The sequence below is a fragment of the Pseudomonas sp. RC3H12 genome (assembly GCF_018596375.1).
Classification (GTDB): domain Bacteria; phylum Pseudomonadota; class Gammaproteobacteria; order Pseudomonadales; family Pseudomonadaceae; genus Aquipseudomonas.
Genome location: NZ_CP075595.1, coordinates 339556 through 397226, shown reverse-complemented (window position 1 = coordinate 397226; position 57671 = coordinate 339556). Strand labels below are relative to the sequence as shown.

The window sequence follows — 57671 nt, the reverse complement described above, 5'->3', positions numbered from 1 at the left end:
TAGTCCAAGACGCCCTTTACCGGCCACCCGGGGTCTCGATGCCCTGGGGCACGGTAATCGCCCGCCACAACAATACCGTCGACACCAGCGTCAAGGATCGACACAAGGGCCCACCGGTTTTCAGTTCCAGGCGAATGCCTACCTGTCATAAAGCACGTGCACCCTGATGGCCATTCCGGTCGGTTCGGCGCCAGCCCGCCAAGCGACCGCGCAGGCCACCAGGTGACGCGGATACCCTTTTTGCGCCAGGAGTCGATGACATGAGGCCAGAAATCGCTGTACTTGATATCCAAGGGCAGTACCGGGTTTACACGGAGTTCCATCGCGCGCAGGGCGCCGAGAAGACGATCATCCTGATCAATGGCTCTTTGGCCACCACGGCGTCCTTTGCACAGACAGTGCGCAGCCTGCATCCGCAGTTCAACGTGGTGCTGTACGACCAGCCGTATGCCGGCAAGTCCAAACCCCACAACCGTCATGAACGGTTGCTGACCAAGGAAACCGAGGCGCATATCCTACTCGAGTTGATCGAGCACTTCCGTGCCGACCATGTCCTGTCGTTCTCCTGGGGCGGCGCCTGCACCCTGCTGGCCCTGGCGCACCAGCCGCGATTGGTGAAGAAGGCCATCGTCAGCTCGTTCTCGCCGGTGATCAACGAACCGATGCGCGACTACCTGGACCGTGGTTGCCAGTACCTGGCCGCCTGCGACCGCTACCAGGTGGGCAACCTGGTCAACGACACCATCGGCAAGTACCTGCCGTCGTTGTTCAAGCGCTTCAACTACCGGCACGTCAGCAGCCTGGACAGCCATGAGTACGCGCAGATGCTCTTCCACATCAACCAGGTGCTCGATCACGACCTGGAGCGGGCACTGAAGGCCGCGCGCAACATCGATATCCCGGTGTTGTTCATCAATGGCGACCGCGACGAGTACACCACCGTCGAGGATGCCCGCCAGTTCAGCCGCCATGTCGGACGCAGCCAGTTCAGCGTGATCCAGGGCGCCGGCCACTTCCTGGACATGGAGCACAAGACCGCCTGCGAGGACACCCGCGATGCCATGCTCGGCTTCCTCAAGCCGGCCCAGCGAGAATCGCGCCAACGCTACGCACAGGAGCCGGGCCAGCATGCACTGGCGATCTGAGCGCATCGGCGTCCTGTAGCCCTCGCTACCCGTAGGCTACGGGCCGCCGACAGGCTTTTTTTACAACCTTGGGCTTCTCATTCGAGGAGGGTTCTGGTAAAAAGTCTGGCTTCGAAGCGGGTATAGTTTATTGGTAAAACTATAGCTTCCCAAGCTATTGAGGAGGGTTCGATTCCCTCTACCCGCTCCATCTCGCATTCCCCGCACGACGTTCCAATAACGTCGTCGCTGTCAAAAGGAGCCTCGGCTCCTTTTTTCGTTTCCAACGTGCCTTTGTTGATCTGGCCCATAGCCATCTCCGCGCCAATTGGCTTGAATGCCCAGTCGTTCGTGGCGCCTGACCGCTACGCTTTGTGAAACACATCCAAAGGACTGCGCATGTTTCTCTCCCGCTGGCTACCGGGCCTGGCCAACCTGCTGCACTACCGCCGCGAGTGGTTCCATGCTGACCTGCAGGCCGGCCTGTCGGTGGCCGCGATCCAGATCCCCATCGCCATCGCCTACGCGCAGATCGTCGGCCTGCCGCCGCAGTATGGGCTGTACGCCTGCGTGCTGCCGATGATGGTCTATGCCCTGGTCGGCAGTTCACGGCAATTGATGGTCGGCCCGGACGCCGCCACCTGCGCCATGATCGGCGGCGCCGTGGCACCGCTGGCCATGGGCGACCCGCAACGCATCGCCGAACTGTCGGTGATCGTCACCGTGCTGGTGGGCGTGATGCTGATCGCTGCCGGGGTGGCGCGGGCCGGCTTTATCGCCAGCTTCTTCTCGCGGCCGATCCTTATCGGCTACCTCAACGGCATCGGCCTGAGCCTGCTCGCCGGGCAGTTGTCGAAGGTGGTGGGTTTCAAGATCGAAGGCGACGGTTTCATCCTCAGCCTGATCAACTTCTTCCAACGCCTGGGCGAGATCCACTGGCTGACGCTAGCCATTGGCCTGGCCGGCCTGGGCCTGCTGATCTGGCTGCCACGGCGCTATCCGCGGCTGCCGGCGGCGCTGGTGACCGTGGTGGTATTCACCGCCCTTGCCGGACTGTTCGGCCTGGACCGTTTCGGCGTGGCGATCCTCGGCCCGGTGCCGGCGGGCATTCCCGAGCTGGCCTGGCCACAGAGCTCCCTGGCGGAAACCAAGAGTCTGCTGCGCGACGCCCTGGGTATCGCCACCGTCAGTTTCTGCAGCGCCATGCTCACCGCCCGCAGCTTCGCCGCCCGCCACGGCTACGCGATCAACGCCAACCATGAGTTCCTCGCCCTGGGTGTGAGCAACCTGGCCGCCGGCATTTCCCAAGGCTTCGCCATCAGCGGCGCCGACTCGCGCACCGCGGTCAACGACATGGTCGGCGGCAAGAGCCAGCTGGTGGGCATCATCGCAGCCCTGGTGATCGCCTTGATCCTGTTGTTCTTCACCGCGCCCATGGCCTGGATTCCCCAGGCGGCGCTGGGCGCCGTGCTGCTGATGGCCGGTTGGGGGTTGATCGACGTGAAGTCACTCAAGACCATCCGCAAGCTCAGCCGCTTCGAGTTCTGGTTGTGCCTGCTGACCACGGTCGGCGTACTCGGCCTGGGCGTGTTGCCGGGCATCGTGTTCGCCGTGACCCTGGCCATCCTGCGCCTGCTCTACAGCATCTACCAGCCCACCGACGCCGTGCTTGGCTGGGTGCCGGGCATCGAGGGCCAGGTGGACGTGCGCCAGCACAAGGATGCCCGTACCGTGCCGGGCCTGCTGGTGTACCGCTTCGACGACGCGATCCTGTTCTTCAACGCCGACTACTTCAAGATGCGCCTGCTCGAAGCCGTGCAGAACGTGGAGAAAACCCAGGTGGTGCTGTTCGATGCCGAAGCGGTGACCAGCATCGACGTCAGCGGCATCGCCGCCCTGCGCGAGGTGCGCGACACCCTCGCCGCCCAGGGCATCCACTTCGCCATCGCCCGCGCCCGCGGCACCTTCCTGCGCATGCTGGTGCGTTCCGGGATGGCGCGGGAGATGGAGGAGAAACTGCTGTTCGGCTCGGTACGGGCGGGGATTCGGGCGTATCGGGTATGGCGCAACAGCGCTCGGCGGGAGGGCGCTGCGGATTGAGAGAGAGGGTGGCTTTCGATCTCATTTGAGCGGGCGGGTGCCAGGCGATGGCCTTGCAGCGCTCTCAAGATCGAGCGCCGCGCGGGCGGCGCTCGATCTCATAGACGTTGACGATTCATCGGCGAACACTTGCGTTACGGCACACAAGCCCGCGCAACAGCCTGTGTCCCCTGCCCAAGCAAGCTGATCAACCCACAGGGCAGGCTCCCCCGCCACTGCAAATAGTCATGTCCAGCCGGCAACTCCACCTGTTCCACCCGGTACCCTTTGGCCAGCAACACATCGCGCAAGTGGCGGTTGGTGTCGAGAATTTTCGGCCCTTCGAACAGACCCGACTGCAAGTAGAACCGCAACGGCTGGCGCGGTGCCTTGACGTACTCGCGGGTCAGCCAACCAGGTTCGTCACCGGCCATCGGCCACCAGTAGGAACCGGACATGCTCAGCACATTGCCGAACAACTCCGGGTGCCTGAGGCCCAGGTAGGCCGACGCCAGGCCGCCGTAACTGGACCCGGCCACCACGGTGCGCGAGGCCGGTGCCGCAAGCCCCTGGTGGCTGGCCCAAGGCATCAGCTCCTCGGCCATGAACCGTGCGAACAGTGGGTTGGGCGGCAACTCCCGCTCGCGGCTTTCGCTGCTGGGGTTGGCGATGATCAGCGCTGCGGTGGGCGGGATCAGGCCGTCGGCAATCAGGTTGTCGAGTATCGTCGGCGTCGGCACCTGACGGGTGTAGGCATGGGCATCGAACAGCACCAGCAAGGCCTGGTCGGCATTGCCCGGGCGCCAACCTGCCGGACGGTAGAGGTAGACGTCGCGCTCATTGCCCAGCACCTCGCTGGCCAGGCGCTTGCGCTCCAGGCTGCCACGGGCCACCCCGGCACGCTCGGCCACCCACGGCTGGGGCGGCGCATCCGCAAGTTCCAGCCGTGAACGCGACAACCAGGCGTCGCCACTGCCGTCGGCGAAGGTATTCGGGTTCAACGGATCGCGCCGGGTACTGGCCAGGATCACCCGGCGGTCGTCGGACACCGGTACATCCGGCGCCATCTGATAACTCAGGCGGGTCGCCGCGGGTACCTCGAAACTGTGGAACCAGACATCACTCGCGCCCAGCCGGGAAAGCGGTTCGTGATTGCCTGTGGGGGCGCCGAACATCCTCACGTTGTCCCGTGCACCGCGCCAGAGGAAGGTGACCAGGCGCTTGCCGGGTTGCCCAGCAATGGCCTCGACCAATGGCGTTCCTTCAACGGCACGGGCCTGCCAGAAGACTTCGCTGGTGCCACCCGTTGCCAGGTGCTGCTGCAGGGCGCGCAGGGTCGGGCTGAGCAGCGCCGCCGGTGTACGGCGTTGCTCGCCGACAGGCAGGACCTGTTCCAGGCTCAGGCTGAAACGCGCCGCCGGGCGGATCACCAGGGGTTCGGCGCGCACCGCGTAGCGACCGTCCTGCGCCGCGACGAACAGGAACTCGCGGGGCTGGTCCAGGCCGTCGATCAGCAGGCGCAACGGACGCCCGTCGGCATCCAGCAGGCGCAGGCTGACGTCACCGTCGAGCCGACCACGCACCAGGTCCCCGGCCTTGAGCGCCACTTGCCAGGCTGGCGGATGCGCTACGCCGACCTGGCCGGCAACCGGTTTTCCAACCTCGAGATCGGCGTACGCGTCCGCCAGGACCAGATTCGAATAGAGCGTGGCCAGCAGGCATGCTCCGCCCAAGCGCTTCAATCGCTGCATGCTCACCTCAGAAGTCGACGCTGGCGGAGAGTTTGAGCGTGCGCGGTTCGCTGACAGTCGCATAACCATCGTTGAACACACCGGCCCAGTAGGCGCGGTTCTCGACGTTCTCCAGGCTGGCGCGCAGGGTCACGTCCTTGCTCAGCACCTTGGTCGCATAGCGTGCGCCCAGGTCATAGCGGGTCCACTGCGGAATCTTCAGCTGGTTGGCGGAATCGAGGTACTGGGAGCTGCTGTGGATACCCAGGGCGGTCAGGGTCAGGCCCTCGACCCCAGGCAGGTCCCACTCGGCGCCGAGGTTGGCCGACCAGGCCGGCACGCCGCGGGCGGTGTTGCCGTCCATGGCGCCATTGGCGGTCTTGCTCAGCACCGCTCGGGTGTAGGTCACGCCACCGAGCAGGCGCACGCTGGGGACGACTTCGCCGAACATTGTCCACTCCACGCCACGGTTGCGCTGCTCGCCGTCATCGTTGTAGCGATTGCTGGGCTTGTCGTAGATCATGCTGGGCTTGTCGATCTGGAACACCGCCAGCGTGTGGGTGAAGTCGCCCAGGTCCCACTTCACCCCGGCCTCCATCTGCTTGGCGACATAGGGCGCGAACTGCTCGCCGTAGTTGGCGGCCTTCTGGTCGGTGACCATGCCACCCTGGGTCAGGCCCTCGATGTAGTTGGCATACAGCGATACCGGCGCCTCCCAGGGCTTGAGCACGATACCCACGGCGGGGGTCAGCTTGCGCTCGTCGTACGAAGGATTGCTCATCTTCTGCCGCACCCGCTGGGAACGCACCCCGAGGGTGAGCAGCACACGCTCGTCCAGGAAGCCCAGGGTATCGGCCACGGCAAAGCTCGACAGGGTGTTGTCGCCGGTCTTGCTGCTGCTGCCGTGGTCGCCGGCGATGATCGCCTTGCCCGGGTGGTAGATGTTGGTGGGGTACTTGGCGCCGGTGACCGTCGGCGCACGGCCGATGTCCTGGTGCAGCAAGGTGGTGCTGAGCACCAGTTGGTGGCTGACCAGACCGGTCATGAAGTTGCCGCGCAGGCCGGCCTCGGTGGAAAGACTGTGGGTGTAGCCGGCCTGGTTGTAGGTTTCCCCCGTCGCCGTGCCGTCGGCCTTGTTCACCACCACCCGGGTGCCGTTGAGGAAGCCGTCGTAGCGAGTGCGGGCACCACCGACGCTGGCGTAGGCGGTCCAGCTGTCATCGAGCTGGTACTCGCCACGCGCCACCACGGCCTTGCTGATCTGCCGGGCGTGGATGCCTTCGAGGATGTTGGTGTCTGGCTTGGGTGCGCGGGTTACCTGATTGAGGCCGCTGAAGCCGGCCATCATCGGGCTGCCGTTCTCCAGTTTCTCGTGGCTTTCGTAGGCATCCAGCTCGAGCTTGAAGTCGTCCCCTCGGTAATCCAGTGCCAACGCCGCCAAGGTGCGGTCCTTGGACTGCTCGTCGACGCCAGTGTCGCCACTGCCGTAGACACCATTGAAGCGAATGCCGAAGCGCCCCTCGGCAAAGCGCCGCCCGACATCCACATGCTCGGCAACATAGCCATCGGACACGTAACTGGTGGTCAGCCGGGTCAGCGGCGTATCGCCGGCGCGCTTGGGCACCAGGTTGACCACCCCGCCCACGCCACCATTGGGCGCCATGCCATTGAGCAGCGCACCCGGCCCTTTGAGCACTTCGACGCGCTCGAGGAACTCGGTCGGCACATGGCCATCGGGCGCCAGCCCGTAGAGACCACCCAGCGCCAGCTCGGTGGAGTCCAGCGCATAACCGCGGATCATGAAGTTCTCGTAGGCATGCCCTTCGCCGGTGCTGAAGCGGATCGACGGGTCGTTGCGCAGTACTGCGCCGACTGTTCCGCTTTGCTGGTTCTCGATGGTCTTGGCGGTGTAGGCGGTGACGCTGAAGGGCGTGTCCATCAGGTCGCGGTTGCCCAGCATGCCGATGCGCGCGCCGCGGGCGACCTGGCCGCCACTGTAGCTTTCCGGCAGGTCGCTGTTGAAGCCAGAGGCATTGACCGTGGTCGTCCCCAATGTCAGGGCGCCCTGGTCGGTCGGGCCGCGCAAGATGATCACGCCGTTTTCCTCCAACGCCACCAGGTCGCTGCCAGCCAGCAGTTGGCTCAGCGCCTGCAACACTGTGTAGCGCCCCTGCAAGGCAGGCGTGCTGCGCCCGGCCAATACACGGCTGTCGGCGGCAATCGCCACTCCCGAGGCATGGGCCAGGGCATGCACCGTGGCCTCCAGCGACTGGCCCGGCAAGTCGAGGTTCAGCGGCTGGCTATCAGCCAGGGCCAGGCCGCTGCCACCCAGGGCGCAGGCCAGTGTCAGGCGCCGCAGGGTGCCAGGGAAGCGGGAGGTGAAAAGCGACATGATCAGTCCTTGCAGCAGGTGGGTTCACAGCTGATGACGCGGCAGCGGCGGTTTACCCCTCAAACGATTTTCAGAGGATCAGCGCGGCACGATCAGACGTTGCCCACCCAACGCCTGCACGCTGACCGGCAGGATGCCCGGCAAGGCATCGAGCAATACCTCAGGCCGGTCACTGGGGAAACTCCCGGTCAATCGCAGGTTGACCAGCCCGGGTTCGACCTTGACGGCCTGCGCGGCATAAGCGTTCAGCTCACCGATCACCTCGACCAGCGGCTGGTCGGTGAACGACCACCAACCGCGCTGCCAATGCGCCTGGTCCGGACCGTACTGGCCACCGGCGCGCAGGCTGCCCAACCGCCCTTCGCCCTCCAGGCAGATGCGCTCGCCAGCCTGCAAGACCTGTTCGCCGCCCTGCAGATCGCGTACCTGTACCCGCCCCCTGGCTACAGCCACCTGGACCTGGCCACCACGGTCGCTGACCGTGAACGCGGTGCCCAGCACCTGTACCACGCCCAGGCGCGTGCTGATCAGGAACGGTCGCCACAGCTCATGAGCCACATCGAAGTAGACATTGCCGTGCAGCAGCAGGACCTGGCGCTGGCCATGATCGAAGCGCACTCGCAGGTTGCTTTCGGCCGCCACCAGCAATTGGCTGCCATCGGGCAATGCCAAGGCCTGCGGCGCTTGCGCGTGGGCCGTCTGCAGGTCCTGGCCGAACGCTGCGGTGCGCTTGTACATCCAGCCCAGCCAACCACCTGCGGCCAGCAGCAAGGCCAGCGCGCCGCCCTGGCGCAGCACCCGCCGACGCCCCACATCACAGGCCTGCGGTTGCAAGGCGCCACGCAGTTGCGGAGCGAGGCGGTGAACCAGTTGCCAGCGCTGCTCGGCCTCCAGCCAGGCGCGCTCATGCTCGGCGCTGCGTCCGCGCCAGCGCTGCACCAGGCCATGGGTCTTGCGCACGCGTTCGGGATCATCCCCTTGCAGCGCCGCCAGGTAGACCAGCGCCTGCTGCACTTTGCGCGGCGCGGCCGGCTCAGTCATGACGGCTCGCCAGGCGCAGTTCGGACAGGTCAAAGACCGCCCGGGCGATATGCAGCTCGACCGACTTGGCCGACAGCCCCAGGGCCTCGCACACTTCACGGTGGCTGTGGCCGTGCAGGCGCACGCGCACGAACACTTCGCGGCGCAGCTTGGGCATGCGTTCGATGCGGGCAATCAGGTGCTGCAGCTGTTCGCGCGCGATCATGATCTCTTCCACGCTGGGGCTGAGCCAGTCGGCCCGTGCCAGCCAGTCTTCCAGCGCCGCCAGTTCGGTGCTACGCCGACGGTGCTGGTCGATGCACAAGTTGCGCGCTGCCTGGAACAGTAAGGCCCGGGCATTGATTACCGGTGCGTTGAGCGCATGGGCGTATGCCTGGGCGAAGCTGGACTGGGCAATATCAGCGGCGTCATCAGGGTTGCGCAGCCGCCCGCAGAGGTAGCGGCGCAGATCGCTGTAATGGGCAAGCAGGTCGTCGACGGCCGCTTTGAGAGCTGGCCGGGCGTGCCAAACGCTGGAAAGGGAGGTCATTGCGGATGTGGCGAAGGCCGTTAATAGGAATTCCTATCATTCTCACACATGTCAATCGGCCATCGCCAGCATCATGTTGCCGATCAGTAACCCAGCTTGCGCAGCAACTGGCCTTCGTTCTGTGGCATCGGTCGTTTATAGAAACGCATCAGCTCACCGGCACGGTTGGTGAAAATGCCGTCGACGCCGGCTTTCATCGCCTTGTCGAAATCCACCGCCTCGTCGAGGGTGTACACGTGCACCAGCAGCCCCTTGTCGTGGCTGGCCTGGTTCATCCACGGCTGGATCAGGTCGGAGTAGCTCTGCTCGCCGAGGTGAGTGCGGATTGCCGAAGGGCCGGTACCAATGGCACCGCCGGCCTTGGCATAGTCGAGCCAACGTTGGAACTCGGCACGGTCCTTGGGTTGCTGACGGGCGTAGAAGGCCGACTTGTCCTGCTCACCGGATTCGGCGAAGTCCTGCCCGGAAGCCGGCTCGATGCTGCCCTTGGCCACCCACAGCAAGAGGATCTTCGGCACCTGCGGCATGGCCTCGTGCAGCAGCTTGAGGCTGTTGCGATCGAAGGTCTGCAAGATCACCCTGCCCGGCTTGTCGAGCCAGCCACGGGCCTCGAGGCGCTTTTTCAGGTCCTGCTCGATACCGGGAAACTGCGCCGGCTCCTTGGTCTCGATGTAAAGGCCTGGGTGACGCTCGGGGTTGCCTTCGGCGATATCGATCACTTCGTCCAGGGTAAGGATACGCTGGCCCTTGAACGCTTCGCGGGCACGCTCTGGATAGGCTTTGTTGAACCAGCTGCCGGCGTCCAGCGCCTTGAGTTCGGCCAGGGTGAAGGCGCTGACCGGGCTCGCCTTGCGCTCGGGGTAACGTTCGGCGACGTCGCTGGTGCGGGCCAGCACATCGTCGTGGACCACCACCAGCACGCCATCGCGGGTGCGCTGCAAGTCCATTTCCAGGTAGTCGGCGCCCAGTTCGCGGGCCAGCAGGTAGGCGGGTGTGGTGGACTCGGGAGCGTCGAACGAAGCGCCACGGTGGGCGATCACGGCCGGATGCGGGATGTCCTGGGCCTTGGCAAGGGCCTTGCCGTCGGTGGCATGGGCTGCGGTACTCGCCAGCAAGGTGGCCAGGAGAAGGGTCTTGTACATGGGTAGTCCTTTGCAGATCGGGGCCGGCCTCTGGAAGACGCCGGCAAGGTCAACGGTGCAGTCCTTGAGGGCGCAAGCCTCGCACACTCTGCATGACATGCTAAAGTCCCCGGCGTTTTCCGCCTCACCCAATGGACCGCCCATGCCCGCACTCGACGCCCACTTGCCCACCTGGGCCGACCTCAACCAGCGCCACCCCAGCACCGCCCTGCTGCTGGGCAATGGTGCCAGCCGCGCGCTGTGGAAACCGTTCGGCTATTTCTCGCTGTTCGAGGAAGCCCAGCGGGTGCGGCACAAGGCGTTGGGGGTGAGCGACCAGGCACTGTTCAAGGCCCTGGGCAGTGAGCTGTTCGAGCCGCTGCTCAGCACCCTGAACACCACCGTGCGGGCCAACGCCGCGCTGGCGATCAACTCCACCGCGCCGCTGAACCGCTACTACTCGATCAAGGAAGCGCTGATCCACGCGGTGCGCGCCGTGCACCTGCCCTGGCCGCGCTTCCCAAGCGCGACGCGTACGGCCATCAACCACGCGCTGCGCCAGTACCGCAGCGTCTACACCAGCAACTACGACCTGATCCTGCCCTGGGCCGTGGCCGAGGATACGCAAGGTTTCGCCAACCTGTTCGACGAACAGGGTTTCTTCGACGTGCGCCGCAGGCAAGCCGACGGTATCCGCATCCTGCACCTGCACGGCGGCATGCACCTGCTCAAGCTGCCTGATGGCAGTACCCGCCGACGCAGCGCGGAACAGGCCGAACTGCTCGAAGGCTTCGCCGTGAACATTCCCGGCGAAGTACCGCTGTTCGTCAACGAAAGCCGCAGCGAAGACAAGCTGCGTGCCATCCGCAACTCCGACTACCTGTCCTGGAGCCTGGGACAGCTGGCCCGCGAACACGACGGACTATGCTTGTTCGGCCAGCACCTGGACACCAGCGACCAGCACCTGCTCGACGCCATCCGCCTGGCTCGGCCCAAGCACCTGGCCATCGCGATCCGGCCGCTAAGCGAGGCCTCGGTCATCAACCAGAAGCAGCACTTCATTGATCGCTTTGGCGATCTTTCGCAGGTTCCGCTGCACTTTTTCGATGCCTCCAGCCACCCCCTAGGCTTGGCTGAACTGGCCATCCCCGTTCCAGCCACACAGGATCGACGGCGCTGAGCCGCACACTTTGCAAATGTAAATAATTCTCGATAAGATCCGCACCCTTTCCTTCCCGCCAGCCCCGGAAAGCGTGCATGCAGCGCCCCAAACCCGACCCCGTCGCCCACGGTTTCTATGCCGACATCCTGCATTTCCTGCGCAAGCGCATGGACAATGCCAGTGACGCCGCGGACATGACCCAGGATGTGTTCGCCCAATGGCTGGGTTACCGGGATCGGGCCAAGGTGGAGCAGCCGCGCGCGTTCCTGTTCCAGGTGGCGCGCAACCTGCTGAGCGACCATTGGCGCAGGCAGAAGGTGCGCCATGCGGCGCTGGCCGACGACACCCTGCCCGAGCAGCAGAGCGCGCCGGCCAATGACCCCCTGGACCATGCCCAACAGCAACAACGGCTGGATCAATTGCGTCAGGTGCTCGCAGAACTCTCGCCGCGACGCCGCGAAGCCCTTATGCTGCACCGTTTCGAAGGCCTGACCCAGGCCCAGATCGCCGAACGCATGAACATTTCCGTCAGCATGGTCGAAAAGCACATCGCCGCCGCCCTGCTGCATTGCAAGCAACGCCTGGACAGTGACAACGGCACGGAGCAGTTCCCATGACCCCCACCGACGAGCTCGACCCGCGTCCGATCGACGCCCAGGCGGCGAGCTGGTTCAGCCGCAACCGCAACCAACCTTCACGGCAAGACCGCAAGGCGTTCGCCCGGTGGATGCAGACGCCCGAGCACACCCGCGCCTATCGCCAGTTCGAACAGCTGTGGGATGACCTGGCCGCACTCAAGCAAGCCAATCGCCCCGTGCCCTTGCCGGTACGCCGGGCGCCGCGCTGGCGCCCGGCCCTGGCAACGGCGGCGGCCCTGCTCTGCGCCATACTGGCCGGCAACCTGGGCGCGGGTAGCGAAGCCTTCAGCCAACGCATCAGCGCCAGCCAGGCCCTGCAGGTGCTGCAACTGCCCGATGGCAGCCAGCTGCATGTCAACGCCCAGACCCGCCTGCGCCTGGACTTCAGCGCCGAACAGCGGCTGATCCAGCTCGAACATGGCCAGCTGTATATCGAGGTGGCACCCGACAAGGAGCGGCCGCTGTTCGTCGATGCGGGCAGCGGCCGCGTGCGCGTGGTCGGCACTGGCTTCGATGTGCGCCGGGGCGACCGCGAACTGGTGGTGACGGTCGCCCACGGCCAAGTAGCGTTCGACACCCCCGGCGAGCGACAACCGCCATTGTTGCTCGGTGCCCGCCAGGGCGCCACCTACGACCTGGCACGCGGCACCCTGACCCGCCGTGAACTGGGCGAACAACAGGTGGCCGACTGGCGCGAGGGCCACGTGAGCTTCCGCAACCGCGAACTGGCCAGCCTGATTGACGAGCTCGGCCTGTATCGCCAGCAGCCAGTGGTGCTGGCCGACCCGACGCTTGGCCGCTACAAGGTGTCCGGCAATCTCGACGTCCACGACCCGGACGCCCTGCTCAATGCCCTGCCCGCCCTGTTGCCGGTCAAGACCACCTTGCTGGCGGACGGGCGCCTGCGCATCGAGCGGCGCTGAGAAAATAATTTGAGAATTTTTCTCATTCGCAGGTGAGGTTTTGTCGCAACATCGCGTCTTCCTCCCCGCCTGCCGCGTGATGGCGGGCTTTTTCCGGCCTTTTGCCGTTTGGGGGAAACCATGTTGTCCGCGTTGCGTCCATTGCACTGCCTGCCTGTCCGACCCACATTGCTGGCCCTGTGCCTGGCCATGAGCCTGGCCGCCGAAGCCGCACCGGTACCGTTCGACCTGCCGGCGCAACCGCTGGCGCGCTCGCTGAGCCAACTGGCCCAGCAGGCCAAGGTCCAGCTGCTGTTCGACGAGGCCCTGCTCGGCGGTGCCCAGGCACCGGCGCTCAAGGGCGACTTCGAAGCCGAAGTGGCTATCAGCCGCCTGCTGGTCGGCAGCCGCTTCAACGTGGTGCGCATGGGCAACACCTACGTGGTACGCCTGCGCGAAGACGACCCGACTGCCGACAACAGCCTGCAACTCGGTGCCGTGAGCATCGTGGGTGACGGGCAGCAGGTCGACGCTGGCAACGTCGGGCGCTCGACGCTCGACCAGGAGCAGATCGACCGCTACCAGCCCAGCAATATTCCCAGCGTGCTGGCGACCCTGCCGGGGGTAAACATGGGCGGCTCGTCCAAGCCCGGCGGCCAGACCATCAACATCTGGGGCTTTGGCGACGCCGAGGACGTGCCGATGACCCTCGACGGTGCGCCCAAGAGCGGCTTTGAGCGCTATCAGCAAGGCACCATCTTCATCGAGCCCGAGCTGATCAAGCACATCGAGGTCGAAAAAGGCCCGCACTCGGTCAAGACTGGCAACGGCGGCTTCGGCGGCAGCGTCAATATGGAAACCAAGGACGCCGGCGACTTGCTGCAAGAGGGCCGCAACAGCGGTGCGATGCTCAAGTACGGCTATGGCAGCAACGACCACCAGCAGATCTACAGCTCGGCATTGTTCGGCCGTACCGACGACGGTCGCATCGACGGCCTGGTGTATTACACCAAGCGCGACGGCGGCAACCTGAAGATGGCCGACAGCCTGCCCGACCCCACCGGCAAATGGCCGATCAACCCCCAGCGCATCCCCTACAGCGCCCTGGACCTGGACGGCGCTCTGCTAAAGACCAACATACATTTCACCGACGAGCACAGCCTGGGGCTGTCCTGGGCACAATCGGAAAGCCAGCGCTGGACCACCTTCTCATCGACCGCCTTCAGCACGCCCCCCACTGCGGCGGATATCAAGAAGTACGGCTACGAAGCCGCCCTCAAGCGTTTCCTCGCCAACCGCCGCACCATCGACACCACCTGGTCGGCTACCTACAAGTACCAACCGATCGAAAACCCGTGGGTGGACCTGCAGGTGAAGTACTCCGAATCGGACACCAAGCAGACCGATGAGCGCGACGCCACGGCGTTCTTCCAGCCCGCCACCGGTGGGCGCAAGATGGACACCGAGTACAAGGACCGCATGCTTGATGTGAAGAACACCAGCACCTTCCTCACCGGTCCCCTGGAACATGCGCTCACCGCAGGCGTGCAGGTGCGTCGCCATGACCGCGACACGCAGATGTGGATGCCCGGCAAGACCTACGAAGTACCCAAGTACAACTATGGTTACTACCAGCCGTACTTCATGCCCAGTGGCCAGGTCGACAGCCAGGGCTACTACTTGCAGGACGCCATCACCCTGGGCGACCTGACCATCACGCCATCGTTGCGCTACGACCACGTGACCAACGAGGGCAAGCCTAACCAGGCGCCGTACTACAACAACCCCGCGGCTGGCCACGACTACAGCGACAAGACCTACAGCGGCTGGTCGCCACGTCTGTCGCTGTTCTGGAAGATGAACGAACAGACCGCGCTGTTCGCCGACTACAGCAAGACCTGGCGCGCCCCGGTGCTGGATGAACAGTATGAAGTGCAGGGTGTCGGCAGCCGCACCGCCACCAGTCGCAACCTCGACCCCGAGCGCATCACCGGTGTGCGGGTCGGTAGCATCAGTACCTTCACCAATGTGCTCAGCCAAGGCGACAGCGCGCAGATTCGCACCATGGCATTCCACAACAAGGTCACTGACGAGATCTTCAAGGCCACCGGCATCGGCTGCCAGGAGCAACTGGTCAGCGGCGGCACCATTGCCAACACCTGCGGCGACGGGCTGATGGGCAACTACCGCAATATCGGCGATGTGACCTACAAGGGTTTCGAAGTCGAGACCTTCTACGACGCCACCTATTGGTTCGGTGCGCTGTCGTACTCTTGGATGGAGGGTCGCCACGAGGGCGCGTACACCAACCCCTGGGGGCCGGATGTCTGGGCCAAGGATGTACCGGCACCGAAATGGATCACCACCCTTGGCGTGAAGATCCCGGCCTGGGACGCCCGGGTCGGCTGGACCGCGCAGTTCGTCGGCGCCACCCACCACCTGCCCAGCGACAAGTACTTCGAGGGCCCGGCCAGCGCGCTCGGTGACCGCTACTACGACAACTTCGGCAACGAGAAGTACCAGATCCATGGCCTGTTCGCCAACTGGAAGCCGCAGCAACCCTACCTCAAGGGCACCGAGGTCAACCTGACCGTGGACAACCTGTTCAACAAGGCCATCCGGCCGGAGCTGTCGGGCGAGAACGCCTATACCCAGGGGCGCAATGCCAAGATCAGCGTGACTCGGTTCTTCTGAACCCGCTGGCAGGCAATGATGCAACGGAGTGCATCACCTGCCGTTCGACACCCGCTCCTGGGCCCTGGCGACATTCACCTGCATCGCCACGATGGCCAGCTCATGGACTGCCTGGGCAACCGTATGCGTACCGCGTGCCTGCATCCACGACAGGATGTCGGCGAGGTGCCAGAGCGAGAGCGTGCCGTCATGCACCGGGGCCGGAAAGCTGCGGTGATGGGTGAGCATGAGCTTGCGCATGTTCTGCCGGGACACCCCCACCAGCTCCGCCACATCGGTCAGGCCAACCAGGTCGGGGCTGGCCTCGATCAGCCGGGCATCCGGCAACACTTGCCGCACATCCGCCAGGGCGCTGTGCAGTGCCTCCCGCGCCGTGCCGCCCTCGCGGGCGAAGGCCAGGGCCAGACGGCCCGGCTGGCCGCTACCGACCACTGCATCATCGCAACCGGCCTCCCCCAGGCGCTCGATCAGCGCATCGACGTCCATGTCCTCGGTCAATTGGTATTTGAGGGTGAACTCGTACTCCATCACTTTCGCTCCACTGACTGATTGGCTATCGCGCTTGTCGACGTACAGTTGTCCACGATCCGGCGTAACTGGCGGGCGAAGGTGCCCGGGTTTCTGGGCGTGCTCCACACGCTGGTGATGCAGAACTCGCCGCAGCGGCATTCGCGGTCGTTGTTAGGGCAATAGATCCGACCCCAGCAATGGCCACCTCCCACAGAGACTCTCCAGCCCCGCGCCTCGTCGTGCGTCAGGGACTGTTCGACTTCCTTGTTTGGATGGAGGGGACGGACCATCGGTTGAGCTCCAGTATGGATATGAGAGATAGGTTGTCAAGTGACAACCATGCGACGCCGACAGGCGTCATCACAAGCCAGACTAGGTGCCAGAGGGATGAAACGGGCTCAAAAAGGTCGCTTCGGAAACGACCTAACCAAATTTGTGAAAGTGCTGTAGATCGATTATCCAGCGATCAGCCCATCCGCCTTCAACAACGTCTCCAGGCAATGCTCGCGCACCCCATAGAACGTCTTGAGCTCGGCGATTTTCTCCAGCAGACCCGCATTGTCCTGGGGCTGCCGACGCTTGACCGCAAGGATCATCTTGTTCTTGTTGGTATGCTCGAGCGAGATGAACTCGAACACCTTGGTCTCGTAGCCGCAAGCCTCCAGGTAAAGGGCGCGCAAGCTGTCGGTGAGCATCTCGGCCTGCTGGCCGAGGTGCAGCCCGTACTGCAGCATCGGTTGCAACAGCCCCGGGCTGTGCAACTGCGGGCGGATCTGCTTGTGGCAGCACGGCGAGCACATGATGATCGCGGCGTTGCAGCGAATACCGCTGTGGATGGCATAGTCGGTGGCGATGTCGCAGGCATGCAAGGCGATCATCACATCGATGGCCTCAGGCACCACGCTGCGCACATCGCCGCATTCGAACACCAGACCCGGGTGCTCCAGGCGCGCGGCGGCGGCGTTGCACAACTCGACCATGTCCGGGCGCAGCTCGACACCCGTGACCTGCGCCTCACGGGCGAGGGTGTTGCGCAGGTAGTCGTGCATGGCAAAGGTCAGATAGCCCTTGCCCGAACCGAAGTCGGCGACCTTCAGGCTCTGCTGGGCGTCCACGGGCGCGTCGCTCAAGGCATGGTCGAAGACCTCGATGAACTTGTTGATCTGCTTCCATTTGCGCGACATGGACGGGATCAGCGCGCCCTGCGCGTCAGTCACCCCCAGGTCGCGCAGGAACGGCCGCGACAGCTCCAGGTAACGCTTCTTCTGCCGGTCATGGCCACCCGCGCCCGTCTCGCGGGGCGCCTGCTGGGCCAGGTGCCGGCGCAGCATCGGCTTGCCCTTCTTGCTGAACTCCAGTTGCACCTCACCGGCCGGGGTGAACAGGTGCGCGTTGCGAAAGCTCTCGGGGAGCAGTTCGGCCACCAGCGCCTGCGCCTCGTCCAACCCCAGGTTGCGAGTAATGTCGCGGGTCTGGTGACGGTAGACCAACGACAGGCAGGCCTGGCCCTTGATCTGCACCGCCTTGGCGATGATCCGCTGCAGGGTCTGGTCGGTACCGACATGGCGGGCCAGCACCAGCTTGCTCAGGCTGCCGTCGCCCAGCGCATCGGCGAGCAGGCTCAGGAACTGGGCGCGCGCGTCCGGCGCGCCATGGGCGGAGGAAGGGGAAGACATGGGAACGGGTGCCTCGAAATGCGGGGAGCGCGATGCGCAATGCCGGGCATTCTACGTCGATGATGCCCCTGGCGAAACATGCCCTTGCTCGCCAACGGTCAGTCGAGAATCACCAGGCGGTTGGGCAGTTCGTTGCGCGCATGGGTCGGGGGTACATGTTCGCTGAGCAGCTCGCCGCAGGCCTCGATGCATTCGACGAAGCCCTGCAAGGTATGGCCCTGGCGCACCTGGTCGGTGAAACGGGCGACGATCGCCTCGCGCGCCTGCTCGGGCAGGTGCCGGGCGATGCCCTCGTCGACCAGGATCTCGACATGGCGTTCGGCTTCGCTGACGAAGATCAGCACACCCGTGGCCCCGGCGGTACGCTGCAGGTTGAGCTCGAGAAACTGCTGGCGGGCCAGGCCCGAAGCGCGCCGGCGGCGCAACATCGACGGCACCACCCAGGCAGCCAGGCGCGGATGGCGCAACACCAGGCACAAGCTGATGAAGGTCAGCATCTGCGCCAACAACAGGCCATTGACGCCGATACCACCCAGCCACACATGCAACGCGCCGGGTATCAACAAGGCCAGCAAGGCGGCCCAGATCAACGGCAGGTAGGGGAAATCATCGGCGCGGCGGGCCAGCACGGTCACAAGCTCCGCATCGGTGCGCCGTTCGGCGCGTGCAATCGCCTCGGCGATCTGGCGCTGTTCGTATTCGGTCATGCCATCGTCTCTCGAGCGTTCTTATCGTTGTTATCCCGGCAATCGGGTGGGCGAGAGTGTATCTCAACAAATGCCTCATATAAGGCATAATCCGCGACTGCGTCGGATCATGGATGAATGATCCACAACACGGCCAGCGGACACGACAACAACAGGCATACGAAACGTCTCGGCCCACCGCTATCACTCGACAACGGAATTGATGATGAAACTGTCTTTGCTGGGCCTGGCCATGGGCCTTGCCAGTCAGGCGGCCCTTGCCGCCCCTATCGCCCCGCCCCTGCAGGACAAGCAGGCGTTCGTCGACCATCTGATCAGCCAGATGACCGAGGCCGAGAAGATCGGCCAGCTGCGCCTGATCAGCATCGGCCCCGAGATGCCCCACGCGAAGATCCGCGAGGAAATCGCCGCCGGACGCATCGGCGGCACCTTCAACTCGCGCACCGCCCCGGAGAACCGTCCGATGCAGGACGCGGCCATGCGCAGCCGCCTCAAGATCCCGATGTTCTTCGCCTACGACACCATCCATGGCGAACGCACCATCTTCCCGATCGGCCTGGGCCTGGCCTCGTCCTGGGATATGGACGCCATCGCCAAGGTCGGCCGCACCTCGGCCGTCGAGGCGGCCGCCGACTCGCTGGACATGACCTTCGCACCGATGGTCGACATTGCCCGCGACCCGCGTTGGGGGCGCACCAGCGAAGGCTTTGGCGAGGACACCTACCTGACTTCGAAGATCGGCCAGGTGATGGTCAAGTCGTTCCAGGGGTCGAGCCCGGCCAATGCCGACAGCATCATGGCCATCGTCAAGCACTTCGCCCTGTACGGCGCCGTGGAAGGGGGCCGCGACTACAACACGGTCGATATGAGCCTGCCGAAGATGTACAACGACTACCTGCCGCCCTACCGCGCCGCGCTCGACGCCGGTGCTGGCGGGGTAATGGTGGCGCTGAACTCGATCAACGGCGTGCCGGCCACGTCCAACACCTGGCTGATGAACGACTTGCTGCGCAAGCAGTGGGGCTTCAAGGGCGTGACCATCAGCGACCACGGCGCCATCCAGGAACTGATCCGCCATGGCGTGGCCCGTGACGGCCGCGAAGCCGCCAAGCTGGCGATCAAGGCCGGCATCGACATGAGCATGAACGACACCCTCTACGGCGAAGAACTGCCTGGGTTGTTGAAGTCCGGTGAGGTCAGCCAGGCAGAACTGGACCAGGCAGTGCGTGAAGTGCTGGGCGCCAAGTACGACATGGGTCTGTTCAAAGACCCCTACGTGCGCATTCCAAAGCCTGAGACCGACCTGAAGGACTACTACGCCGAGGACCGCCTGCACCGCGAAGCTGCGCGTGACGTGGCACGCCGCGGCCTGGTGCTGCTGGAAAACCGCGAGCAGACCCTGCCCCTGAAAAAGGCCGGCACCATCGCCGTGGTCGGCCCACTTGCCGATGCGCCGATCGACATGATGGGCAGTTGGGCCGCCGACGGTAAACCGCAGCACTCGGTGACCGTGCGTGAAGGTTTGCGCCGCGCCGTCGAAGGCAAGGCCAAGCTGGTGTACGCCAAGGGCTCGAACGTCACTGGCGACAAGGCGATGTTCGATTACCTGAACTTCCTCAACTTCGACGCCCCGGAAATCGTCGACGACCCGCGTCCGGCCGCAGTGCTGATCGACGAAGCGGTCAAGGCCGCCAGGCAATCGGACGTGGTCGTGGCCGTGGTCGGCGAGTCCCGGGGCATGTCCCACGAGTCCTCAAGCCGCACCACCCTGGAGATCCCCGCGGTACAACGCGACCTGATCAAGGCGCTCAAGGCCACCGGAAAACCCCTGGTGCTGGTGCTGATGAACGGTCGTCCGCTGTCGATCGCCTGGGAACGCGAGCAGGCCGACGCCATCCTCGAAACCTGGTTCAGCGGCACCGAAGGCGGCAACGCCATCGCCGACGTACTGTTTGGCGACTACAACCCGTCCGGGCGGCTGGCCATCACCTTCCCGCGTTCGGTCGGGCAGATCCCGATGTACTACAACCACATGCGCATCGGCCGCCCGTTCACCCCAGGCAAGCCGGGCAACTACACCTCGCAATACTTCGAGGAGCCAAACGGCCCGCTGTATCCGTTCGGCTACGGCCTGAGCTACACCAGCTTCGAACTGTCCGACCTGACCTTGTCGCAGACCGAGCTAAAGCGCGGCGTGACCCTCAAGGCCAAGGTCGTTGTGAAGAACACCGGCAAGCGTGACGGCGAGACCGTGGTGCAGCTGTATATCCAGGACCAGAGCGCGTCGATGAGCCGCCCGGTGAAGGAGCTGAAGAACTTCCAGAAGCTGATGCTCAAGGCCGGCGAGTCGCGAACCTTGACTTTCGACATCAGTGAGCAGGATCTGAAGTTCTACAATGGCCAACTGCAGCACGTTGCCGAGGCTGGCCAGTTCAACGTGCAGGTCGGCCTCGATTCCGAAGCGGTGCAACAGCAGAGCTTCGAGCTGCTGTAAGCCAGACCCGGCCCCATCGCGGGACAAGCCCGTTTCCACACATCACGCTGTGGAAGCGGGCTTGCCCCGCGAAGAGGCCGGCACAGACAACCGCAACCCCGGATCCGCCCCATGCCCTCATCCTTCCGCACCCTGCGCCTGGGTTTGATCATCCTGCTGATCCTGGTCGGCACCACACTCAGCGCCGGCTGGGCCATGCACCAGGCCAAGCGCGAGGCGATGGCAACCGACGCCCGCCGGGCCGGCCAGCAACTGGGCCTGTATGCCAACGCCCTGCATACCCTGATCGAGCGCTACCGTGCATTGCCTGCGGTACTGGCGCTGGACCCTGAACTGATCGCCGCCCTGCGCGGCCCGGTTACCGAACAGGTGCAGGACGCCCTGAACCGCAAGCTCGAACGCATCAACGGCGCCGCCAACTCTTCCACCCTGGAGCTGTTGGACCGCACGGGCCTGGCCATCGCGGCCAGCAACTGGCGCCTGCCGACCACCTATGTCGGTTCCAACTACGGCTTTCGCCCCTATTTCAAACAGACCCGCAGCCAGGGCAGTGGCCGCTTCTACGCCGTCGGCGTGACCAGCGGCGTGCCAGGTTATTTCCTGGCGAGCGCGGTGAACGATGAACATGGCCGCTTCCTCGGCGCCATGGTGGTCAAGCTGGAGTTCCCGGAGCTCGAGCGCGAGTGGCGCCAGGGCAACGACATCCTGCTGGTCAGCGATGCCCGCGGCATCACCTTCATTGCCAACCAGGACGGCTGGCGTTACCGCGAACTGCAACCGCTGTCCGGTGCCGACCGCGCCGAGCTGGCGGAGACCCGCCAGTACGACAAGCAGCCGCTGGTGCCCCTGCAGCACCAGGCCCTGACTCGCTTCACCGACACCAGCCACCTGACCCGCGTGCAAGGCCCGGATGGCACCGCCGAGTACCTGTGGGAGCGCCTGCCCCTGGAGGCCGAAGGCTGGACCCTGCACCTGTTGCGCAAGCCGCAGGTCGCCGAGGATGGGCGCAACGCCGCCCTCGCCGCCGCGGCGATCTGGCTGAGCCTGGTGTTCGCTGCGCTGTTCGTCAGCCAGCGCCTGCGACTGGCCCGGCTGCGCCAGCGCAGCCGCGAGGAGCTCAAGCGCCAGGTCGAGGAACGTACCCGCGAGCTGCGCACGGCCCAGGAAGGCCTGGTGCAATCAGCCAAGCTGGCGGCGCTGGGGCAGATGTCGGCCGCGCTGGCCCACGAGATCAACCAGCCGCTGACCACCCAGCGCATGCAACTGGAAACCTTGCGCCTGCTGCTTGATCATGGCCGTCACGACGAAGCCCGCCAGGCCCTGGAACCGCTCGAGCAGATGCTCAGCCGCATGGCCGCGCTCACCGGCCACCTGAAGACCTTCGCCCGCAACAGCCCCGGAGGCCTGCGCGAACGCCTGGACCTGGCCACCGTGGTCGACCAGGCACTGCACCTGCTGGACACCCGCATGCGCGCCGAAAGCGTCGAGGTGGCGCTGTACCTCGCCCGCCCGGCGTGGGTCCGTGGCGATGCCATCCGCCTGGAGCAAGTGCTGATCAACCTGCTGCGCAACGCCCTCGACGCCATGGCCGACAAGCGCTACAAACGCCTGGAGATCCGTATCGAGGCGGACGATGCGCAGTGGCGCCTGAGCGTGCTCGACTCCGGTGGCGGCATCCTCGACACCGACCTTTGCCGGGTCTTCGACCCGTTCTTCACCACCAAGCCGGTCGGCGAGGGCCTGGGCCTGGGCCTGGCCATCTCCTACGGCATCGTCATCGATGCCGGCGGCCACCTGCAGGTCGAGAACCTGCCGGGGGGCGCCCGCTTCAGCCTCACCCTGCCCCGCGACCTGGAGACGGTATGTTGAATTCAGTGATCGTTGTCGATGACGAAGCCAGCATCCGCGCTGCGGTGGAACAATGGCTGAGCCTGTCAGGCTTCAACGTGCAGCTTTTCGAGCGTGCCGAGGAGTGCCTGGCGCAACTCCCGGCGCACTTTCCCGGCGTGATCCTCAGCGACGTGCGCATGCCCGGCATGTCCGGTCTGCAGTTGCTCGACCGGCTCCAGCAGGCCGACCCCGACCTGCCGGTGATTCTGCTCACTGGCCACGGCGATGTGCCCATGGCGGTGGAGGCGATGCGCAACGGTGCCTACGACTTTCTGGAAAAGCCCTTTACCCCACAGCACCTGATGGGCAGCCTGCGCCGGGCCCTGGAAAAACGCCAGCTGGTCCTGGAAAACCGCCGCCTGCATGAGCAGGCCGACCTCAAGGCCCAGCTGGAGAACACCTTGCTGGGCATGTCCCAGGGGTTGCAGCAACTGCGCCGACAGGTGCTGGAGCTGGCCAGCCTGCCGGTCAACGTGCTGATCCGTGGCGAAACTGGCAGCGGCAAGGAGCGCGTGGCGCGCTGCCTGCACGACTTCGGCCCGCGCGCCGACAAACCCTTTGTCGCGCTAAACTGCGCGGCCATCCCCGAAACATTGTTCGAAGCCGAACTGTTCGGCCATGAAAGCGGCGCCTTTACCGGCGCTCAGGGCAAGCGCATCGGCAAGCTGGAGTACGCCAATGGCGGTACGGTGTTCCTCGACGAGATCGAGAGCATGCCCCTGGCCCAGCAAGCCAAACTGTTGCGGGTGATCCAGGAGCAGAGGCTTGAGCGCCTGGGGGCCAACCAGAGCATCGCCGTCGATCTGCGCATCATCGCCGCGACCAAACCGGACCTGCTTGAAGAGGCCCGTGCTGGGCGCTTTCGCGAAGACCTGGCGTACCGCCTCAACGTTGCCGAGCTGCGCCTGGCACCGCTGCGCGAGCGCCGTGAAGATATCCCGCTGCTGTTCGAACACTTCGCTCGCACCGCCGCCGAACGCCTGGGCCGCCATGCCCCACCGGTCGGCGGAGGACGATTGGCGCAGCTGCTGGCCCACGACTGGCCGGGCAATGTGCGTGAGTTGGCCAATGCTGCCGAACGTCATGCCTTGGGGCTGGATTCGCAGAACCTTGAGAGCCTGCCAGGCGGGCAGTCGCTGGGCGAACAGATGGAGGCGTTCGAAGCCCAATGCTTGCGTGCGGCGCTGCGCCAGCACCGGGGCGAGATCAAGGGGGTGATGGAGGCGCTGCAACTGCCGCGGCGTACGCTGAACGAGAAGATGCAGCGCCATGGCCTGGTGCGTGAGGACTTTCTCGGCAACGAATGAGCGGATTTCCGCTTATCGGTCCAGGCAAATGAGCGGAAGTTCGCTCACTGCATGCTGAATCGCCGGAACTGCCTGGCAGCCCATCACTGGCAAGCCAGCGCCCACCAGGCACCATGCAAGCCAGATACGGTGCGAGCTGGCTCGCCAGCGACAGGGCACAAGACGCCCCCAAATGGACCACCAAGCACCCATTTGGCACACCTCCTGCAAAACCCTTCTCAAGCTGCGCCCCCGAGCGCGCTCCACAAAAACAACGAGAAGGTATCCCTGATGGATAACGCCAGCACTCTGCCTACCGGGGCGGCCGTTGCGCCCGCCGCGGAAAAGTCCACCGCCAGCCGCCTCAAATCGATCTTCAGTGGTTCCATCGGCAACATGGTCGAATGGTACGACTGGTACGTCTACGCCGCATTCTCGCTGTACTTCGCCAAGGCTTTCTTCCCCGCTGGCGACACCACCGCCCAACTGCTCAACACCGCCGCAATCTTTGCCGTGGGCTTCCTCATGCGCCCGATCGGTGGCTGGCTGATGGGCCTGTACGCCGACCGCAAGGGCCGCAAGGCGGCGCTGATGGCCTCGGTGCTGCTGATGTGCGCCGGCTCGCTGGTCATCGCGCTGACGCCGGGCTACGAGACCATCGGCGTCGCCGCACCGGTCCTGCTGGTCATCGCCCGACTGATGCAGGGCCTCTCGGTAGGGGGTGAATACGGCACCTCGGCCACCTACCTGAGCGAGATGGCCAGCAAGGAGCGCCGCGGCTTCTTCTCCAGCTTCCAGTACGTCACCCTGATCTCCGGCCAGCTCATCGCCCTGGCGGTGCTGATCGTCCTGCAGAACACGCTGACTACCGAGGAGCTGTACGCCTGGGGCTGGCGCGTACCCTTCGTGATCGGCGCGCTGTGCGCGGTGGTCGCCCTGTACCTGCGCCGTGGCATGGAAGAGACCGCCTCCTTCACCAAGAAGGAAAAGTCCAAAGAGAACCTGATGCGCACCCTGATGCGTCATCCCAAGGAACTGATGACCGTGGTCGGCCTGACCATGGGCGGTACCCTGGCCTTCTACACCTACACCACCTACATGCAGAAGTACCTGGTCAACACCGTAGGCATGAGCATCAGCGACTCGACCACCATCTCGGCGGCCACGCTGTTCCTGTTCATGTGCCTGCAGCCGGTGATCGGCGGCCTGTCCGACAAGATCGGCCGGCGCCCGATCCTGATCGCCTTCGGTGTGCTCGGCACCCTGTTCACCGTACCGATCCTCAGCACCCTGCACACCATCCAGACGTGGTGGGGCGCGTTCTTCCTGATCATGGCCGCATTGATCATTGTCAGTGGCTACACTTCGATCAACGCCGTGGTGAAGGCCGAGCTGTTTCCCACCGAGATCCGTGCCCTGGGCGTGGGCCTACCCTACGCGCTGACCGTGTCGATCTTCGGCGGCACCGCCGAGTACGTGGCCCTGTGGTTCAAGAGCAACGGCATGGAGACCGGTTTCTACTGGTACGTCACCGCCTGCATCGCCTGCTCGCTGCTGGTGTACGCAACGATGAAGGACACCAAGCAGCATTCGCGGATCACCACTGACTGATCCCTGCTCGCCAAACGTGAAAAAGGGGCGCTACGGTTGACGGAGCGCCCCTTTTTAATAGGCGCGCGCCAAACAGTAGCGTTATTTGGCTCACAACATGAGCTGAATAGCGCTATTATTCGGCTCATGACCTCAAAACAGCACACCGCTGCAGACACCTTCTGGGTGTGGCAGCAGGCCGACTGGCCCGGCTTTCGCTGGAACGAGTCGCAACTTGCCCCCTTGCTCAGGGACTGCGTCCAGGCGCAGGGTTGCCTGCTGGGCAGAGCGGGAGCAGTGACCGAGGCCAATGCTAACCTGGACACGCTCGATACCCTGTTGCAGAACATTGTCACGTCCTCGGCCATCGAGGGTGAACAGCTGAATGTGGAGTCCGTTCGCTCTTCCCTCGCCCGACGGCTTGGCATTGCCGAGCCGGGAACAACCACGACACGCAGCGAGGGCCTGGCCGAGCTGATGGTGGACGCGACCATGGGCTATGTTCGCCCGCTGGATCAGCCGCGCCTGTTCCTCTGGCACCGCTGGCTGTTCCCCGAAACCGACGACTCGCTCGCACCTCCTCTGCCAATTGGCGCATGGCGCGACCATGCCCCGATGCAGGTGATATCGGGGCGTATCGACAAACCCAAGGTGCATTTTGAGGCACCGCCACGCGCCGGCCTGGAGCAGCAGGTGCAGCAGTTCCTCGACTGGTTCGAGAGCAGCCGCCATGATCGGCAACTCGATCCCCTGCTGCGTGCGGGCCTCGCCCATTTCTGGTTCGTCACCCTGCACCCCTTCGCCGATGGCAATGGCCGCCTGACCCGCGCCATCACAGACCTGGCATTGGCCCAGGGCGAGCAGCGAGCGGTGCGTTTCTACGCCATGTCCAGCAGTATCCTGGAAGATCGCTCGGGCTACTACGCAGCCCTTGAAAGCAGCCAGCGCGGCGACCTGGACGTCACACGCTGGCTAGCCTGGTTCCTTGCCACCCTGCTGCGCAGCCTCCAGCAAGCGCTGGTGCGCATTGACCGGGTGCTGGCCAAGTCGCGCTTCTGGCTGATCCATCGGGGCGATGGTTTGTTGCCCGAACAAGTCAAGGTGCTCAATCGACTGCTCGATGGCGGGTCTCGCGGCTTCGAGGATGGCATCAGCGCCAGCCAGTACCAGGCCGTGGCCAAGGTCTCCAAGGCCACGGCCACCCGGCACCTGGCCGACCTGCTGCAGAAAAACTGCCTGGTTCGTCTGCCCGCTGCGGGCGAAGTACCCGCTATACGGTGAACACCCAAGCGACCTGACGCTTGTACGAAATGACGCTGCTGGAACAGGCGCAAGCCGCCTTGCGGCCTGTGCATGCCTCCCCAGGAACCGCTGCCGCCACGCCTTAATTTCCCATTAATTGTCTGGGCACATGCTGATATGGCCCTGTCGTCGGTCTGCGCTTTTCATTCTTGCGTTCTAGGGCTGATCGGCGAGCAGGGCGCCAGAAGACTGCATTGAAGGCCATTCACGCCCAAAACAATCAAATTATTAGATTTTTATCCATTATTTTTTGCGCTTTTTAATCAATTTTACAGGCGTAATATTGAACCCATAGAAACAACAACCCCTGGCACTCATCGGAGCTACGACCATGAAGAACAAACTGATCCTTTCCCTCGCCCTGTCGGTACTGGCTACTGGCGCCTTCGCCGAAGACGGTTTCGATCGCACCAACGCCCACACCTTTGCCGCTGCACAGAGCCAGTCGTCCAACTACGCAGAAGATGGCTTTGATCGTACTGGCGGCCAGCGCTTCGCTGAAGACGGCTTCGACCGTACCGGCGGCCAGCGCTTCGCCGAAGACGGCTTCGACCGCACCGGCGGCCAGCGCTTTGCCGAAGACGGCTTCGACCGCACCGGCGGCCAGCGCTTCGCAGAGGATGGTTTCGACCGCACCAACGGCCACCGCATCAGTTGATCTCTGATGCGCGCTACCAGCCCGGCTTCGGCCGGGCTTGATCATTTGCAGTTGAGCCAAGCCTTGGCAAACTAGGCGCCTCGTCCCCCACCAGGAAGGGCCTCGCGGCCTTGCGCAGATGTACTACTACGAACCCGCCAAAGGCCACGGCCTGCCCCACGACCCGTTCAACGCCATCGTCGGCCCTCGGCCCATCGGCTGGATCTCCAGCCACGATCGCGAAGGCCGCCTGAACCTGGCGCCCTACAGCTTCTTCAACGCCTTCAACTACATCCCACCGATCATCGGTTTCTGCAGCGTCGGGCGCAAAGACAGCCTGAACAATATCGAGCAGACCGGCGAGTTCGTCTGGAACCTGGCTACCCGGCCGCTGGCCGAGCAGATGAACCAGAGCTGTGCCGCGGTGGCGGCAGATATCGACGAGTTCGCGCTCAGTGGCCTGACCCCGGCCCTGTCCAACGTGGTCAAGGTGCCACGCGTGGGCGAGAGCCCGGTGAGCTTCGAATGCAAGGTCAGCCAGATCGTCCAGCTCAAACGCGCCGACCAGGAACTTGTCCCCAGCTGGCTGATCCTCGGAGAGGTAGTGGCGGTGCACATTGCCGAGCACCTGCTCAAGGACGGCATCTACGACACCGCCGCCGCCGAGCCGATCCTGCGTGGCGGCGGCCCGGCCGACTACTTTGCGCTGGGCGAGCTGTTCAAGATGGCCCGTCCACAGGTCTGATCAGAAGACCAGTTCGCCTTCCTCGCCTACGCCCTGCAGGCGTTCGAGTTCAGCACAAGCGGCCGTGTCGGCCGCGATCGCCGACTGGAACACCTGCCCGTCGAGCACTTTGTGAAAGCGCGGCGCACCGCCCATGCCCAGGGCCTTCACGGCGATCGCCGCGTGGTAGCCGCCGCCTTGCACCGGGACCATCGCCGAGACCGCTTCGAAGTGGGGGAATTCTCTACGTGCCATGCTGCACTCCGCCTGAATGATGTAGGGGCGGCATTCTACACATCAGGCGAAGGTATGCAGGTCCAGGCTGCTGACCACCTGCGCCTGGACCAGCTCGCCGAACACCTCCAGAGTGGGCGAGGCGAAATAGCCGCTCATCGCCTGCTGGTCGCTCCAGCTGCCGCTGAGCAGCCACAGATCGGCATCGACCTGCGAACGCTGCACACTGAAGCTCAGGCAGCCGGGCGCCCGCAGCGACGGCTCCAGCAGGTCGCGCAGGCGCATGCCGAGTTCCGCCGAACGACCGTTGCTGGCGCGGATGAAAGCCAGGTGAGTGACCGGTTGAGGCTGGGTCATGAACGATCTCCTTGAAGCGCTACGGACGGGAAAACAGGCTGCCAAGATTAGGGCCCCGCCCTCGCGCGACGTTAGGTCATTACTGCCGAGCGATTGCCTGATCCTGCCGTGCGACAGGATCAGGCAATCGAACGACAGCATTCGACTAGCGCCCGACATTGGCCATACCTATGCTGGCCCGGTCAGTAGAGGAACCACGCCATGACCACGCTCCCGCCACCCGACTCGACCCTTGAGCTGCAGCGCCAGGAACTGGCCGCGCTGATCCAGCGCCACGCCGGCCAGCCCCATGGCCCGGCGTCGGCCATCGAGGACCTTTACCTTACGTGCTACGAAGAGGAGATCCGCGGCATGCCCGCGCTGGCCCAACCGGCGTTGTGCATTCTTGCCCAAGGCAGCAAGACCCTGATCCTCGGCGACGAACATTACGCCTATGATCCGCTGCACTACATGGTGGTGTCGGTCACCCTGCCGATCAGCGGCGCCCTGCTCAAGGCCAGCCCCGAGCATCCCGCGCTGGGCTTGCGCCTGGACATCGACCCGGCGCAACTGAGCCAACTGATCGCCGAGAGCAGCCCGATGGTGGTGCCCAACCGGCCATCAGGTCTCGGCCTGTACGTGGAGAAAAGCGATCCGCAGCTTCTGGACGCGTTGATCCGCCTGATCAAACTGCTGGACTCGCCACGCGACATTGCCATCCTCGCGCCGATGATCCGCCGGGAAATCTTCTACCGCCTGTTGCGCGGCCCCCAAGGTTACCGGCTGTACGAAATCGCCCTGGCCAACAGCCAAACCCATCGGGTCTGTCAGGCGATTACCTGGCTCAACAACCATTACCACCAGCCGTTGCGTATCGAAGACCTCGCTCGGGAAGTGAACCTCAGCGTCTCCACCTTGCATCACCGCTTCAAGTCGGTGACGTCGATGAGCCCCTTGCAGTACCAGAAGCAACTGCGCCTGCAGGAGGCCCGACGCCTGATGTTCAACGAGGGTTTGGAGGCTGCCGTGGCCGGCTACCGGGTGGGCTACGAGAGCCCATCCCAGTTCAGCCGCGAATACAGCCGGCTGTACGGCGCGCCGCCAATCCGTGACGTGGCAAGGTTGCGAGCCAGCGCCAGTTGAACGACCCGCCGCACCCCTGGCTTGCCGGCGAATCGAGGGTACAGCCCTCGTGGCGCAGTCACCCTTGCACAGCCAACTGCCATTGCCCCTGATCCACCTGGATCAACGTCGGCCCCGGGCGCTCCACCGCTCGGCCCAGCGCCGCCTGCAACTGCGCCACGTCAGCCACCGACTCGGCGTCGGCCCCCAACGCCCGCGCCACGCCGATGAAGTCCGGGGTGTGGATGTCCACACCGACCGGCTCGATCGCCCGATTGACCATGTACTTCTTGATTTCCTCGTACCCCTGGTTGTTCCACAGCAGCACGATCAGCGGCACCTGCGCCTCGACGGCACTGGCCAGCTCGGGCAGGGTGAACTGCAACCCGCCATCACCGATCAGGCATACTGTGGGCGCACGCGCGGCGCGCACTTCGGCGCTGCCGAGCCAGGCGCCCATGGCCGCCGGCAACGCGTAGCCCAGCGTGCCGTAGCCCGTTGACGCGTTGAACCAGCGGCGTGGCCGGGTCATGTCCAACGTCAGGTTGCCGGTGTAGACCGGCTGGGTCGAATCGCCCACCAGCACGGCGTCCGGCAGGGTTTCCAGGATACTGTTCAGCAAACGGGTCTGGCTCAAGGTCGGCTGGTCCCAGGTGGCTGCGTTTTCCTGGCGCAGTCGGGCGGCCCGAGCAGCGCCCCAGTGACCATCACGCAGTGGTTGCGCCTGCATGTGCAGGGCCACCAGCAGGGCCTCTGTCGCCTGTGCGGCATCGGCCACCAGGGCCAGTTCGGGCGGGTAGTTGCGCACCGTCTGGTCCGGGTCGATATCGATCCGCAGGAGGCTGCCGGGAATCTCGAAACCACCCTTGAACGTCACGTCGTAATCGGTCTCGGCCAGCTCGGTGCCGATGGCCAGCACTACGTCGGCCTCGGCCACCAGCGCACGGGTGGCCGGCAAAGTCTGGGTCGAGCCGATCTGCAGCGGATGGTTGGCCGGCAGCAGCCCCTTGGCATTGATCGTCAGCGCTACCGGCGCCTGCAGGTGCTCGGCCAGCCTGGCCAGCCCGGCGGCGGCGTCCAGGGCACCACCGCCGGCAAGGATCAACGGCCGGCGCGCCTTGGCCAGGCGCATGGCCATCTGCTGCACGGTCTGCGGCGCCGCGCCCGCCCGGGCGGTGCGCACCGGGCGGCCCGGCAGCAGGTGATCGGCGGGTTCCACCAGCACATCCAGCGGGATCTCGATATGCACCGGGCGCGGGCGGCCACCGTCGAATACGGCAAAGGCACGGGCCAATACCTCGGGCAAGTCATCGGCACTCATCAAGGTATGCGAAAACGCCGCCACCCCCGCCACCAGCCCGGCCTGGTTGGGCAGTTCGTGCAACTTGCCGCGCCCGCCACCCAACTGGCTGCGCGACTGCACGCTGGAAATCACCAGCATCGGGATCGAGTCGGCGTAGGCCTGGCCCATGGCGGTGGTGATGTTGGTCATGCCCGGGCCGGTGATGATGAAGCACACACCAGGCTTGCCCCGGGTACGCGAGTAGCCGTCGGCCATGAACCCGGCGCCCTGCTCGTGGCGCGGGGTGATGTGGCGGATCGAGGAGGCAGCCAGGCCGCGGTAGAGTTCCACGGTATGCACGCCGGGAATGCCGAAGACATGGTCGACGCCATAGCCTTCGAGGAGTTTGACCAGCACTTCGCCACAGGTTGCCATCATCGAGTACCCGATTCTTGTTGAGACTGGTGCTCATGGAACCAAGTGCCGACTACCGCCACAATGCAAAAAAACACATACTAGCCATGACCTCATATCATGGCTTGTCACAATGAAACGCCTGCCGCCCCTCCCCGCCCTGCACACCTTCCTGGTGACCGCGCAGCACTGCAACTTCACCCGTGCCGCGCAACAGCTGCATATCACCCAGGGCGCGGTCAGCCGACAGATCGCCGGCCTCGAGGAACATCTGGGCTATGCGTTGTTCCAGCGCCAGGCCCGTGGCCTGGCCCTGACCCGCGAAGGACAGGACTGGCTGCCTCGGGTGCAGCAGGTCTTCGCCCTGATCGAGCAAGGCGTGCGCGAAGTCGGCGGGCGCAGTACGACGCTGCAGCTCAAGGCGCCGACCTGCGTGATGCGCTGGCTGCTGCCGCGGCTATTGGAATGGCAGGCGCTACGCCCGGATGTGCCGGTGGAATTGACCACCACGGTGCAGCATGGCGTGGATTTTCGCCGCGAGGGCTTCGATGCGGCCGTTGTGTATGGCGCGGTGCCGAACCATGGGCTGCAGGTACGCAAGCTGTTCGATGAACAACTGACACCAGTCTGCGCACCATCGCTATCTAGCGTCCCCTTGCAATTGCAGGACCTGGCGCGGCAGATGCTGCTGCACCCCTCTCGGGACGAGCACGACTGGCGGTTGTGGTTGCAGGCGGCCAATGCCGGCGTCGAACCCCAGGGACCGAAGCAGCACTTCGAGACACTGGACATGGCGATGGCCATGGCCTCCCAGGGGACCGGGATCGCCATCGGCGACTTTTCGCTGATTGGCGACGACCTGCGCGCCGGGCGTTTGTGCATGCCGTTCGAGCTGAAGGTGACGACCGGGAAGGGGTATTACCTGGTCAGCCCGTCGAAGAGCATGCCCACGGGGTTGGTCGAGTTGATGGAGTGGCTGCAGGCGCGTGCCCACACATGACATCAATCGCGGGGCCCCGACTTGCCCCGCGATGCAGACGACTCAGTAGCCGACCGTGAACCGTGCCCGCGAATGCGCCGGCTTCTCCAGCTCGTCGAGCATGGCGATGGCATAGTCGGCAAAGGTGATCCAGCTCTTGCCGTCGGCGCCGATCAGCAGGTGATCCTTGCCCAGGGTGTAGTGCCCGCTGCGCTGACCTTCGACGAACTCCGCCGACGGCGACAGGAAGGTCCAGTCCAGGGTCGGCTCCTGGCGCAGCGTATCGAGGAAGCGCACACCGGCATTGGCCTCGGCCTTGTAGGCTTCCGGGAAATCCGGGCTGTCGATCACCCGGTGCCCGGACGGCAGCAGCAGGCTACCGGCGCCGCCCACCACCAGCAGGCGCTTGACCCCGGCACGCTTGACCGGCTCGATGATCGCGCCAGGCTCGATGGTCGAGAAATGCGCCGCGCTCAACACCGCGTCACAACCTGTCACGGCCGCCTGCAGGGCGGCACTGTCCTTGGCATCCAGCGCCTTGACCGTCACGCCGTCACGACCTTGCAGCGCACTCGGATTGCGGGCGATGGCCACCACACTGTGACCCCGACGCAGGGCCTCTTCCAGCAACTGGCTGCCGGCGCGTCCGGTGGCGCCGATGATTGCGATCTTGCTCATGGGAAACACTCCAACAGGTTGAAAGGGGTTACCACTTCATCTCGCCCTTGGCGACCTTGGCACCCAATTCAAGGGAGCTCTCGTCACCCAGGTTCGGGTAGCGCTGCTTCATCGCCGCGATCAGCGCGGCGGCATTGGCAGCCTTGGCGGCCTCGGTATCGAAGTCACGAATGTAGCCGGCGGTGAAGCGCACCGTGTCCAGCGAACGGCTGCTGTCGCCCAGATAGTGCCCCGGGATCACCGTGCGCGGGGCGAGCTGTTCGATCTTCGCCAGGGTCTTCTGCCAGTCGGCGTGGGATTGCGCGGTCTGGGTGTCGGCCATCCACACATGGATGCCCTCGGAAACCACCACGCCACCGACCACTGCCTTGATCGAGGGAATCCACACGAAACTGCGGTCCGGCTGAGGACCGTCCAGGCCGACGACCTGCAGTGCCTGGCCTTCCAGTTCCAGGCGATCACCCTGCAGTACCTGGGGCACCACCAGACGTGCCGGCTTGTCCGCGCCCATCTGCGGGCCCCAGTAGGCCAGCTTGGCGTCCATGGTCTTGCGGATATGCTCGACCGTGGCGGCCGAGGCGACCACGCGGGCCTTGGGGAACGCCTGGGTGATGGTGTCCAGGCCGAAGTAGTAGTCCGGGTCGCCATGGCTGACATAGATGGTGGTCAGTTGCTTGCCGCTGGCACGCAGGCGCTCGACCACCTGCTCGGCCTGGGCCTTGCCGAACTGGGCGTCGACCAGGATGGCGTCGTGGGCGCCGCTGACGATCACCGAGCTGACCGGGAAGATCGCCGCGTGACCGGGGTTGTAGGCTTCCAGCTTGAGCGGTTCGGCAGCCATGGCCTGGCCGCCGAGGGTAAGGCAGGCTAGCAGCAGGCCGCGAAGGGGCGTGAAGAGAGACATTGCAAGATCCTGTGAGTGGGACGATGGGTGCAAGCTTAGTTGCCCGATCCAATACAAAAAATGCGATGCTTCGACATAGTTTGTTTCTGAAATCGGACAGATCATGGATCGGCTCAACGCCATGCGCGTATTCGTCACCGTCGTCGACCTGGGCAGCCAGTCCGCCGCCGCGGACCACCTGGAACTCTCCAGGCCCGTGGTATCCCGCTACCTGGCGGAGCTGGAGGACTGGGTCGGGGCACGCCTGATGCAACGCACCACCCGCAAGCTCAGCCTGACGGCGGCAGGCCTCGAGACCTTGCCACGTTGTCGGCAGATGCTGGAGCTGGCCGGCGACCTGCAAAGCGCCGTGCGCCAGCCGGACGACGCGCCCCGTGGCGAGCTGCGCATCAGCGTCAGCACCTCGTTCGGCCAAGCCCAGCTGGTGGATGCGCTGGCGGCCTACGTCAAACGCTACCCCGGGGTGAAGGTTGAGCTGCAGATGCTCGACCGCACCGTCAACCTGGTGGACGAGCGCATCGACCTGGCGATCCGCACCAGCAACGATGTCGACCCCAACCTCATCGCCCGGCGCCTGAGCGTGTGCCGCTCGGTGGTCTGCGCCAGCCCCGCCTACCTGCGCGAGCACGGTACGCCGGACCGGGTCGAGGCATTGAGCCAGCATAACTGCCTGACCCACGCCTACTTCGGTCACAGCCTGTGGCATTTCGAGGTGGGCGGGCAGGGCGTCGCCGTGCCGGTGCAGGGCAACATCAGCGCCAACGAGGCCATGACCCTGCAGAAAGCCGCCCTGGCCCATGCCGGCATCGCCATGCTGCCCACCTACCAGGCAGCAGCCGCACTGCGCAGTGGCGAGCTGGTGCGATTGCTGCCGCAAGCCAAGCCGCGGGAACTTACCCTGAATGCGGTGTACACCTCGCGCAAGCACATGCCGGCGACATTGCGCAGCATGCTCGACTTTCTCGCGCAGCGGTTTGGCGACGAACCGGAGTGGGACAAGGGGTTGAGCTGAGTCAAGACGGTGCAGATACGCGCATTGGGCCTATGCTTGAAGGTATCACCTGTTGCACCAACAGGAGGTCCGCACCATGAGTATCAAATCCAGGCGTTGCGCCCTCGTCTTCGCCCTGCTCGCGGTAGCCGGGCTCTATGGCTCGGCCTGCTGGCGGGTGGAGCTGCTGCGCAGCCAGCCCAACACGGCCAACAGTTGCGTCCATGAGCATTGCGTTCCCCACAGCGCCACGCTGAGCGCCGTCAGGTAGGTCGGATCACTCCTCGACGCTCATGTACTCTTTCGCCCAGCGAATGTAGTCCTCGGGCTGGGTGTAGGTGTGCGAAAGCTCGGTGGCGCCGAGGCTGTCCGACTTGTGCTGCAGGCCACGCTGCTGGCGCAGGCAGTCGTAGGTGGCCTTGATCGCGGCGAAGTAGGCGGCATGGCCGTCAACCACGATACGCACGCCCAGGCGCGCCAGGCGCTCGTCGTCGCGCAGGTTCGGGTTGGCGTAGGTCACCAGCATCAACGGCACGCTCAGGTGCTCGGCAATCTGTTCAAGCTGCTCGAAGTCCTTGACCCCCACCATGCAGATACCATCGGCGCCCGCCTTCTGGTAGCTCTGGGTGCGCACGATGATTTCCTCGGTGGTCAGCACGCCGGCATTGGTGCGCGCAATGATCGCCAGGGCCGAATCGACCCGCGCCTCCAGTGCCGCGCGGATCTTGCCCACGCCCTCCTCCACCGAGATCAGGTCGGTGGACTTGCGACCGAACTGGGCCGGCAGCAAGGTATCCTCGATGGTCAGCGCGGCAACGCCAGCGCGTTCCAGTTCGATCACCGTGCGCATCACGTTGAGCGCATTGCCGTAGCCGTGGTCGGCGTCGGCAAGCACCGGTAACTGGGCGACACGACCGATACGGGTAGCCTGCTCGACAAACTCGCTCAGGGTGATCAGGGCGAAGTCCGGCGCGGCCAGGACCTGCAGCGAGGCGACCGAACCACCCAGAATGCCGACTTCAAAACCAAGGTCGGCGGCAATACGGGCTGACATCGGGTCGAAGACCGACGCGGTGTGATAGCACGAACCTGAAGCAAGCAGTTCGCGGAAGGCAAAACGCAGATCGTGGTGGGAAGCCTTGGGCATGATCACTCCGCTTGTAATGAGAAATGGTGAACGGCTGACAACCGACCCCTGTATCGGGTCTACCTGACTGTTCCAACCGTCGCCATCAGGGCGGTCATGCTCGACATACAGGCAGAGGAATAGAAGGTGTGGACATACAGCGACGCGAAACCTGTGGAAAATAGTTGCACCAAGCTGGTGCAGGCCACGGATTTCAGCCTCTGCGGCCCTGCCACGATATCACGCGGCCATGCAGCGCTGGATGAATGCGCCAATGCCGATCTTGCATAGGGGATGCACGGAGTACATAGGTAGCTATGTAACTCAGGGTACAATGCCCCACCACGAATGAGCCCATCACGGAGCAAGCCCGCTCCCTCGATGCCTCGCGATAGCGCCAGCTCTGACCACAAGGTATCCACCGTGACCGCCGCCCTGCCCCCCACCGTTCTGCGCAGCGTTCTTACCGCCCTGATGCTGGCGATCTTCCTCGGTGCCCTCGACCAGACCATCGTCGCCGTGTCGCTGCCGGCGATCTCCGCCCAGTTCGACGATGTCGGCCTGCTGGCCTGGGTCATCTCTGGCTACATGGTCGCCATGACCATCGCCGTGCCGATCTACGGCAAGCTTGGTGACCTTTATGGGCGGCGGCGCATGATCCTCACCGGCACCGCCCTGTTCACCCTGGCCTCGGTGGCCTGCGGCCTGGCCCAGGACATGCCGCAGCTGGTGCTGGCGCGGGTGCTCCAGGGTATCGGTGCGGGTGGCATGGTGTCGGTCAGCCAGGCAATCATCGGCGACTTCGTGCCCCCTCGTGAACGCGGCCGCTACCAGGGCTATTTCAGCAGCATGTATGCCCTGGCCAGCGTCGCCGGGCCGGTGCTGGGCGGCTGGCTGACCGAGTACCTGTCCTGGCGCTGGGTGTTCTGGATCAACCTGCCGCTGGGGCTGATCGCGCTGTGGGTGATCCACCGGGCGCTGGACGGGTTGCCGGTCAAGCATCGCCAGGCACAGGTCGACTACCTCGGCGCGGCGCTGATGATCCTCGGCCTGGGTAGCCTGCTGCTGGGCATCACCCTGGTCGGCCAGGGGCATGCCTGGCGGTCGTCCGAGGTCCTGGCGTTGCTGGCCTGCGCACTGCTGGGGCTGGCGGCGTTCATAGTCCACGAGCGGCGCTGTCGCGAGCCACTGTTGCCTCTGGGCCTGTTCGCCAACCGAGTCGCGGTGCTGTGCTGGTGCGTGATCTTCTTCGCCAGTTTCCAGTCCATTTCGCTGACCATGCTGATGCCCCTGCGCTACCAGGGCATCACCGGTGCCGGCGCCGACAGCGCGGCGCTGCACTTGCTGCCGCTGGCCATGGGGCTGCCAATCGGCGCCTTTACCGGTGGACGCATGACCAGCCGCACCGGGCGCTTCAAGCCACAGATCCTCACAGGCGCGCTGTTGATGCCAATGGCCATCGCAGCCATGGCACTGACGCCGCCGCAAGCCTGGTTACAGAGCGCACTGTTCATGCTGCTGACAGGCATTGCCTGCGGCCTGCAATTTCCCACCTCGCTGGTGGGCACGCAAAGCGCGGTGGACAGCAAGGACATCGGCGTGGCGACCAGCACCACCAACCTGTTCCGCTCGCTGGGCGGGGCGATGGGGGTGGCGTGCATGTCCAGCCTGTTGCTGGCGTGGTTGCACCAGGGTGGCTTCGAAGTGCTGGGCAACCCGCTGCTGGGCAGCCTCAAGGCGGGCGAGGCGGATCCGCACACCCAGGCGCGTTTGCTGGAAACCTTCCGCGACCTGTTGCTGGTCAGTGCCGGGGCTTCGCTGATCGGCCTGTTGGCGGCGCTGGCCTTGCCGGACAGACAGTTGCGCGGGCGCTGAAAGGCGTGGGAGCGGGCTTGCCCCGCGATAGCGTCCGTCCAGGCGACATCACGGCCTGAAGGTTGTCATTGCCGGGCAAGACCGCTTCCAGGTTATTAATCCTGCGTTAACCGAAAAGGGATAACACTTCCTCACAATCGTTAACAAAGTGTCATTTGCGCAAGCCAGGGCTCAAGCGCAGCATATCCAGCCCGGTGTCGACCCATTTCTCGACATCGCCCAACAGGTCGAAGCTTTCCGGCAGCAGCAGCCAGCGGCCGATCAGGCCATCCACATAGGCAAACATGGCCACCGCAGCCCGGTCGATCTCGAGCTCTGCAGGCAACTGGCCACGACGTACTGCATTGCCCAAGGCCAGGGCAATGCTTTGATGGCAGTCCAGCACCGCGCCCTGACGCTGCTGGCGAATCTCACACATGTCGTCGGTGAACTCGCACTTGTGATGCAGGATTTCGTTGATACGCCGGGTTCGGGCATCGAGCACCAACTCGTTGAACACTTGCAGCAACAGCTTGCGCATGCAGCCGAGTGGATCGAGCTCATCCTCGCTTTCACTGGCGCGGGCCAGGTGGTCATGGGTTTCGTGCAGGCTGTCGAGCAGCGCCTGCACCAACTCGGCCTTGTTGCTGAAGTGCCAGTAGATCGCCCCGCGAGTGACGCCGGCGAGCTCAGCGATGTCGGCCAGGGTGGTACGCGCTACCCCGCGCTTGTAGAAGGCCTTCTCCGCCGCCTCAATGATCTGGGCGCGGGTTTCCTGGGCTTCTTCTTTGGTTCGACGGACCATGGCAGTACAACCTCATCAGGCCCCGCGCGCTCGATCTGGCGAGCGGGAATCAGGCCGGGGCAGGCTCTTTCAGGGCCGCTCCCGGGTGGATTTGGGCGATCGACGGTGGTCACCCACGACGCACCGGCACTATTTACAAACAACCATGAATGTAAGTATATTCCTTAGCAAGCTATTTATCCACCGGATAGCGTTTTTCTGACAAAGCACTTCCACTATATTCTTGAGCTCCCCTGCTCCTGCGACCCGAGGATCCTCATGCAATTCAAGCCAGCCGTAACCGCCCTGGTTTCCGCCGTGGCCCTGGCAACCCTGCTCAGTGGCTGTAAGAAAGAGGAAGCAGCGCCTGCGCCGCAGGCTCCTCAGGTCGGCGTCGTGACCGTACAACCGCAAGCCTTCACCTTGACCTCGGAACTGCCGGGGCGCACCAGCGCCTACCGTGTGGCGGAGGTCCGCCCACAGGTGAACGGCATCATTCTCAAGCGCTTGTTCAAGGAAGGCAGCGACGTCAAGGAAGGGCAACAGCTCTACCAGATCGACCCAGCCGTCTACGAGGCGAACCTGGCCAACGCCCAGGCCAACCTGCAGGCTACCCGCTCGCTGGCCGAGCGTTACAAGCAACTGATCGACGAGCAGGCCGTCTCCAAGCAGGAATACGATGACGCCAATGCCAAACGATTGCAGGCCGAGGCATCGCTCAAGAGCGCCCAGATCGACCTGCGCTACACCAAGGTGCTGGCCCCGATCAGTGGCCGCGTCGGCCGCTCTTCGGTCACCGAAGGTGCCCTGGTGAACAACGGCCAGACCAACGCCATGGCCACCATCCAGCAGCTCGACCCGATCTACGTCGACGTCACCCAGTCCACCGCCGAGCTGCTCAAGCTGCGCCGTGACCTGGAAAGCGGCCAGTTGCAGAAGGCCGGCGACAATGCCGCCCAGGTTCAGCTGGTGCTGGAAGACGGCAGCCTGTTCAAGCAGCAGGGCCGCCTGGAGTTCTCCGAAGTCGCGGTCGACGAGACCACCGGTTCCGTCACTCTGCGCGCGATCTTCCCCAACCCCGACCACACCCTGCTGCCCGGCATGTTCGTGCATGCGCGGCTCAAGGCCGGCGTCAACGCCAACGCCATCCTGGCCCCGCAACAGGGCGTGACCCGTGACCTCAAGGGTGCGCCGACCGCGCTGGTGGTCAACCAGGAGAACAAGGTCGAACTGCGCCAGCTCAAGGCCAGCCGCACGCTGGGCAGTGACTGGCTGATCGAGGAAGGCCTGAACCCGGGCGACCGTCTGATCACCGAAGGGCTGCAGTTCGTGCGACCAGGTGTCGAGGTCAAGGTCAGCGAAGCCACCAACGTCAAGAAGCCGGCCAGCGCTGCTCAGGCCAACACGGCCAAAGCTGACGCCAAAGCGGAGTAAACCATGTCGAAGTTCTTTATCGATCGCCCGATCTTCGCCTGGGTGATCGCCCTGGTGATCATGCTGGTCGGCGCCCTGTCGATCCTGAAGCTGCCGATCAACCAGTACCCGAGCATCGCCCCGCCGGCCATCGCCATCTCCGTGACCTACCCGGGCGCCTCGGCGCAGACCGTGCAGGACACCGTGGTGCAGGTGATCGAGCAGCAGCTCAACGGGATCGACAACCTGCGTTATGTGTCGTCGGAAAGTAACTCCGACGGCAGCATGACCATCACCGCCACCTTCGAGCAGGGCACCAACTCGGACACCGCGCAGGTCCAGGTACAGAACAAGCTGAACCTGGCCACCCCGCTGTTGCCGCAGGAAGTGCAGCAGCAAGGTATCCGCGTCACCAAGGCAGTGAAGAACTTCCTGCTGGTGATCGGCCTGGTGTCCGAAGACGGCAGTATGACCAAGGACGACCTGGCCAACTACATCGTCTCCAACATGCAGGACCCGATCTCGCGGACCGCAGGCGTGGGCGACTTCCAGGTGTTCGGTGCGCAGTACGCCATGCGTATCTGGCTGGATCCGGCCAAGCTGAACAAGTTCCAGCTGACCCCGGTCGACGTGCGCACCGCGGTCGCCGCGCAGAACGTGCAGGTATCCTCCGGCCAGCTCGGCGGCCTGCCGGCGCTGCCAGGTACCCAGCTCAACGCCACCATCATCGGCAAGACCCGTCTGCAGACCGCCGAGCAGTTCGAGAAGATCCTGCTCAAGGTCAATGCCGACGGTTCCCAGGTACGCCTGGGCGACGTGGCCCAGGTTGGCCTGGGCGGCGAAAACTACGCCATCAGCGCCCAGTACAACGGCAAGCCGGCCTCGGGCCTGGCGGTCAAGCTGGCCACCGGCGCCAACGCCCTGGATACCGCCAAGGCGCTGCGCACGACCATCAGCGGCCTCGAGCCGTTCTTCCCACCGGGGGTGAAGGCGGTGTTCCCGTATGACACCACCCCGGTGGTCACCGAATCGATCAGCGGGGTAATCCACACCCTGATCGAAGCGGTGGTCCTGGTGTTCCTGGTGATGTACCTGTTCCTGCAGAACTTCCGCGCCACCATCATCACCACCATGACCGTACCGGTGGTATTGCTGGGTACCTTCGGCATCCTCGCCGCCGCCGGTTTCAGCATCAACACCCTGACCATGTTCGCCATGGTCCTGGCCATCGGCCTGCTGGTGGACGATGCCATCGTCGTGGTGGAGAACGTCGAGCGGGTGATGTCCGAGGAAGGACTGCCGCCCAAGGAGGCGACCAAGCGCTCCATGGAGCAGATCCAGGGCGCCCTGGTGGGTATCGCCCTGGTATTGTCAGCGGTACTGCTGCCGATGGCCTTCTTCGGCGGTTCCACCGGTGTGATCTATCGTCAGTTCTCCATCACCATCGTCTCGGCCATGGGCCTGTCGGTGCTGGTCGCGCTGATCTTCACCCCGGCCTTGTGCGCCACCATGCTCAAGCCATTGAAGAAGGGCGAGCACCATGTGGCCAAGCGCGGCTTCTTCGGCTGGTTCAACCGCAATTTCGACCGCAGCGTCGTCGGCTATGAGCGGAGCGTCGGCACCATCCTGCGCAACAAGATCCCGTTCCTGCTGGCCTACGCGCTGATCGTGGTCGGCATGATCTGGCTGTTCGCGCGCATTCCGACCGCATTCCTGCCAGAGGAAGACCAGGGCGTGCTGTTCGCCCAGGTACAGACCCCGGCCGGCTCCAGTGCCGAGCGCACCCAGGTGGTGGTCGACCAGATGCGCGAGTACCTGCTCGACAAGGAAGCCGATACCGTGGCATCCGTGTTCACCGTCAACGGCTTCAACTTCGCCGGCCGCGGCCAGAGCTCGGGCATGGCATTCATCATGCTCAAGCCTTGGGGCGAGCGTTCGAAGGAGAACAGCGTGTTCGCTCTCGCCCAGCGCGCGCAGATGCACTTCTTCAGCTTCCGCGACGCGATGGTGTTCGCCTTCGCCCCGCCGGCGGTACTCGAACTGGGTAACGCCACCGGCTTCGACGTGTTCCTCCAGGACCGCGCCGGCGTCGGCCATGCAAAACTGATGGAAGCGCGCAACCAGTTCCTGGCCAAGGCCGCGCAGAGCAAGATCCTCAGCGCCGTGCGTCCGAACGGCCTGAACGACGAGCCGCAGTACCAGCTGACCATCGACGACGAACGCGCCAGTGCTCTGGGCGTGACCATCGCCGACATCAACAACACCTTGTCGATCGCCCTGGGCGGTAGCTACGTCAACGACTTCATCGACCGTGGCCGGGTCAAGAAGGTCTACATCCAGGGTGCGCCAAACGCCCGGATGAGCCCGGAAGACCTGCAGAAGTGGTACGTGCGCAACGGCAAGGGCGAGATGGTGCCGTTCTCCTCCTTCGCCAAGGGCGAATGGAGCTATGGCTCGCCGAAGCTGTCGCGCTACAACGGCGTGGAAGCGGTCGAGATCCTCGGTACCCCGGCGCCGGGCTACAGTACCGGTGAGGCCATGGCCGAAGTCGAGCGCATCGCCGGCGAACTGCCAACCGGCATCGGCTTCTCCTGGACCGGCATGTCCTACGAGGAAAAACTCTCCGGCTCGCAGATGCCGGCGCTGTTCGCCCTCTCGGTGCTGTTCGTGTTCCTCTGCCTGGCGGCGCTGTACGAAAGCTGGTCGATCCCGATCGCGGTCGTGCTGGTGGTGCCACTGGGTATCATCGGTGCCCTGCTCGCCACCAGCCTGCGCGGCTTGTCCAACGACGTGTACTTCCTGGTCGGCCTGCTGACCACCATCGGCCTGGCGGCGAAGAACGCCATCCTGATCGTCGAGTTCGCCAAAGAGCTGCACGAACAGGGCAAAAGCCTGTACGACGCAGCCATCGAGGCCTGCCGCATGCGTCTGCGCCCGATCATCATGACCTCGCTGGCGTTCATCCTCGGCGTGGTACCGTTGACCATCGCCAGCGGCGCTGGTGCCGGTAGCCAGCACGCCATCGGCACCGGTGTGATCGGCGGCATGATCAGCGCCACCGTGCTGGCCATCTTCTGGGTACCGCTATTCTTCGTCGCAGTGTCGTCGCTGTTCGGCAGCAAAGAGCCGAAAGAACACGCCACCCCTGAAACTCCACGTTATGAGGCTGGGCAATGACCAAGTCTTTGTTGTCCCTGGCGGTAACCGCCTTCATCCTCGGCGGTTGCTCGCTGATCCCCGACTACCAGACGCCCGAGGCGCCGGTGGCCGCGCAGTGGCCGCAAGGCCCTGCGTACTCGCCGACCCAATCGGCCGACGTCGCTGCGGCCGAACAGGGCTGGCGCCAGTTCTTCCACGACCCGGCACTGCAGCAACTGATCCAGACGTCGCTGGAAAACAACCGCGACCTGCGGGTCGCGGCGCTGAACATCGACGCCTACCGCGCGCAGTACCGCATCCAGCGCGCCGACTTGCTGCCGGCGGTTTCCGCCAATGGCAGCGGCAGCCGCCAGCGGATGCCGGCAAACATGTCGCAGACCGGCGAATCCACCATCAGCAGCCAGTACTCGGCCACCCTGGGTGTCAGCGCCTATGAGCTGGACCTGTTCGGCCGGGTGCGCAGCCTGACCCAGCAGGCCTTGGAAACCTACCTATCCAGCGAACAGGCGCGCCGCTCCACGCAGATCAGCCTGGTGGCCAGCGTGGCCAACGCCTACTACACCTGGCAGGCCGACCAGGCGCTGCTGAAGCTGACCGAGGAAACGCTCAAGACGTACGAAGAGAGCTACAACCTCACCCGCCGCAGCAATGAGGTGGGTGTCGCCTCGGCCCTGGACCTGAGCCAGGCGCGCACTGCCGTCGAAGGCGCTCGCGTCAAGCTGTCGCAGTACCAGCGCCTGGTCGCCCAGGACCTGAACAGCCTCACCGTGCTGGTAGGTACCGGCGTGCCGGCCAACCTGCCCAAGCCGCTGGAGCTCAATGCCGACCAGCTGGCCGAAGTGCCGGCCGGCCTGCCGTCCGACATCCTGCAGCGCCGCCCCGACATCCAGGAGGCCGAGCACCTGCTCAAGGCCGCCAACGCCAATATCGGCGCGGCGCGGGCAGCGTTCTTCCCGAGCATCAGCCTGACCGCCAACGCCGGCACCCTGAGCCCGGACATGGGCGGGCTGTTCAAGGGCGGTTCGGGCACCTGGCTGTTCCAGCCGCAGATCAACCTGCCGATCTTCAATGCCGGCAGCCTGCGGGCCAGCCTGGACTACTCGAAGATCCAGAAGGACATCAACGTCGCCAAGTACGAAAAGACCATCCAGACCGCCTTCCAGGAAGTCGCCGATGGCCTGGCCGCACGCAAGACGTTCGAAGAGCAGCTGCAGGCCCAGCGTGACCTGGTGGCCGCCAACCAGGACTACTACCGCCTGGCCGAGCGCCGCTACCGCATCGGTATCGACAGCAACCTGACCTTCCTCGATGCCCAGCGCAACCTGTTCAGCGCCCAGCAGTCGCTGATCGGTGATCGCCTGTCGCAGCTGGTCAGCGAGGTCAACCTGTACAAGGCCCTCGGCGGCGGCTGGTACGAGCAGACCCAGCAGCAAGCCTCGATCCAGACGCCGAAAGGCTGACTGGACCGGTAACGGCACCAAGCCCACCCTCGCGGTGGGCTTTTTGTTGCGCGGTCACATTGCGTTCGATAACCGCCCCGTTCCGCTTGCAACGAATTGCCTAGCCCCCACCCTCCCCCGCACCATCGCCTGCGCAACGTTGCACAAGCTCTCTCTAAAAGACGCCCCCTGCGGCCCACACCCGCAGCGGCCCGGCTCGCCCAATAAAAACAAGAGATCCACGACAGATGAGCACTTTGCAACCCGCACGCCAGCTGCTGCCCGGCCTGTTGGCCCTGTCCTGCGCCCTGCCCGGCGTGGCCGCCGAAGGTGGCTTCCTGGAAGACGCCAAGGCCAGCCTCAACCTGCGCAACTTCTACATCAACCGCAACTTCGTCGACCCGGCCAACCCCCAGGGCAAGGCCGAGGAATGGACCCAGAGCTTCATTCTCGACGCCCGCTCCGGCTTCACCCAGGGCACCGTCGGTTTCGGCATCGATGTGCTGGGGCTGTACTCGGTCAAGCTCGATGGCGGCAAGGGCACGGCCGGCACCCACCTGCTGCCGGTGCATGACGATGGTCGCCCGGCGGATGATTTCGGCCGCCTGGGGGTAGCGTTCAAGGCGCGCCTGTCGCAGACCGAACTCAAAGTTGGCGGGTGGATGCCGGTGCTGCCGATCCTGCGTTCGGACGATGGCCGCTCGCTGCCGCAGACGTTCCGCGGCGGTCAGCTCACCTCGAAGGACATCGACGGCCTGACCCTGTACGCCGGCCAGTTCCGCGGCAACAGCCCGCGCAACGATGCGAGCATGGAAGACATGTTCATGCAGGGGCGCGCCGGTATCACCTCCGACCGCTTCAACTTCGCCGGCGGCGAATACAGCTTCAACGACAAACGCACGATGGTCGGCCTGTGGGATGCCCGGCTAAAAGACATTTATCGCCAGCAGTATCTGAACCTGGTGCACAGCCAGCCGTTGGGCGACTGGACCTTGGGCGCCAATCTGGGCTACTTCCTCGGCAAGGAGGATGGCAGCGCCCGCGCCGGCGACCTGGACAACCGCACCGTCTCGGCCATGCTCTCGGCGCGATATCAAGGCCACACCTTCTATATCGGCCTGCAGAAGATCAGTGGCGATGACGCCTGGATGCGCGTCAACGGCACCAGTGGCGGCACGCTGGCCAACGACAGTTACAACGCCAGCTTCGACAATGCCAAGGAGCGCTCCTGGCAACTGCGTCACGACTTCAATTTCGTCACCGTCGGCATCCCCGGCCTGACCTTGATGAACCGCTACATCAAAGGCGACAACGTGCATGCCGGAGGGGTGGACGATGGCAAGGAGTGGGCCCGGGAGACCGAGCTGGCCTACGTGGTGCAGGCCGGGACCTTCAAGGACCTGTCGGTGAAGTGGCGCAATTCGACCATGCGCAGGGATTTCAGCAGCAACGCGTTCGATGAGAACCGCCTGATTGTCAGCTATCCGTTCAATCTCCTTTGAGGCCATCGCGGGGCAAGCCCGCTCACGCCTGCACAATGCAGGAGCGGCGTGGGCTTGCCCGCGATGGGACCTGCCGTCCGGCAAATAACCAGAAGACATATCCAAATCAAATAACATTCTTTGACGCTATATGTAACAAGCCGCTAAAACCAAGCTCTGATCCCGCACCAGAGCCCGAGCATGGACCTCCGCCAACTGCGCTATTTCATCGCCCTCATCGAATACCGCAGTTTCGTCCGCGCCGCCGATGCCATGGGCATCACCCAACCCGCCTTCAGCCGCGCAATCCAGAACCTCGAACATACCTTTGGTTGCGCCCTGGTCGATCGTGCCAGCAAGGCATTGCCCCCCACCCCCGAGGGCCAAGTGGTGTTGCAACATGCCCGTCGCCTGGTCCAGGGCGCCGCGCAACTGAACCACGACGTCCTGCAGATGACCAAGCTCGATGCCGGAGAGCTGCACTTCGGCAGCGGCCCGGCCCTGGCCGTGCGCCTGGTGCCCCAGGCCCTGCAACATTTTATCGGGGCTCATCCCGGCATCCGCACCGACTTGCTGGTGGACAACGCCGAGCGCCTGGGCCAAGCCCTGCGTCGCGAGCAGATCGAGTTCTTCGTCGATGACGTACGTCCCTTCGAGGCCGATCCCTACTTCCACACCGAGGCACTGTCCCCGCGTCCAGGCCTGTTCTTCTGCCGTCCCGGGCACCCGCTGCTGGCAAAGGACAGCCTGTCGACCAACGACCTGTTCACCTACCCACTGGCCAGCGCCCTGCTCGCTCCCGGTGTGCGCAAACGCCTGGCCAACCTCAGCGGGCGCAATGACTTCACCCCGCACCTGCAAACCGAACACCTGGCAGTGCTGCGCAACGTGGTAATGGCCAGCGACGCCATCGGCACGGCCAGCGAAGAAGCGGTGGCCGAGGACCTGGCCGCCGGCCATCTGGTGCGTCTGCACTGGCGCAACCTGCCGCCGGGCATGGAAGTGCTCAGCGTGCGCTGCGGGGTAGTTAGCCGCAGTGGTTATCGCCTGTCACCGGCGGCGCGGGCGATGATCGATACCCTGGTCAGCCTTGATGCTGCCCCATCGCCCGCAGACGTGGCGCATCGACAATCTCCACCTCGCCATAGCCCAGGCGAACCACGCCGGCCTGTTCGAGGCTCCTGAGGATCTGGTTGATGGTCTGGCGCGACAGCGACAGCATCAGGGCCAACTGTTCCTGGGACACTTGCAACCGCCATTGGGCGACATCACGCTCACCGTAGCCTTCGGCCATCTGCAACAGGCGCTGCGCCACCCGCGGCGCGGCAGCCAGCAGGCTCTGCTGCTCGAGGGCGACGAACACCCAGCGCAACTTCTGGCTCATCAGCAGGGCCAGGTCGCGCCAGTGCTCTGGCTGGAACGCCAACCATTCCAGCAACGGCGCCTGGGGAATCCACAGCAGGCGTGTCGGCCCCTCGGCATAGGCGTCATGGGTGCGCGGCTGGCCATCGAACAGGCTGATCTCGCCGAACCAATGGGGTGACTCGACCAGCGTCAGCAACGCCTCCTTGCCTGCGCTGCTGACCGCTCCGACCCGCATCGCCCCTTCGAGTACCGCATACAGGCCACACGGCGCATCGCCGCGCTGGAACAGACGCTGCCCCGCTGCCAGTTCACGCGGACGGCCCAGGGCCAGCAGACTATCCTGAACGGTAACGGGCAATTGCCGGAACCATTGGCCATGCAGCAGTTGAGTGCGCGGATCGTGCATGGCACCTCGCAAAGCGAACTCTGTCGGCCAGGCGACAGACGACGATGAATGAACAGGGGCAAGCTGTGCTCACCCCTGATGGAGGAACAACAATGAAAAACCTCGTCGAGCACCTGAGTCAATACGCGGCCTACCACCGCGATCCACGGAACATCGCCACCCACTTCATCGGCATTCCGCTGATCGTGCTGGCCGTGGCCGTGCTGCTGTCACGCCCAGGTTGGGACATGGCGGGGCTGTGGCTGTCGCCGGCGCTGCTGCTGGCGCTCTGGTCGGTGTGGTTCTACCTGCGCCTGGACCTGCGCTTCGGCCTGGTGATGGGGCTGCTGCTGGGATTGTGCCTATGGGCCGGCCAGGCGCTGGCCGTGCAGAGTACCGGGCTGTGGTTGAGTGCCGGGCTAGGTGCGTTCGTGGTGGGGTGGATCATCCAGTTCGTCGGACATGCCTACGAAGGGCGCAAGCCGGCATTCGTCGATGACCTGAGCGGGCTGATCGTCGGGCCGCTGTTCGTGGTGGCGGAGCTGGCGTTCATGGCTGGCTTGTGTGGCGAACTGAAAAAGGCCGTGGAGGCCAATGCCGGGCCTGTCGCCGTTCGCCAGAAGAAAGCAGTCGTCTGAAGTAATCGCGGGGCAAGTCGCATCGGTGCGCCGATGCGACTTGCCCCGCGATGCGTTACTGCCTGGACTCCACCCCCAGTTCATCCCACACCGACTCGGCCAGATGGAACGTGGCATTGGCCGCCGGGATCCCGCAGTAGATCGCGCTCTGCATGATCACTTCCTTGATCTCCTCACGCGTCACGCCGTTGTTGGCGGCTGCGCGCAGGTGAAGTTTGAGCTCGTCGTTGCGGTTCATGCCGATCAGCATGGCGATGGTGATCAGGCTGCGGGTGTGCCGGGGCAGGCCGGGGCGGGTCCAGATATCGCCCCAGGCGTGCCGGGTGATCATCTCCTGGAACTCGCCGTTGAAGTCATTGAGCTTTTCCAGGCTGCGGTCCACGTGGGCATCGCCGAGCACCGCGCGGCGCACCTGCATGCCGGCATCGTAACGTTGTTTCTCATCCATGGCAGGTTCCTCAGCGGGCCAGCAGGAAATCGAGCACACGGGCGCTGAAGGCCGCGCCGATCTCGACGTTGGACAGGTGCGCCGCCGGGAATTCGGCATAGGTCGCGTTGACGATGCGGCGCTGCATGAAGCGGCCATGCTCAGGCGTGGTCACCACGTCCGCAGAGCCCGCCACCACCAGCGTCGGCACCTGGATGCGCCCCAGCTGTTCGCGGTAATCGGCATCACGTACCGCCGCGCAGTTGGCGGCATAGCCTTCTGGATTGGTGCGCGCGAGCATCTGGCAGATGCGCTGGGCCTCGTCCGGCCGCGCCTGGGCGAAGGCCGGGGTGAACCAACGGGCGATGGAGCCGTCGCGCAGGTCCGCCATGGCCTGCTGGCCACCCTTGAGCACCGCGTCGATGCGGGAGTTCCAGACCTCGTCGTTGGCGATCTTTGCCGCAGTGTTGCACAGGGTCAGGCTGTGCAGGCGCTGGGCGGCGTTGATGCCCAGCCACTGGCCGATCAGGCCGCCCATGGACAGGCCGACGAAGTGTGCATGCTCGATGTCCAGCGCCTCGAGCAGGGCCAGCACGTCGCCCCCCAGCTGTTCGATGCTGTAGGGGCCTTGAGTGACCAGCGAGCCGCCATGGCCACGGGTGTCGTAGCGCAGCACGCGAAAGTGTTCGCTCCAGGCGGGAATCTGCTCATCCCACATGCCCAGGTCGGTGCCCAGGGAGTTGGAGAGCACCAGCACCTGCGCATAGGCCGGGCCATCGAGTTGGTAGTTCAGTACGCCATCGGCCAGTTGCAAATGCGCCACAGCGGTCTCCTTTCAGGCAGTGAAACGTTGATGTTCGGCCACCGCGCGCGCCACCCAGACGCGGGCCTGGCCCAGGTAATGGGTGGGGTCGAGCAGGCGGTCGAGCTCCTCGCCGGACAACTCGGCGTTGACCTGCGGCTCATCACCAAGCACTGCGCGCAGATGGCGCCCTTCGGCCACGGCGCGCTGGCAGCACTGCTCCAGCAGGTGATGGGCACGGTCGCGGCCCAGGCGCTGGGCGAGGACAATACTGACCGCCTCGGCCAGCACCAGGCCCTGGGTGAGGTCGAGGTTGCGGCGCATGCGTTCGGCGTCCACCTCCATGCCCTCGGCGATCACCTGGGCCTGGCGCAGGGCACCGGAGACCAGGCAGCAGATCTCCGGCAGGGTTTCCCACTCGGCATGCCACAGGCCAAGGCTGCGTTCGTGCTCCTGGGGCATCGCGCTGAACAAGGTCGAGAGCAGCCCAGGCACACGGGTGGCGGCGCTGATCAACACCGCCGCCCCGACCGGATTGCGCTTGTGCGGCATGGTCGAGGACCCGCCCTTGCCCGGCGCGGCGGGTTCGAACAACTCGCCCGCCTCGGTCTGCATCAGCAGGCTGACGTCACGGCCGAACTTGCCCAGGCTGCCGGCGACCAGGCCCAGCACCGAGGCAAACTCCACCAGGCGGTCACGCTGGGTGTGCCACGGCTGTTCGGGCAAGGACAGCTTCAGTTGCGCGGCCAGGGCCTCGGCCACCGGCAGCGCTTTGCTGCCCAACGCCGCCAGGCTGCCGGAAGCGCCACCGAACTGCAGCACCAGCAGGCGCGGGCGCAGTTCCTTGAGGCGTTGGCGATGGCGAGTGAGGGCGCCGAGCACACCGGCCAGCTTCATGCCCAGCGTCACCGGCGTGGCATGCTGCAACCAGGTCCGCCCCACCAGCGGCGTGTCGGCATGCTGCAATGCCTGATGCGCCAGGGTGTCGGCCAGCTTGCCGAGATCGTTTTCGAGCAACCCCAGCGCCTCGCGCAGTTGCAGCACCAGGCCGCTGTCCATCGCATCCTGGCTGGTGGCGCCCAGGTGCACGTAGCGCTCGGCCTCGGGTACGCCACTGGCGACCACCTTGCCCAGGGCCTTGACCAGCGGGATCGCCGAATTGCCGGCCACCGCGATGGCGTCGGCCAGCGCCCGGGCATCGTAGCGCTCGGCCTTGCAGGCCGCCTCGATGGCAGTCACCGCCGTGTGCGGCACCAGCCCGGCGGCCGCCTCGGCGCGGGCCAGGGCCGCCTCGAAGTCGAGCATGCCCTGCAACCGGCCCCGGTCGGAGAAAACCTCGCGCATGGCCGGGGCGGTAAAGTAGGCGTCGAACAGTTGGTTGCTCATGCAACGTCCTTAGTGATCGTGGTGCAGGTACGCCGCCTGCTTCGGCAGGCGCAGGCTGAACAGGAAGGCCACCGCCATCATGGCGGTTACGTACCAGTAGAAGGTGTTCTCCATGCCCAAGGTTTTCAAGCCCAGTGCCACGTATTCGGCCGAGCCGCCGAACACCGCGTTGGCCACGGCGTAGGCCAGCCCCACGCCCAATGCGCGAACCTGTGGCGGAAACATCTCGGCCTTCACCAGGCCGCTGATGGAGGTGTAGAAGCTGACGATGCACAAGGCCAGGCTTACCAGCACGAAGGCCATGAACGGGCTGGTCACGGTCTTCAGCGCCATCAGCAAGGGTACGGTGAAGAGCGTCCCCAGGGCGCCGAACAGCAGCATCGAGTTACGCCGGCCGATGCGGTCGGAGAGCATGCCGAACAGCGGCTGCAGGATCATGAACAGGAACAGCGCGCCGGTCATGACGAAACTGGCACTCTTGGCATTCATGCCGGCGGTGTTGACCAGGTACTTCTGCATGTAGGTGGTGAAGGTATAGAAGATCAGCGAACCGCCGGCGGTGTAGCCCAGTACGGTGATGAACGCGGCGGCGTGATTGCGAAACAGCCCGCTGATGCTACCGGCATCCTTGTCCTGGCGGGTCTCTGCGCTGCTGGTCTCCTTCAGCGAACGGCGCAGCATCAGCGAGATCAACGCGGCAATGGCACCGACCACGAACGGGATGCGCCAGCCATAGGCGCGCAGTTCGTCCTCGGTGAGCAGTTGTTGCAGGATCACCACCACCAGCACCGCCAGCAACTGGCCGCCGATCAGGGTGACGTACTGGAACGAGGCGAAGAAACCGCGCTGGCCACGCAGCGCCACTTCACTCATGTAGGTGGCGGTGGTGCCGTACTCACCGCCCACCGACAGCCCCTGGATCAGCCGCGCCAGGAGCAGCAGCGCTGGCGCCCAGGTGCCGATGCTGGCGTAGGTGGGCAGGCAGGCGATGATCAGCGAGCCGCCGCACATCATCAGCACCGAGATCATCAGCGAGTTCTTGCGCCCGTGACGGTCGGCCAGGCGGCCGAAGATCCAGCCACCGATGGGGCGCATCAGGAAGCCCGCGGCGAACACGCCGGCGGTGTTGAGCAACTGCACCGTGGGGTCGTCGGAGGGGAAGAAAGCCGGGGCGAAATAGATGGCGCAGAAGGCGTAGACATAGAAGTCGAACCATTCCACCAGGTTGCCCGACGAGGCGCCGACGATGGCGAAGATACGCTTGCTGCGTTCTTCGCCGGTGTAATAGGTTGAGGTCATGGTGCGTTTGCTCCTGGAGGGTCACAGGTAATTCTAGACATACCTGGTTACACACTCGTTCCGCCTTGCCCGTGCGTCATGGCTACCGGCCTCATCGCGGGGCAAGGCCGCTCCCACGCTGCCTGGCAGGCATGCTCGTGCGAGCGGAGGGTTCCAAAGGATCAGATCCTTTCTATGGCCAACGCCAACCCCTGCCCAACGCCCACGCACATGGTCGCCAGGCCCTTGCGCCCACCGCTCTTCTCCAACTGATGTAACGCCGTCAGCACCAGACGTGCCCCGCTCATGCCCAGCGGATGCCCCAGGGCAATTGCGCCACCATTGGGGTTCACCTGCGATGCATCGTCTGCCACACCCAGCTCGCGCAGCACTGCCAGGCCCTGGCTGGCAAAGGCTTCATTGAGTTCGATGACATCGAAGTCGGCCACGGCAATGCCAAGGCGCTCGGTCAGCTTGCGCACCGCGGGCACCGGGCCGATACCCATCACCCGTGGCGCCACACCAGCGCTGGCCATGCCCAGCACCCGGGCACGTGGGGTCAGACCGTGCGTCTTCACCGCCTCGGCCGAAGCCAGAATCAGCGCGGCGGCACCGTCGTTGACACCCGAGGCGTTGCCAGCGGTAACGGTCTTGTCCGGGCCGTTGACCGGCTTGAGCTTGCCCAGCGCCTCCAGCGTGGTCTGCGGGCGCAAATGTTCGTCGTGCTCGACCACCGTCTCACCCTTGCGGTGCTGGATACGCACCGGGACGATTTCCTCGGCGAAAAAGCCGGCGGCCTGCGCGGCGGCAGCCTTCTGCTGGCTGCGCAGGGCGAAGGCATCCTGGTCGGCACGCGATACCTGGTAATCATCGGCGACGTTGTCGGCGGTCTCGGGCATCGAGTCCACACCGAACTGGGCCTTCATCAACGGATTGATGAAGCGCCAGCCGATGGTGGTGTCCTCGAGCTTCATGTTGCGCGAGTAGCCGCTCTCGGCCTTGCCCATCACGAACGGTGCGCGGGACATCGACTCGACGCCACCGGCAATCGCCAGCTCCATCTCGCCGCTGGCGATGGCCCGGAAGGCGCTGCCAATGGCGTCCATGCCCGAGGCGCACAGGCGGTTGAGAGTCACGCCTGGGACGCTGTGCGGCAAGCCGGCCAGCAACAGCGCCATGCGCGCCACGTTACGGTTGTCCTCGCCGGCCTGGTTGGCACAGCCGAAGAACACTTCGTCGAGCTGATCCCATTGCACATCCGGGTTGCGCTCGATCAGCGCCTTGAGCGGCACTGCCGCCAGGTCGTCGGCGCGCACGCAGGCCAAGGCCCCGCCGAAACGGCCGATAGGAGTACGCACAGCGTCGCAGATAAAGACGTCTCGCATCAGGCTTCTCCTGCCGTCTGGCCATGGGCGGCGGCGGTGCGCGCTTCGAGGTCGCGCAGGGCGGACAGTTCTACCTCGCTCGGAGCCGTGGTTTGCCGCACGTCGTCGGCGAAGCGGATCGCCCAGCCAGTGGCAGCGATGATCTGCTCGCGGGTCACGCCTGGGTGGATCGAGGTGACCACGAACTCATGGGTACCCGCCTCCGGCTCCATGATGCACAGGTCGGTGATGATGCCGACCGGACCTTCACCCGGCAGCCCCAGGCGCTGACGTGAATCGCCGCCTTCGCCATGCCCCACCGAGGTGATGAAGTCGAGCTTGTCGACGAAGGCCCGCGGCGACTGCTTGAGGATGATCAGCACCTGCTTGGCGGAACCGGCGATCTCCGGGGCGCCGCCGGCACCTGGCAGCCGGGTCTTCGGCGCGTGGTAGTCACCGACCACGGTGGTGTTGATATTGCCGAAGCGGTCAACCTGGGCAGCGCCGAGGAACCCTACATCGATGCGCCCACCCTGCAGCCAGTAACGGAAGATCTCACCGGTAGGCACCACGGTGTCGGCGGTCTCGGCCAGCTCGCCGTCACCGATGGACAACGGCAGCACGCTGGGCTTGGCACCGATCGGACCGGACTCGTAGATCAACACCACGTCGGGCGACGAGGTCAGGCGCGCCAGGTTGGCGGCCTTGGAAGGCAGGCCGATGCCGACGAAGCAGACGGCGCCATTGCGCAGGCGACGGGCGGCGGCGACGGTCATCATTTCGGAAGTGGAGTAGCTCATTGCGCGGCCTCCGCGGTGCTGGCCAGCCTGGCCTGGAATTCGGTGAAGTCGGCGGTGCCACGGATATAGGTGTCGACCCAGGCGGTGAACGACTCACGGTTGCGGGCAATCGGGTCCCAGGCCTGGTAGAAGCGGTTGTCGCGCTCGTAGTAGCCGTGGGCGTATGAAGGGTGGGCGCCGCCAGGCACCAGGCATACCGCGCTGAGGGCCCATGTGGGCAGCACACAGGCATTCATCGGCGCCTGCAGGTCATCGACGATCTCCTCGACGGTGACGATGCAGCGCTTGGCTGCCAGCGCCGCTTCCTTCTGCACACCGAGGATGCCCCACAGCAACACATTGCCCTTGCGATCGGCCTTCTGCGCATGGATCACGGTGACGTCCGGGCGCACGGACGGTACCGCGGCAAGTACTTCACCAGTGAATGGGCAAGTGACGGACTTGATCAGCGGGTTGACCTTTGGCAGATCGGAACCGGCGTAGGCCCGCAGCACCGCGAATGGCAGGCCGGAGGCACCGGCGACATAGGCGTTGGCCAGGTCGGCGTGGCTGTGCTCCTCGATCTCGATCGCGTGGGGCCACTGTTTCTCCACCGCGTCGCGCAGGCGATGCAGCGAGCCCACGCCCGGGTTGCCGCCCCAGGAGAAGATCAATTTGCGCGCGCAACCGGCGCCGATCAGCTGGTCGTAGATCAGGTCCGGGGTCATGCGCACCAGGGTCAGGTCGCGCTTGCCCTGGCGGATGATCTCGTGGCCGGCCGCGGTCGGGATCAGGTGGGTGAAACCTTCGAGGGCGACACTGTCGCCATCCTGGATGAACTGCTTCACGGCCTCGTGAAGCGAGAGGATTGCTGCCATTGGAGACTCCTGGTCAGGTCGAGTCGGGTCAGTGAGCAGCGGGCCGATGCATCGCTGCGATGGGCTCAGATTAAGGAGACGGAGGGGGCAGTTACAATCCGATAATCGCACTTTCGTGCGATTATCGAACAATTTGTCAGCAACTATTTATAGGACCTAAGTGATGCCGGTCGACCTCAGGTTGCGTCCGCGTGGCTGACCAACCCCTTCACCACCACCCCCACGGTCGCCAATGCCGCCGGCACCAGCAGCGCTGTCAGCACCTGCTCGAACGTCCATCCCAGCCCGAGCAGCGTCGCCCCGCTCCAGGCACCGAGAATCGCGCCGAAGCGGCCGATGCCAAGCATCCACGACACCCCGGTGGCACGCCCCTGAGTTGGATAGAACCTGGCCGCCAACGACGGCATGGCTGATTGCGCGCCGTTCACGCACATGCCAGCGACGAGCACCAGGATCCCCAGCAGGGTGATGTTGCCCAGGCTCTGCCCAACGGCGTAAGCGAACACGCCTGCCAGCAGGTAGAAAATGCCGATCACCTTGTGCGGGTTGAAGCGGTCCATGGCCCAACCCACTGCCACCGCGCTCAGCACCCCACCAAACTGGAACAATGCGCCGATAAAGGCGGCCTGCTCCATGCTTGCGCCGCTGTCTCGCATCAGTGTCGGCAGCCAGCTGGTCAGCAGGTAGACGATCACCAGGCCCATGAAATAGGTCAGCCACAGCAATACGGTGCCCAGGCCATAGGTACCCGAGAAGATCACCGCAAACACGTTGCGCGCCGCCACCGCCTTCTGTTCCGGCACGCTGAAGGTCGATGCCTGGGCTACCTGTTCAGGATTGATCGGCGCCAGGGTCTTGCGCACCTTGTCGGCCCCGCGGTTGCGCACCACAAGGAACCGCGCCGACTCCGGCAACCAGGCCAAGAGCACCACTGCCAGCAGCAGTGGCAGGACACCGCCGATCACCAGCAGGCTGTGCCAGCCATATGCCGGGATCAGCTTGGCCGAAATGAAACCGCCGCCGGCCATGCCCAGGTTGAAGCCACAGAACATGCTGGTCACCAGCAGCGACTTGAGGCGCTCCGGAGTGTATTCCGACAACAAGGTGGTGGCATTGGGCATGCCGGCCCCGAGGCCCAGGCCGGTCAGAAAGCGCAACACCAGCAATTGGTCGACATTGCTCGCGTAGGCCGAGGCCAGACTGAAGCCACCGAACACCAATACCGCGCCCACCAGCACGCCCTTGCGTCCGAAGCGGTCGGCCAGCGGGCCGGAGCCGAGGGCGCCGAACACCATGCCGATCAGCGCGGCGCTCATCACCGGGCCGAGGCTGGCCCGGTCGATGCCCCATTCCTGAGACAGCGCCGGGGCGATGAAGCCCATCGCGGCGGTGTCCAGGCCGTCGAGGAAGACGATCAGGAAACACAGGATCACCACCCGCCATTGATAACGGGACAGCGGCTGGGCATTGATGAAGGATTGGACGTCGAGGCAGTTGCCGACAGCGGATTGTGGCTTGTTCATTATTGTTATCCGGGAGTTGGGCGCAGGCAGGCTACCGCGCAGGGCGGATGCACTGGAACAGAAAACAGCGGATAGGTCGGCCGTGCTCAGCCGGAGTGCAGCAGCACCGTGCGCGGGTGCGGGTGCGACCGCGACAGCGAAGGGACAGTGGTCATGGGGATGCCCTCGGGCCTGTTGTTATTATCCGGTCGGCGCAGCCGACAGGTGCGACAGACATTAATCAGCGGGCGTGGGCGGCGCAATTCGTCGAGAGCGACACTGTGCGTTTATCGAACAGGAAACGGTATGGCGTGTTCAACGTTTCCGCGTATGAGCAACTGTCTTGTGTTGTTCGTAATCGCCTCATCGCTGGCAAGCCAGCTGAGCACGGTCGGTGTGGGAGCCGGCTTGCCGGCAATGGGGCGCAACGCGCCCCGGCGGGC

48 protein-coding genes, 1 tRNA gene and 1 pseudogene are annotated in these 57671 nt (G+C 64.7%); 25 read left to right on the top strand and 25 right to left on the bottom strand.

Annotation, left to right across the window (positions count from 1 at the left end):
• The first annotated feature begins 260 nt into the window (after nt 1-260).
• The 3 genes from KHO27_RS01805 to KHO27_RS01795 all read left to right on the top strand — a co-directional run bounded on the left by KHO27_RS01805 (nt 261) and on the right by KHO27_RS01795 (nt 3224).
• Entirely contained in the window at nt 261-1145 is an 885-nt protein-coding gene (locus KHO27_RS01805; RefSeq protein ID WP_214501084.1) for an alpha/beta fold hydrolase, read from the top strand.
• 116 nt (nt 1146-1261) lie between these two features.
• Nucleotides 1262-1335 (top strand) — tRNA-Gly (locus tag KHO27_RS01800).
• A 188-nt stretch (nt 1336-1523) separates the two neighbouring features.
• Nucleotides 1524-3224, top strand: a complete 1701-nt coding sequence (locus tag KHO27_RS01795) for a SulP family inorganic anion transporter (RefSeq protein WP_214501083.1) — start codon at nt 1524-1526, stop codon at nt 3222-3224.
• A 134-nt stretch (nt 3225-3358) separates the two neighbouring features.
• Here the strand turns inward: KHO27_RS01795 and KHO27_RS01790 are convergent, their stop codons facing one another.
• From KHO27_RS01790 to KHO27_RS01770, 5 genes are all read right to left on the bottom strand, one after another.
• A complete protein-coding gene (locus KHO27_RS01790) occupies nt 3359-4954 on the bottom strand; it encodes an alpha/beta hydrolase-fold protein (RefSeq protein ID WP_214501082.1) in 1596 nt (531 codons plus the stop codon).
• 7 nt (nt 4955-4961) lie between these two features.
• Nucleotides 4962-7325, bottom strand: a complete 2364-nt coding sequence (locus KHO27_RS01785) for a TonB-dependent receptor (protein ID WP_214501081.1) — start codon at nt 7323-7325, stop codon at nt 4962-4964.
• A gap of 78 nt (nt 7326-7403) precedes the next feature.
• On the bottom strand, nt 7404-8366 hold the full coding sequence (locus KHO27_RS01780; RefSeq protein WP_214501080.1) for a FecR family protein: 963 nt from the start codon (nt 8364-8366) through the stop codon (nt 7404-7406).
• A complete protein-coding gene (locus KHO27_RS01775; protein ID WP_110697688.1) occupies nt 8359-8895 on the bottom strand; it encodes an RNA polymerase sigma factor in 537 nt (178 codons plus the stop codon). Before KHO27_RS01775 ends, KHO27_RS01780 begins: the two co-directional genes overlap by 8 nt.
• A gap of 83 nt (nt 8896-8978) precedes the next feature.
• Nucleotides 8979-10037 (bottom strand): glycerophosphodiester phosphodiesterase family protein, encoded by a 1059-nt coding sequence (locus KHO27_RS01770; RefSeq protein WP_110697686.1) that lies wholly within the window; start codon nt 10035-10037, stop codon nt 8979-8981.
• Between the two features lie 142 nt (nt 10038-10179).
• On the opposite strand from KHO27_RS01770, the gene KHO27_RS01765 reads away from it, so the two are divergent.
• The 4 genes from KHO27_RS01765 to KHO27_RS01750 all read left to right on the top strand — a co-directional run bounded on the left by KHO27_RS01765 (nt 10180) and on the right by KHO27_RS01750 (nt 15412).
• Complete coding sequence (locus KHO27_RS01765; RefSeq protein ID WP_110697684.1) at nt 10180-11196, top strand: DUF4917 family protein; 1017 nt, start codon at nt 10180-10182, stop codon at nt 11194-11196.
• Between the two features lie 77 nt (nt 11197-11273).
• Nucleotides 11274-11795, top strand: coding sequence for an RNA polymerase sigma factor (locus tag KHO27_RS01760; protein WP_214501079.1), 522 nt, complete (start codon nt 11274-11276; stop codon nt 11793-11795).
• Nucleotides 11792-12739, top strand: a complete 948-nt coding sequence (locus tag KHO27_RS01755) for a FecR family protein (RefSeq protein WP_110697682.1) — start codon at nt 11792-11794, stop codon at nt 12737-12739. Before KHO27_RS01760 ends, KHO27_RS01755 begins: the two co-directional genes overlap by 4 nt.
• A 120-nt stretch (nt 12740-12859) precedes the next feature.
• Nucleotides 12860-15412, top strand: a complete 2553-nt coding sequence (locus tag KHO27_RS01750; protein ID WP_214501078.1) for a TonB-dependent receptor — start codon at nt 12860-12862, stop codon at nt 15410-15412.
• 33 nt (nt 15413-15445) lie between these two features.
• On the opposite strand, the gene KHO27_RS01745 is transcribed toward KHO27_RS01750, so the two are convergent.
• The 4 genes from KHO27_RS01745 to KHO27_RS01735 all read right to left on the bottom strand — a co-directional run bounded on the left by KHO27_RS01745 (nt 15446) and on the right by KHO27_RS01735 (nt 18305).
• Nucleotides 15446-15940, bottom strand: coding sequence for a helix-turn-helix transcriptional regulator (locus tag KHO27_RS01745; protein ID WP_110697678.1), 495 nt, complete (start codon nt 15938-15940; stop codon nt 15446-15448).
• Nucleotides 15940-16212 (bottom strand): hypothetical protein, encoded by a 273-nt coding sequence (locus KHO27_RS26120; RefSeq protein WP_110697676.1) that lies wholly within the window; start codon nt 16210-16212, stop codon nt 15940-15942. Before KHO27_RS26120 ends, KHO27_RS01745 begins: the two co-directional genes overlap by 1 nt.
• A gap of 165 nt (nt 16213-16377) precedes the next feature.
• The gene (locus tag KHO27_RS01740) at nt 16378-17598 is read right to left on the bottom strand and encodes a class I SAM-dependent methyltransferase (protein WP_214501077.1); all 1221 of its coding nucleotides are present in this window, start codon (nt 17596-17598) and stop codon (nt 16378-16380) included.
• 98 nt (nt 17599-17696) lie between these two features.
• A complete protein-coding gene (locus KHO27_RS01735) occupies nt 17697-18305 on the bottom strand; it encodes a TPM domain-containing protein (protein WP_102682753.1) in 609 nt (202 codons plus the stop codon).
• Nucleotides 18306-18507: 202 nt separating this feature from the next.
• Here KHO27_RS01735 and bglX point away from each other — a divergent pair, with 202 nt between their 5' ends.
• The 7 genes and pseudogenes from bglX (at nt 18508) to KHO27_RS01700 (ending at nt 28249) form a co-directional block, all read left to right on the top strand.
• Entirely contained in the window at nt 18508-20799 is a 2292-nt protein-coding gene (gene bglX, locus KHO27_RS01730; RefSeq protein ID WP_214501076.1) for a beta-glucosidase BglX, read from the top strand.
• A 111-nt stretch (nt 20800-20910) separates the two neighbouring features.
• Nucleotides 20911-22668: a sensor histidine kinase gene (locus KHO27_RS01725; protein ID WP_214501075.1), complete on the top strand. Its 1758-nt coding sequence runs from the start codon at nt 20911-20913 to the stop codon at nt 22666-22668.
• Nucleotides 22662-23996: a two-component system response regulator MifR gene (gene mifR, locus KHO27_RS01720; protein WP_111531736.1), complete on the top strand. Its 1335-nt coding sequence runs from the start codon at nt 22662-22664 to the stop codon at nt 23994-23996. Before KHO27_RS01725 ends, mifR begins: the two co-directional genes overlap by 7 nt.
• 270 nt (nt 23997-24266) lie before the next feature.
• Nucleotides 24267-25586, top strand: a complete 1320-nt coding sequence (locus KHO27_RS01715) for an MFS transporter (protein ID WP_110697667.1) — start codon at nt 24267-24269, stop codon at nt 25584-25586.
• A gap of 126 nt (nt 25587-25712) precedes the next feature.
• Nucleotides 25713-26863: pseudogene (locus KHO27_RS01710) on the top strand (Fic family protein).
• 335 nt (nt 26864-27198) lie between these two features.
• Complete coding sequence (locus KHO27_RS01705) at nt 27199-27525, top strand: hypothetical protein (RefSeq protein WP_110697663.1); 327 nt, start codon at nt 27199-27201, stop codon at nt 27523-27525.
• A gap of 118 nt (nt 27526-27643) precedes the next feature.
• The gene (locus KHO27_RS01700) at nt 27644-28249 is read left to right on the top strand and encodes a flavin reductase family protein (RefSeq protein WP_102682760.1); all 606 of its coding nucleotides are present in this window, start codon (nt 27644-27646) and stop codon (nt 28247-28249) included.
• On the opposite strand, the gene KHO27_RS01695 is transcribed toward KHO27_RS01700, so the two are convergent.
• Together KHO27_RS01695 and KHO27_RS01690 are read right to left on the bottom strand one after the other, a co-directional pair.
• A complete protein-coding gene (locus KHO27_RS01695) occupies nt 28250-28483 on the bottom strand; it encodes a hypothetical protein (RefSeq protein WP_111531735.1) in 234 nt (77 codons plus the stop codon).
• A gap of 42 nt (nt 28484-28525) precedes the next feature.
• The gene (locus tag KHO27_RS01690) at nt 28526-28819 is read right to left on the bottom strand and encodes a putative quinol monooxygenase (protein WP_023630181.1); all 294 of its coding nucleotides are present in this window, start codon (nt 28817-28819) and stop codon (nt 28526-28528) included.
• A 201-nt stretch (nt 28820-29020) separates the two neighbouring features.
• On the opposite strand from KHO27_RS01690, the gene KHO27_RS01685 reads away from it, so the two are divergent.
• Nucleotides 29021-29941 (top strand): AraC family transcriptional regulator, encoded by a 921-nt coding sequence (locus tag KHO27_RS01685; protein ID WP_110697659.1) that lies wholly within the window; start codon nt 29021-29023, stop codon nt 29939-29941.
• 58 nt (nt 29942-29999) lie between these two features.
• On the opposite strand, the gene KHO27_RS01680 is transcribed toward KHO27_RS01685, so the two are convergent.
• Nucleotides 30000-31637 carry a 5-guanidino-2-oxopentanoate decarboxylase gene (locus KHO27_RS01680; RefSeq protein WP_214501954.1) on the bottom strand — a complete coding sequence of 546 codons (1638 nt, stop codon included), beginning with the start codon at nt 31635-31637 and terminating at the stop codon, nt 30000-30002.
• A gap of 112 nt (nt 31638-31749) precedes the next feature.
• Between KHO27_RS01680 and KHO27_RS01675 the strand changes: the two genes are divergently transcribed.
• Nucleotides 31750-32616, top strand: a complete 867-nt coding sequence (locus KHO27_RS01675; RefSeq protein ID WP_110697657.1) for a LysR substrate-binding domain-containing protein — start codon at nt 31750-31752, stop codon at nt 32614-32616.
• 42 nt (nt 32617-32658) lie between these two features.
• Here KHO27_RS01675 and KHO27_RS01670 read toward each other — a convergent pair whose 3' ends face one another.
• The gene (locus KHO27_RS01670) at nt 32659-33273 is read right to left on the bottom strand and encodes an NAD(P)-dependent oxidoreductase (RefSeq protein WP_214501074.1); all 615 of its coding nucleotides are present in this window, start codon (nt 33271-33273) and stop codon (nt 32659-32661) included.
• A gap of 28 nt (nt 33274-33301) precedes the next feature.
• A complete protein-coding gene (locus KHO27_RS01665; RefSeq protein ID WP_214501073.1) occupies nt 33302-34177 on the bottom strand; it encodes an MBL fold metallo-hydrolase in 876 nt (291 codons plus the stop codon).
• Between the two features lie 103 nt (nt 34178-34280).
• On the opposite strand from KHO27_RS01665, the gene KHO27_RS01660 reads away from it, so the two are divergent.
• Together KHO27_RS01660 and KHO27_RS01655 are read left to right on the top strand one after the other, a co-directional pair.
• Nucleotides 34281-35189 (top strand): LysR family transcriptional regulator, encoded by a 909-nt coding sequence (locus KHO27_RS01660; RefSeq protein ID WP_214501072.1) that lies wholly within the window; start codon nt 34281-34283, stop codon nt 35187-35189.
• Nucleotides 35190-35265: 76 nt separating this feature from the next.
• Nucleotides 35266-35439 carry a hypothetical protein gene (locus KHO27_RS01655; RefSeq protein ID WP_173862428.1) on the top strand — a complete coding sequence of 58 codons (174 nt, stop codon included), beginning with the start codon at nt 35266-35268 and terminating at the stop codon, nt 35437-35439.
• Between the two features lie 6 nt (nt 35440-35445).
• On the opposite strand, the gene KHO27_RS01650 is transcribed toward KHO27_RS01655, so the two are convergent.
• On the bottom strand, nt 35446-36315 hold the full coding sequence (locus KHO27_RS01650; protein ID WP_023630223.1) for an oxaloacetate decarboxylase: 870 nt from the start codon (nt 36313-36315) through the stop codon (nt 35446-35448).
• A gap of 402 nt (nt 36316-36717) precedes the next feature.
• Here KHO27_RS01650 and KHO27_RS01645 point away from each other — a divergent pair, with 402 nt between their 5' ends.
• Complete coding sequence (locus KHO27_RS01645; protein ID WP_110698193.1) at nt 36718-38169, top strand: MDR family MFS transporter; 1452 nt, start codon at nt 36718-36720, stop codon at nt 38167-38169.
• Nucleotides 38170-38320: 151 nt separating this feature from the next.
• On the opposite strand, the gene ttgR is transcribed toward KHO27_RS01645, so the two are convergent.
• Nucleotides 38321-38953: an efflux transport transcriptional regulator TtgR gene (ttgR, locus tag KHO27_RS01640; RefSeq protein WP_023630222.1), complete on the bottom strand. Its 633-nt coding sequence runs from the start codon at nt 38951-38953 to the stop codon at nt 38321-38323.
• A gap of 258 nt (nt 38954-39211) precedes the next feature.
• On the opposite strand from ttgR, the gene ttgA reads away from it, so the two are divergent.
• The 5 genes from ttgA (at nt 39212) to KHO27_RS01615 (ending at nt 47609) form a co-directional block, all read left to right on the top strand.
• The gene (gene ttgA, locus KHO27_RS01635; RefSeq protein ID WP_102682766.1) at nt 39212-40366 is read left to right on the top strand and encodes a toluene efflux RND transporter periplasmic adaptor subunit TtgA; all 1155 of its coding nucleotides are present in this window, start codon (nt 39212-39214) and stop codon (nt 40364-40366) included.
• 3 nt (nt 40367-40369) lie between these two features.
• The gene (gene ttgB, locus KHO27_RS01630; protein ID WP_102682767.1) at nt 40370-43522 is read left to right on the top strand and encodes a multidrug efflux RND transporter permease subunit TtgB; all 3153 of its coding nucleotides are present in this window, start codon (nt 40370-40372) and stop codon (nt 43520-43522) included.
• Entirely contained in the window at nt 43519-44964 is a 1446-nt protein-coding gene (locus tag KHO27_RS01625; RefSeq protein ID WP_046856915.1) for an AdeC/AdeK/OprM family multidrug efflux complex outer membrane factor, read from the top strand. Before ttgB ends, KHO27_RS01625 begins: the two co-directional genes overlap by 4 nt.
• A gap of 227 nt (nt 44965-45191) precedes the next feature.
• The gene (locus KHO27_RS01620; RefSeq protein WP_214501071.1) at nt 45192-46445 is read left to right on the top strand and encodes an OprD family porin; all 1254 of its coding nucleotides are present in this window, start codon (nt 45192-45194) and stop codon (nt 46443-46445) included.
• A 180-nt stretch (nt 46446-46625) separates the two neighbouring features.
• Nucleotides 46626-47609 carry a LysR family transcriptional regulator gene (locus tag KHO27_RS01615; protein ID WP_214501070.1) on the top strand — a complete coding sequence of 328 codons (984 nt, stop codon included), beginning with the start codon at nt 46626-46628 and terminating at the stop codon, nt 47607-47609.
• Here KHO27_RS01615 and KHO27_RS01610 read toward each other — a convergent pair.
• Nucleotides 47509-48195, bottom strand: coding sequence for a Crp/Fnr family transcriptional regulator (locus tag KHO27_RS01610; RefSeq protein ID WP_102682771.1), 687 nt, complete (start codon nt 48193-48195; stop codon nt 47509-47511). The two genes, KHO27_RS01615 and KHO27_RS01610, sit on opposite strands and share 101 nt — an antisense overlap.
• A gap of 92 nt (nt 48196-48287) precedes the next feature.
• Here KHO27_RS01610 and KHO27_RS01605 point away from each other — a divergent pair, with 92 nt between their 5' ends.
• Nucleotides 48288-48812 carry an Mpo1 family 2-hydroxy fatty acid dioxygenase gene (locus KHO27_RS01605; RefSeq protein ID WP_110697646.1) on the top strand — a complete coding sequence of 175 codons (525 nt, stop codon included), beginning with the start codon at nt 48288-48290 and terminating at the stop codon, nt 48810-48812.
• A 55-nt stretch (nt 48813-48867) separates the two neighbouring features.
• Here the strand turns inward: KHO27_RS01605 and pcaC are convergent, their stop codons facing one another.
• From pcaC to pcaK, 8 genes are all read right to left on the bottom strand, one after another.
• A complete protein-coding gene (pcaC, locus tag KHO27_RS01600; RefSeq protein WP_070093782.1) occupies nt 48868-49260 on the bottom strand; it encodes a 4-carboxymuconolactone decarboxylase in 393 nt (130 codons plus the stop codon).
• A gap of 10 nt (nt 49261-49270) precedes the next feature.
• Nucleotides 49271-50062: a 3-oxoadipate enol-lactonase gene (pcaD, locus tag KHO27_RS01595; protein WP_214501069.1), complete on the bottom strand. Its 792-nt coding sequence runs from the start codon at nt 50060-50062 to the stop codon at nt 49271-49273.
• A 12-nt stretch (nt 50063-50074) separates the two neighbouring features.
• Nucleotides 50075-51427 (bottom strand): 3-carboxy-cis,cis-muconate cycloisomerase, encoded by a 1353-nt coding sequence (locus tag KHO27_RS01590; RefSeq protein WP_214501068.1) that lies wholly within the window; start codon nt 51425-51427, stop codon nt 50075-50077.
• 9 nt (nt 51428-51436) lie between these two features.
• The gene (locus KHO27_RS01585; RefSeq protein WP_102682775.1) at nt 51437-52726 is read right to left on the bottom strand and encodes an MFS family transporter; all 1290 of its coding nucleotides are present in this window, start codon (nt 52724-52726) and stop codon (nt 51437-51439) included.
• 161 nt (nt 52727-52887) lie between these two features.
• Nucleotides 52888-54093: a 3-oxoadipyl-CoA thiolase gene (gene pcaF / locus KHO27_RS01580; RefSeq protein ID WP_214501953.1), complete on the bottom strand. Its 1206-nt coding sequence runs from the start codon at nt 54091-54093 to the stop codon at nt 52888-52890.
• Complete coding sequence (locus tag KHO27_RS01575; protein ID WP_139669423.1) at nt 54090-54869, bottom strand: CoA-transferase subunit beta; 780 nt, start codon at nt 54867-54869, stop codon at nt 54090-54092. Before KHO27_RS01575 ends, pcaF begins: the two co-directional genes overlap by 4 nt.
• Nucleotides 54866-55726, bottom strand: a complete 861-nt coding sequence (locus KHO27_RS01570) for a CoA transferase subunit A (RefSeq protein ID WP_102682778.1) — start codon at nt 55724-55726, stop codon at nt 54866-54868. The genes KHO27_RS01575 and KHO27_RS01570 overlap by 4 nt, the downstream gene beginning before the upstream one ends.
• 176 nt (nt 55727-55902) lie before the next feature.
• A complete protein-coding gene (gene pcaK / locus KHO27_RS01565; RefSeq protein ID WP_214501067.1) occupies nt 55903-57249 on the bottom strand; it encodes a 4-hydroxybenzoate transporter PcaK in 1347 nt (448 codons plus the stop codon).
• Between the last annotated feature and the right edge of the window lie 422 nt (nt 57250-57671).

Coding starts and splice junctions, on each gene's coding strand:
- KHO27_RS01805 (WP_214501084.1), top strand. CDS start 261: ATGAGGCCAGAAATCGCTGTACTTGATATCCAAGGGCAGTACCGGGTT.
- KHO27_RS01795 (WP_214501083.1), top strand. CDS start 1,524: ATGTTTCTCTCCCGCTGGCTACCGGGCCTGGCCAACCTGCTGCACTAC.
- KHO27_RS01790 (WP_214501082.1), bottom strand. CDS start 4,954: ATGCAGCGATTGAAGCGCTTGGGCGGAGCATGCCTGCTGGCCACGCTC.
- KHO27_RS01785 (WP_214501081.1), bottom strand. CDS start 7,325: ATGTCGCTTTTCACCTCCCGCTTCCCTGGCACCCTGCGGCGCCTGACA.
- KHO27_RS01780 (WP_214501080.1), bottom strand. CDS start 8,366: ATGACTGAGCCGGCCGCGCCGCGCAAAGTGCAGCAGGCGCTGGTCTAC.
- KHO27_RS01775 (WP_110697688.1), bottom strand. CDS start 8,895: ATGACCTCCCTTTCCAGCGTTTGGCACGCCCGGCCAGCTCTCAAAGCG.
- KHO27_RS01770 (WP_110697686.1), bottom strand. CDS start 10,037: ATGTACAAGACCCTTCTCCTGGCCACCTTGCTGGCGAGTACCGCAGCC.
- KHO27_RS01765 (WP_110697684.1), top strand. CDS start 10,180: ATGCCCGCACTCGACGCCCACTTGCCCACCTGGGCCGACCTCAACCAG.
- KHO27_RS01760 (WP_214501079.1), top strand. CDS start 11,274: ATGCAGCGCCCCAAACCCGACCCCGTCGCCCACGGTTTCTATGCCGAC.
- KHO27_RS01755 (WP_110697682.1), top strand. CDS start 11,792: ATGACCCCCACCGACGAGCTCGACCCGCGTCCGATCGACGCCCAGGCG.
- KHO27_RS01750 (WP_214501078.1), top strand. CDS start 12,860: ATGTTGTCCGCGTTGCGTCCATTGCACTGCCTGCCTGTCCGACCCACA.
- KHO27_RS01745 (WP_110697678.1), bottom strand. CDS start 15,940: ATGGAGTACGAGTTCACCCTCAAATACCAATTGACCGAGGACATGGAC.
- KHO27_RS26120 (WP_110697676.1), bottom strand. CDS start 16,212: ATGGTCCGTCCCCTCCATCCAAACAAGGAAGTCGAACAGTCCCTGACG.
- KHO27_RS01740 (WP_214501077.1), bottom strand. CDS start 17,598: ATGTCTTCCCCTTCCTCCGCCCATGGCGCGCCGGACGCGCGCGCCCAG.
- KHO27_RS01735 (WP_102682753.1), bottom strand. CDS start 18,305: ATGACCGAATACGAACAGCGCCAGATCGCCGAGGCGATTGCACGCGCC.
- bglX (WP_214501076.1), top strand. CDS start 18,508: ATGATGAAACTGTCTTTGCTGGGCCTGGCCATGGGCCTTGCCAGTCAG.
- KHO27_RS01725 (WP_214501075.1), top strand. CDS start 20,911: ATGCCCTCATCCTTCCGCACCCTGCGCCTGGGTTTGATCATCCTGCTG.
- mifR (WP_111531736.1), top strand. CDS start 22,662: ATGTTGAATTCAGTGATCGTTGTCGATGACGAAGCCAGCATCCGCGCT.
- KHO27_RS01715 (WP_110697667.1), top strand. CDS start 24,267: ATGGATAACGCCAGCACTCTGCCTACCGGGGCGGCCGTTGCGCCCGCC.
- KHO27_RS01705 (WP_110697663.1), top strand. CDS start 27,199: ATGAAGAACAAACTGATCCTTTCCCTCGCCCTGTCGGTACTGGCTACT.
- KHO27_RS01700 (WP_102682760.1), top strand. CDS start 27,644: ATGTACTACTACGAACCCGCCAAAGGCCACGGCCTGCCCCACGACCCG.
- KHO27_RS01695 (WP_111531735.1), bottom strand. CDS start 28,483: ATGGCACGTAGAGAATTCCCCCACTTCGAAGCGGTCTCGGCGATGGTC.
- KHO27_RS01690 (WP_023630181.1), bottom strand. CDS start 28,819: ATGACCCAGCCTCAACCGGTCACTCACCTGGCTTTCATCCGCGCCAGC.
- KHO27_RS01685 (WP_110697659.1), top strand. CDS start 29,021: ATGACCACGCTCCCGCCACCCGACTCGACCCTTGAGCTGCAGCGCCAG.
- KHO27_RS01680 (WP_214501954.1), bottom strand. CDS start 31,637: ATGGCAACCTGTGGCGAAGTGCTGGTCAAACTCCTCGAAGGCTATGGC.
- KHO27_RS01675 (WP_110697657.1), top strand. CDS start 31,750: ATGAAACGCCTGCCGCCCCTCCCCGCCCTGCACACCTTCCTGGTGACC.
- KHO27_RS01670 (WP_214501074.1), bottom strand. CDS start 33,273: ATGAGCAAGATCGCAATCATCGGCGCCACCGGACGCGCCGGCAGCCAG.
- KHO27_RS01665 (WP_214501073.1), bottom strand. CDS start 34,177: ATGTCTCTCTTCACGCCCCTTCGCGGCCTGCTGCTAGCCTGCCTTACC.
- KHO27_RS01660 (WP_214501072.1), top strand. CDS start 34,281: ATGGATCGGCTCAACGCCATGCGCGTATTCGTCACCGTCGTCGACCTG.
- KHO27_RS01655 (WP_173862428.1), top strand. CDS start 35,266: ATGAGTATCAAATCCAGGCGTTGCGCCCTCGTCTTCGCCCTGCTCGCG.
- KHO27_RS01650 (WP_023630223.1), bottom strand. CDS start 36,315: ATGCCCAAGGCTTCCCACCACGATCTGCGTTTTGCCTTCCGCGAACTG.
- ttgR (WP_023630222.1), bottom strand. CDS start 38,953: ATGGTCCGTCGAACCAAAGAAGAAGCCCAGGAAACCCGCGCCCAGATC.
- ttgA (WP_102682766.1), top strand. CDS start 39,212: ATGCAATTCAAGCCAGCCGTAACCGCCCTGGTTTCCGCCGTGGCCCTG.
- ttgB (WP_102682767.1), top strand. CDS start 40,370: ATGTCGAAGTTCTTTATCGATCGCCCGATCTTCGCCTGGGTGATCGCC.
- KHO27_RS01625 (WP_046856915.1), top strand. CDS start 43,519: ATGACCAAGTCTTTGTTGTCCCTGGCGGTAACCGCCTTCATCCTCGGC.
- KHO27_RS01620 (WP_214501071.1), top strand. CDS start 45,192: ATGAGCACTTTGCAACCCGCACGCCAGCTGCTGCCCGGCCTGTTGGCC.
- KHO27_RS01615 (WP_214501070.1), top strand. CDS start 46,626: ATGGACCTCCGCCAACTGCGCTATTTCATCGCCCTCATCGAATACCGC.
- KHO27_RS01610 (WP_102682771.1), bottom strand. CDS start 48,195: ATGCACGATCCGCGCACTCAACTGCTGCATGGCCAATGGTTCCGGCAA.
- KHO27_RS01605 (WP_110697646.1), top strand. CDS start 48,288: ATGAAAAACCTCGTCGAGCACCTGAGTCAATACGCGGCCTACCACCGC.
- pcaC (WP_070093782.1), bottom strand. CDS start 49,260: ATGGATGAGAAACAACGTTACGATGCCGGCATGCAGGTGCGCCGCGCG.
- KHO27_RS01590 (WP_214501068.1), bottom strand. CDS start 51,427: ATGAGCAACCAACTGTTCGACGCCTACTTTACCGCCCCGGCCATGCGC.
- KHO27_RS01585 (WP_102682775.1), bottom strand. CDS start 52,726: ATGACCTCAACCTATTACACCGGCGAAGAACGCAGCAAGCGTATCTTC.
- KHO27_RS01575 (WP_139669423.1), bottom strand. CDS start 54,869: ATGAGCTACTCCACTTCCGAAATGATGACCGTCGCCGCCGCCCGTCGC.
- KHO27_RS01570 (WP_102682778.1), bottom strand. CDS start 55,726: ATGGCAGCAATCCTCTCGCTTCACGAGGCCGTGAAGCAGTTCATCCAG.
- pcaK (WP_214501067.1), bottom strand. CDS start 57,249: ATGAACAAGCCACAATCCGCTGTCGGCAACTGCCTCGACGTCCAATCC.